Origin of the sequence: Brevibacillus sp. Leaf182, from assembly GCF_001423865.2 — a bacterium.
Taxonomy (GTDB): Bacteria; Bacillota; Bacilli; order Brevibacillales; family Brevibacillaceae; genus Brevibacillus; species Brevibacillus brevis_C.
The window spans coordinates 228,646-286,316 of sequence record NZ_LMPN02000023.1; the positions used below are offsets into that span (position 1 = coordinate 228,646).

Annotated in this window: 50 protein-coding genes (2 of these 50 only partly in view); 40 read left to right on the forward strand and 10 right to left on the reverse strand. The window is 49.1% G+C overall.

Annotated features, from left to right (window positions below; translation table 11 throughout):
• Nucleotides 1–280, reverse strand: partial view of an amidohydrolase gene (locus tag ASG16_RS14540; RefSeq protein ID WP_056496853.1) — the beginning only. Its footprint begins 1,013 nt before the window's first position; only the first 280 of its 1,293 coding nucleotides appear in the window; the start codon lies at nucleotides 278–280; its stop codon lies off the left edge, out of view.
• A 218-nt stretch (nucleotides 281–498) separates the two neighbouring features.
• Here ASG16_RS14540 and ASG16_RS14545 point away from each other — a divergent pair, with 218 nt between their 5' ends.
• The 9 genes from ASG16_RS14545 to ASG16_RS14585 all read left to right on the forward strand — a co-directional run bounded on the left by ASG16_RS14545 (nucleotide 499) and on the right by ASG16_RS14585 (nucleotide 9,684).
• On the forward strand, nucleotides 499–1,356 hold the full coding sequence (locus tag ASG16_RS14545) for a MurR/RpiR family transcriptional regulator (RefSeq protein ID WP_483296478.1): 858 nt from the start codon (nucleotides 499–501) through the stop codon (nucleotides 1,354–1,356).
• A 17-nt stretch (nucleotides 1,357–1,373) separates the two neighbouring features.
• Nucleotides 1,374–2,411, forward strand: coding sequence for a serine hydrolase domain-containing protein (locus ASG16_RS14550; protein WP_056496850.1), 1,038 nt, complete (start codon nucleotides 1,374–1,376; stop codon nucleotides 2,409–2,411).
• Nucleotides 2,412–2,436: 25 nt separating this feature from the next.
• Complete coding sequence (locus ASG16_RS14555) at nucleotides 2,437–3,720, forward strand: ABC transporter substrate-binding protein (protein WP_056496848.1); 1,284 nt, start codon at nucleotides 2,437–2,439, stop codon at nucleotides 3,718–3,720.
• A 136-nt stretch (nucleotides 3,721–3,856) separates the two neighbouring features.
• Nucleotides 3,857–4,750 (forward strand): carbohydrate ABC transporter permease, encoded by an 894-nt coding sequence (locus tag ASG16_RS14560; protein ID WP_082196037.1) that lies wholly within the window; start codon nucleotides 3,857–3,859, stop codon nucleotides 4,748–4,750.
• A gap of 33 nt (nucleotides 4,751–4,783) precedes the next feature.
• Nucleotides 4,784–5,608, forward strand: a complete 825-nt coding sequence (locus tag ASG16_RS14565; RefSeq protein WP_056496845.1) for a carbohydrate ABC transporter permease — start codon at nucleotides 4,784–4,786, stop codon at nucleotides 5,606–5,608.
• Nucleotides 5,595–6,575, forward strand: a complete 981-nt coding sequence (locus tag ASG16_RS14570) for an N-acetylglucosamine kinase (RefSeq protein WP_056496840.1) — start codon at nucleotides 5,595–5,597, stop codon at nucleotides 6,573–6,575. Before ASG16_RS14565 ends, ASG16_RS14570 begins: the two co-directional genes overlap by 14 nt.
• Before the next feature lie 127 nt (nucleotides 6,576–6,702).
• Nucleotides 6,703–8,115 (forward strand): ATP-binding protein, encoded by a 1,413-nt coding sequence (locus ASG16_RS14575; protein ID WP_056496837.1) that lies wholly within the window; start codon nucleotides 6,703–6,705, stop codon nucleotides 8,113–8,115.
• A 12-nt stretch (nucleotides 8,116–8,127) separates the two neighbouring features.
• Entirely contained in the window at nucleotides 8,128–8,442 is a 315-nt protein-coding gene (locus ASG16_RS14580; RefSeq protein WP_007725309.1) for a DUF3870 domain-containing protein, read from the forward strand.
• Between the two features lie 27 nt (nucleotides 8,443–8,469).
• A complete protein-coding gene (locus ASG16_RS14585) occupies nucleotides 8,470–9,684 on the forward strand; it encodes a sensor domain-containing diguanylate cyclase (protein WP_056496836.1) in 1,215 nt (404 codons plus the stop codon).
• Here ASG16_RS14585 and nhaC read toward each other — a convergent pair.
• Nucleotides 9,681–11,033: a Na+/H+ antiporter NhaC gene (gene nhaC / locus ASG16_RS14590; protein WP_056496834.1), complete on the reverse strand. Its 1,353-nt coding sequence runs from the start codon at nucleotides 11,031–11,033 to the stop codon at nucleotides 9,681–9,683. The two genes, ASG16_RS14585 and nhaC, sit on opposite strands and share 4 nt — an antisense overlap.
• Nucleotides 11,034–11,426: 393 nt before the next feature.
• On the opposite strand from nhaC, the gene ASG16_RS14595 reads away from it, so the two are divergent.
• Genes ASG16_RS14595 through ASG16_RS14605 form a run of 3 tightly spaced genes read left to right on the forward strand, consistent with a single transcriptional unit; the run spans nucleotide 11,427 to nucleotide 13,211 of the window.
• A complete protein-coding gene (locus tag ASG16_RS14595; protein WP_056496832.1) occupies nucleotides 11,427–12,350 on the forward strand; it encodes an NAD(P)/FAD-dependent oxidoreductase in 924 nt (307 codons plus the stop codon).
• Between the two features lie 21 nt (nucleotides 12,351–12,371).
• Nucleotides 12,372–12,620, forward strand: coding sequence for a glutaredoxin family protein (locus ASG16_RS14600; RefSeq protein WP_056496829.1), 249 nt, complete (start codon nucleotides 12,372–12,374; stop codon nucleotides 12,618–12,620).
• A 36-nt stretch (nucleotides 12,621–12,656) separates the two neighbouring features.
• Complete coding sequence (locus ASG16_RS14605; protein WP_056496826.1) at nucleotides 12,657–13,211, forward strand: peroxiredoxin; 555 nt, start codon at nucleotides 12,657–12,659, stop codon at nucleotides 13,209–13,211.
• Nucleotides 13,212–13,310: 99 nt separating this feature from the next.
• Here the strand turns inward: ASG16_RS14605 and ASG16_RS14610 are convergent, their stop codons facing one another.
• Complete coding sequence (locus ASG16_RS14610; protein ID WP_056496823.1) at nucleotides 13,311–14,225, reverse strand: NAD(P)/FAD-dependent oxidoreductase; 915 nt, start codon at nucleotides 14,223–14,225, stop codon at nucleotides 13,311–13,313.
• Nucleotides 14,226–14,665: 440 nt separating this feature from the next.
• On the opposite strand from ASG16_RS14610, the gene ASG16_RS14615 reads away from it, so the two are divergent.
• The 11 genes from ASG16_RS14615 (at nucleotide 14,666) to ASG16_RS14665 (ending at nucleotide 28,062) form a co-directional block, all read left to right on the forward strand.
• On the forward strand, nucleotides 14,666–16,888 hold the full coding sequence (locus ASG16_RS14615; RefSeq protein WP_056496820.1) for a hypothetical protein: 2,223 nt from the start codon (nucleotides 14,666–14,668) through the stop codon (nucleotides 16,886–16,888).
• 21 nt (nucleotides 16,889–16,909) lie between these two features.
• Nucleotides 16,910–18,094 carry a HEAT repeat domain-containing protein gene (locus tag ASG16_RS14620; protein WP_056496817.1) on the forward strand — a complete coding sequence of 395 codons (1,185 nt, stop codon included), beginning with the start codon at nucleotides 16,910–16,912 and terminating at the stop codon, nucleotides 18,092–18,094.
• A gap of 17 nt (nucleotides 18,095–18,111) precedes the next feature.
• Nucleotides 18,112–19,554, forward strand: coding sequence for a glycosyltransferase family 2 protein (locus ASG16_RS14625; RefSeq protein WP_056496814.1), 1,443 nt, complete (start codon nucleotides 18,112–18,114; stop codon nucleotides 19,552–19,554).
• Nucleotides 19,551–20,342: a response regulator transcription factor gene (locus tag ASG16_RS14630; protein WP_056496811.1), complete on the forward strand. Its 792-nt coding sequence runs from the start codon at nucleotides 19,551–19,553 to the stop codon at nucleotides 20,340–20,342. Before ASG16_RS14625 ends, ASG16_RS14630 begins: the two co-directional genes overlap by 4 nt.
• A 30-nt stretch (nucleotides 20,343–20,372) precedes the next feature.
• On the forward strand, nucleotides 20,373–21,734 hold the full coding sequence (locus tag ASG16_RS14635) for a nucleotide sugar dehydrogenase (protein ID WP_048031677.1): 1,362 nt from the start codon (nucleotides 20,373–20,375) through the stop codon (nucleotides 21,732–21,734).
• A gap of 44 nt (nucleotides 21,735–21,778) precedes the next feature.
• Nucleotides 21,779–23,611, forward strand: coding sequence for a glutamine--fructose-6-phosphate transaminase (isomerizing) (glmS, locus tag ASG16_RS14640; RefSeq protein ID WP_056496810.1), 1,833 nt, complete (start codon nucleotides 21,779–21,781; stop codon nucleotides 23,609–23,611).
• A 53-nt stretch (nucleotides 23,612–23,664) separates the two neighbouring features.
• Nucleotides 23,665–23,871, forward strand: a complete 207-nt coding sequence (locus ASG16_RS14645) for a hypothetical protein (RefSeq protein WP_048031679.1) — start codon at nucleotides 23,665–23,667, stop codon at nucleotides 23,869–23,871.
• Complete coding sequence (glmU, locus tag ASG16_RS14650) at nucleotides 23,868–24,890, forward strand: bifunctional UDP-N-acetylglucosamine diphosphorylase/glucosamine-1-phosphate N-acetyltransferase GlmU (RefSeq protein WP_056496806.1); 1,023 nt, start codon at nucleotides 23,868–23,870, stop codon at nucleotides 24,888–24,890. The genes ASG16_RS14645 and glmU overlap by 4 nt, the downstream gene beginning before the upstream one ends.
• Nucleotides 24,890–25,804, forward strand: a complete 915-nt coding sequence (locus ASG16_RS14655; RefSeq protein WP_056496803.1) for a hypothetical protein — start codon at nucleotides 24,890–24,892, stop codon at nucleotides 25,802–25,804. The genes glmU and ASG16_RS14655 overlap by 1 nt, the downstream gene beginning before the upstream one ends.
• A gap of 3 nt (nucleotides 25,805–25,807) precedes the next feature.
• Nucleotides 25,808–27,487, forward strand: coding sequence for a hypothetical protein (locus ASG16_RS14660; protein WP_056496800.1), 1,680 nt, complete (start codon nucleotides 25,808–25,810; stop codon nucleotides 27,485–27,487).
• A 68-nt stretch (nucleotides 27,488–27,555) separates the two neighbouring features.
• Nucleotides 27,556–28,062: a hypothetical protein gene (locus ASG16_RS14665; protein WP_056496797.1), complete on the forward strand. Its 507-nt coding sequence runs from the start codon at nucleotides 27,556–27,558 to the stop codon at nucleotides 28,060–28,062.
• A 57-nt stretch (nucleotides 28,063–28,119) separates the two neighbouring features.
• Here ASG16_RS14665 and ASG16_RS14670 read toward each other — a convergent pair whose 3' ends face one another.
• Complete coding sequence (locus ASG16_RS14670; RefSeq protein ID WP_056496796.1) at nucleotides 28,120–28,923, reverse strand: hypothetical protein; 804 nt, start codon at nucleotides 28,921–28,923, stop codon at nucleotides 28,120–28,122.
• A gap of 124 nt (nucleotides 28,924–29,047) precedes the next feature.
• On the opposite strand from ASG16_RS14670, the gene ASG16_RS30685 reads away from it, so the two are divergent.
• Complete coding sequence (locus ASG16_RS30685) at nucleotides 29,048–29,236, forward strand: hypothetical protein (RefSeq protein WP_157966773.1); 189 nt, start codon at nucleotides 29,048–29,050, stop codon at nucleotides 29,234–29,236.
• A 24-nt stretch (nucleotides 29,237–29,260) separates the two neighbouring features.
• Here the strand turns inward: ASG16_RS30685 and ASG16_RS14680 are convergent, their stop codons facing one another.
• From ASG16_RS14680 to ASG16_RS14695, 4 genes are read right to left on the reverse strand one after another with little or no spacing between them, the layout of a single operon-like run.
• The gene (locus tag ASG16_RS14680) at nucleotides 29,261–30,568 is read right to left on the reverse strand and encodes a YheC/YheD family endospore coat-associated protein (RefSeq protein ID WP_056496793.1); all 1,308 of its coding nucleotides are present in this window, start codon (nucleotides 30,566–30,568) and stop codon (nucleotides 29,261–29,263) included.
• A gap of 41 nt (nucleotides 30,569–30,609) precedes the next feature.
• Entirely contained in the window at nucleotides 30,610–31,986 is a 1,377-nt protein-coding gene (locus ASG16_RS14685; RefSeq protein WP_056496790.1) for a YheC/YheD family endospore coat-associated protein, read from the reverse strand.
• Between the two features lie 3 nt (nucleotides 31,987–31,989).
• A complete protein-coding gene (locus ASG16_RS14690) occupies nucleotides 31,990–33,078 on the reverse strand; it encodes a YheC/YheD family endospore coat-associated protein (RefSeq protein WP_056496788.1) in 1,089 nt (362 codons plus the stop codon).
• 5 nt (nucleotides 33,079–33,083) lie between these two features.
• On the reverse strand, nucleotides 33,084–34,529 hold the full coding sequence (locus tag ASG16_RS14695) for a YheC/YheD family endospore coat-associated protein (protein WP_056496786.1): 1,446 nt from the start codon (nucleotides 34,527–34,529) through the stop codon (nucleotides 33,084–33,086).
• Nucleotides 34,530–34,620: 91 nt separating this feature from the next.
• Here ASG16_RS14695 and ASG16_RS14700 point away from each other — a divergent pair, with 91 nt between their 5' ends.
• The 3 genes from ASG16_RS14700 to ASG16_RS14715 all read left to right on the forward strand — a co-directional run bounded on the left by ASG16_RS14700 (nucleotide 34,621) and on the right by ASG16_RS14715 (nucleotide 38,591).
• Nucleotides 34,621–35,778: a DUF445 domain-containing protein gene (locus ASG16_RS14700; RefSeq protein WP_056496784.1), complete on the forward strand. Its 1,158-nt coding sequence runs from the start codon at nucleotides 34,621–34,623 to the stop codon at nucleotides 35,776–35,778.
• A gap of 214 nt (nucleotides 35,779–35,992) precedes the next feature.
• Nucleotides 35,993–37,303 carry a DRTGG domain-containing protein gene (locus ASG16_RS14705; RefSeq protein WP_048031690.1) on the forward strand — a complete coding sequence of 437 codons (1,311 nt, stop codon included), beginning with the start codon at nucleotides 35,993–35,995 and terminating at the stop codon, nucleotides 37,301–37,303.
• 658 nt (nucleotides 37,304–37,961) lie between these two features.
• Nucleotides 37,962–38,591: a DUF2087 domain-containing protein gene (locus ASG16_RS14715; protein WP_048031692.1), complete on the forward strand. Its 630-nt coding sequence runs from the start codon at nucleotides 37,962–37,964 to the stop codon at nucleotides 38,589–38,591.
• Between the two features lie 221 nt (nucleotides 38,592–38,812).
• Here the strand turns inward: ASG16_RS14715 and ASG16_RS14720 are convergent, their stop codons facing one another.
• The gene (locus ASG16_RS14720) at nucleotides 38,813–39,124 is read right to left on the reverse strand and encodes a YtpI family protein (RefSeq protein ID WP_048031693.1); all 312 of its coding nucleotides are present in this window, start codon (nucleotides 39,122–39,124) and stop codon (nucleotides 38,813–38,815) included.
• A 169-nt stretch (nucleotides 39,125–39,293) separates the two neighbouring features.
• Between ASG16_RS14720 and ASG16_RS14725 the strand changes: the two genes are divergently transcribed.
• The 11 genes from ASG16_RS14725 to ASG16_RS14780 all read left to right on the forward strand — a co-directional run bounded on the left by ASG16_RS14725 (nucleotide 39,294) and on the right by ASG16_RS14780 (nucleotide 54,700).
• Entirely contained in the window at nucleotides 39,294–42,722 is a 3,429-nt protein-coding gene (locus ASG16_RS14725) for a DNA polymerase III subunit alpha (protein ID WP_056496781.1), read from the forward strand.
• A 169-nt stretch (nucleotides 42,723–42,891) separates the two neighbouring features.
• Complete coding sequence (ystJ, locus tag ASG16_RS14730) at nucleotides 42,892–44,136, forward strand: NADP-dependent malic enzyme (RefSeq protein ID WP_048031695.1); 1,245 nt, start codon at nucleotides 42,892–42,894, stop codon at nucleotides 44,134–44,136.
• 106 nt (nucleotides 44,137–44,242) lie between these two features.
• Nucleotides 44,243–44,914 (forward strand): FadR/GntR family transcriptional regulator, encoded by a 672-nt coding sequence (locus ASG16_RS14735; protein ID WP_012685105.1) that lies wholly within the window; start codon nucleotides 44,243–44,245, stop codon nucleotides 44,912–44,914.
• A gap of 81 nt (nucleotides 44,915–44,995) precedes the next feature.
• On the forward strand, nucleotides 44,996–45,178 hold the full coding sequence (locus ASG16_RS14740; protein WP_007725347.1) for a hypothetical protein: 183 nt from the start codon (nucleotides 44,996–44,998) through the stop codon (nucleotides 45,176–45,178).
• A gap of 20 nt (nucleotides 45,179–45,198) precedes the next feature.
• A complete protein-coding gene (accD, locus tag ASG16_RS14745; protein ID WP_048031696.1) occupies nucleotides 45,199–46,143 on the forward strand; it encodes an acetyl-CoA carboxylase, carboxyltransferase subunit beta in 945 nt (314 codons plus the stop codon).
• Complete coding sequence (gene accA, locus ASG16_RS14750) at nucleotides 46,110–47,066, forward strand: acetyl-CoA carboxylase carboxyl transferase subunit alpha (RefSeq protein ID WP_056496778.1); 957 nt, start codon at nucleotides 46,110–46,112, stop codon at nucleotides 47,064–47,066. The genes accD and accA overlap by 34 nt, the downstream gene beginning before the upstream one ends.
• A gap of 221 nt (nucleotides 47,067–47,287) precedes the next feature.
• On the forward strand, nucleotides 47,288–48,247 hold the full coding sequence (gene pfkA, locus ASG16_RS14755) for a 6-phosphofructokinase (RefSeq protein WP_056496774.1): 960 nt from the start codon (nucleotides 47,288–47,290) through the stop codon (nucleotides 48,245–48,247).
• Nucleotides 48,248–48,287: 40 nt separating this feature from the next.
• Entirely contained in the window at nucleotides 48,288–50,042 is a 1,755-nt protein-coding gene (gene pyk / locus ASG16_RS14760; RefSeq protein WP_048031699.1) for a pyruvate kinase, read from the forward strand.
• 441 nt (nucleotides 50,043–50,483) lie between these two features.
• Nucleotides 50,484–52,745: a ribonucleoside-triphosphate reductase, adenosylcobalamin-dependent gene (gene nrdJ, locus ASG16_RS14765; protein WP_056496771.1), complete on the forward strand. Its 2,262-nt coding sequence runs from the start codon at nucleotides 50,484–50,486 to the stop codon at nucleotides 52,743–52,745.
• Nucleotides 52,746–53,870: 1,125 nt separating this feature from the next.
• Nucleotides 53,871–54,302, forward strand: coding sequence for an acyl-CoA thioesterase (locus ASG16_RS14775; RefSeq protein WP_048031701.1), 432 nt, complete (start codon nucleotides 53,871–53,873; stop codon nucleotides 54,300–54,302).
• 2 nt (nucleotides 54,303–54,304) lie between these two features.
• Nucleotides 54,305–54,700 carry an FxsA family protein gene (locus ASG16_RS14780; protein ID WP_056496768.1) on the forward strand — a complete coding sequence of 132 codons (396 nt, stop codon included), beginning with the start codon at nucleotides 54,305–54,307 and terminating at the stop codon, nucleotides 54,698–54,700.
• Nucleotides 54,701–54,777: 77 nt separating this feature from the next.
• On the opposite strand, the gene ytvI is transcribed toward ASG16_RS14780, so the two are convergent.
• A complete protein-coding gene (ytvI, locus tag ASG16_RS14785) occupies nucleotides 54,778–55,908 on the reverse strand; it encodes a sporulation integral membrane protein YtvI (RefSeq protein WP_056496766.1) in 1,131 nt (376 codons plus the stop codon).
• 425 nt (nucleotides 55,909–56,333) lie between these two features.
• On the opposite strand from ytvI, the gene citZ reads away from it, so the two are divergent.
• Entirely contained in the window at nucleotides 56,334–57,446 is a 1,113-nt protein-coding gene (gene citZ, locus ASG16_RS14790; RefSeq protein WP_056496763.1) for a citrate synthase, read from the forward strand.
• Between the two features lie 153 nt (nucleotides 57,447–57,599).
• Nucleotides 57,600–57,671, forward strand: the 5' portion of a protein-coding gene (gene icd / locus ASG16_RS14795) for an NADP-dependent isocitrate dehydrogenase (RefSeq protein WP_048031705.1). It continues 1,212 nt past the right edge of the window; the window shows 72 of its 1,284 coding nt (coding positions 1–72); it begins with the start codon at nucleotides 57,600–57,602; its stop codon lies beyond the right edge, outside the window.

A 57,671-nucleotide genomic window follows, 5' to 3' on the forward strand; every position in this document is an offset into this window, starting at 1 on the left:
TCCGGGCTTCAGCAGGAAGCATCTTTTTGTCCAACCAATCCATCAGCTTGAGGTCATCGGAAAAAGCACGCAGCAAGGACATGCTGGCATGGTTGTGCGCGTTGATGAGACCAGGCATTGCTACCTTATTTTTAGCCAGTATGACACGGTCTGCTTCCTCTTCAAGGGATGGCCCGATTTTGGCGATTCGACCATCCACGATCCAAATATCCCCGAGAAATGGCTTCTCTCCCTCAACCATCGTCAAAATCATGCAGTCTTTAATCAGTAACGTTTTCATGGGAAAATCCTCCTTTTTATTCTTGGTAGCGATGCAAGAGTAAAGCTTGACGCCGCGAGAAAGTCAAGGAGGGAATTTTTAGAAAAGGAGAGAACAAATTCAGAAGAGTTGTGCTGAGCTCGTGATTTTGAAATATTGTTTATTAGATAACAATTGACTAGAGAAATAATGCTACATAAAATGTAGATAAGATTTGGGGGAAGAAAGCGATGTCACATATGTTAAATGGAGGGCTTGTCGGCCTACAAGCAATCTTGGATCAATTGAAGCCTTCGGAGCGAAAAGTCGCTGATTATATCCTGGCTCACCCGGAAGATGTCGTGAAGCTTTCTGTCCAAAAACTGGCGGAATATAGTGGGGTTTCCGAGGCGACGATTATCCGTTTGGCTCGCTCTCTTAATATGAAGGGATATCAGGAGCTAAAGCTGCGCGTCGCGGGAGATTTGACGAAACAGACGGCGATGGGTAGCTATCAGGAGATTATGATGGAGGGTTCAGTTGAATCGATTATGCAAGCGGTCAGCTGGAACAACATTCAATCCATCCAGGATACGCTCTCCGTCTTGTCCAACGAAGAAGTAAAGAAAGCAGTCGACGTGCTGTCGGTAGCCAGGAAGATCGATGTCTACGGCGTCGGTGCATCCGCAGTCATTGCTGACGATATCCGGCAAAAATTTTCGCGGATTAACTTGTGGTGTGAGGCTTATTCGGATTTTCACGCACAATTGACGTCGGCAGTCACTTTAACGGAAAAAGACGTGGTTATCGGCATATCTTATTCAGGACAGACCGAAGACATTATTCAATCGCTGACGGAGGCCAAGCAGCAGGGAGCGACCATCATTACCCTGACTAAATTCGGACCCTCGCCAGTAGCCGAACTAGCCAACATTCGGCTGTTCACCAGCTCGGTAGAAAAAAGCATTCGCAGCGGAGCCATGGCTTCACGCATTGCTCAATTGAACGTCATCGATATTTTATTTATTACCATGATCAGCAGGATGCAAGAGCAAGTCATTCCCCTGTTGGAAAAATCAAGGCTTGCTGTCAGTCGAACGAAACGCTCATCGACGTAGGAGAAGGGAGGGAAGACGTGGACGATCTGGAGCTGCTATTGCAAGGATGGGTGGACAACGGTTTGCTACCGGGAGCTGCCTTGCGAATCGTGCGTGATCGTCGTATCTGGTATGCGTGTGATGTCGGAACGACGAGTATTGCCAAAGACCAGCGGGTGACGCCGGATACCATGTTTGACCTGGCGTCGCTCACCAAAGTGACGGCGACGCTGCCGGCTATCCTTTTGCTCGTGCAGGAGGGAGTGATAGCGCTAGATGATCAGATTGGTCGATTTTTTCCCAATTGTCCCGCTGATAAAAAGCGGATCACCCTCGCACAACTGCTCGCGCATACCTCAGGAATGCCGGCAGATTTGGCAGAGAGAAGGCGCGATAGCGAGATCGATTTGCCAGAGCTGTTGTATGCGCAAGAATTGATTCACGAGCCAGGGGCCCAGGTAATTTACAGTGATTTGGGCATGATCTGGTTGGGCCTCGTTATCGAACAAGTAACCGGAGAGCGCTTGGACCAGTTTGTTACCCGGCGCATCTTCACCCCATTGGGCATGGCACAAACCGTCTACTGTCCAAATCAGCGAATTTATCGGAATATTGCGTCTACTGAGCATTGCCGTCTCACTCACTCCTACATTACAGGCGAGGTTCATGATGAGAAAGCATTTGCGATGGGAGGGGTTGCCGGACATGCTGGACTATTTTCAACGGCTGACGATTTGTGCCGATACGCGATGAGCTGGTTGTACCAAGACCCTCGAATACTTGCGAGCGAATGGTATGAACTGGCGATTCGTAACCATACAGAGCAAGCAGGGGGGAATAGAGGGTATGGCTGGGAGCTCAATCAAGCTTCCACCACCTTGAGCTGTGGAAACGGCTTGCATCGTAAGAGCTTCGGGCATACGGGCTTTACTGGAACCAGTATGTGGATCGACCCGGAGCAACAGTTTGCTGTCATCTTTCTTACCAACGCCGTTCATCTAGGCCGCAATCATCAGCTTCGGCAATTACGACCAATTTTGCACGATGCGGTTACGGCTCAGCTTTTGCAGACCTAAGGGAAGAAAAAGGGGAGGGTTTCGCATGAAGCAATTTCGTTTTCGCTATGTAGCTTCAATCGTGTTGGCTGCAGTTATGGTAGTGACAGGATGTAGCAGTGGAGGAACCGAAACAGAGTCTGGCGGCGGGCAGGGTGGAGGACAGCAGGTAACACTCTCGATGCATAGCTGGCGTGTAGAAGACACGGAGGGCTACAAAGCCATCATCAAAGCTTTTGAGGCAGACAATCCGAATATCAAGATCGACTTCAAACCATTCAAAGCAACGGAGTACAATACCATCCTGAACACGGCGCTCCAAAGCGACAGTGGTCCAGATATTTTGCAACTGCGTCCCTACGCTCCAGGGATTACTCTAGCTGAAGCTGGACATCTGGAGCCTCTCGACAATGTGCCAGGTATATCTAGCATACCAAAAGACGTGCTCGCAGCGGCCACAGGTAAAGATGGTAAAGTCTACGGTGTCCCACTATCCCTGAACTCCACGCAATTTTACTACAACAAGAAAATCTTCGAGCAAAACGGCCTCCAGGCACCGAAAAGCTGGGATGAGTTGATCGTGACAGCCAAAACCTTGAAAGAGAAAGGAATCGTCCCGATCTCTTTCGGAGCAAAGGAAGGCTGGCTCCTCTCTCTCAGTCATGGTGTGATTGCTCCAGCTAGCTACAACGGAACGGACTATCTCGACAAGCTGCTGAAAGGAGAAAGTGACCTGAAAAGCGCCGAGTTCCTCCAATCCGTGCAGCGCATGCAAGAACTTATCCCTTATTTCCCGGAAAATTATGTGGGTCTCGAATTGAATGATATGCGGACATTGTTCGCCACGGAAAAAGCAGCGATGTTCATCAATGGCAGCTTTGAATTGGAAGGAATCAAAAAGCTCAACCCCGATTTGCCACTTGATTTCTTTCCAATGCCAACCAATGACGGAAAACAAGTCCTGACAACCTGGGTCGATGGTTCCTATGCCGTAAATGCCAAGTCCAAACACAAAGCAGAGGCATTGAAGTTCATGGAATTCATGGCGACGAAAAAGTTCGGGGAGCTATTCGCAAATCAGTTCAAACGAATCAGTGCAGTGCCAGGTGTATCGACTGACGATCCGTTGGTAAACAAAATGGCAGAGCTGTCCCAATCAAGCGCCACGCCCTACTTGATGGTCGTCAGCTTCGCGGAAGGAAAACCGACCACGAAGCAAACATTGGAAAACGCCCTCCAAGGCATGTATTTAGGCAAGCTCACTCCTGAGCAGGTCGTAGAAGAAGTCCAAAAGTCGGCGGCTACCTGGTTTGCTCCCTTTAAAAAGTAGAAAATAGCAAACGAAAAGGGGAGTGGACCTGAGTTGGGTTCACTCCCGGCTTCTGAACAGGCCGCGATGATTTTCATAAGAAGGGGTGAGTATCATCGAGACGGTAAACCGGAAAAGCATTCGAACAAAGGGGCAGGTGCGCTGGCTGATTCACTTGTTTCCGCTGCCCGCGCTTGTTATTTATACGTTGTTTGTCGTGTACCCAATTTTTTCAGCATTCTTATACAGCTTGTACGACTGGAATGGCATCAAGCGCGGGGTTTTTGTCGGACTGCAAAATTTCATTACGCTGTTTACGGTAGAGCCTTTCAACGAAATGTTCTGGAATGCTTTACGGCATAACGTCTTCTACTTTGTGGTCGAAATGATTGTGCAAAATGGGATTGCTTTCGGACTGGCTTTTCTCATCTATCGCAAAATACGAGGTTCCGGGTTTCTCAAGATCGCTTATTTCATGCCAAGGCTGCTGTCTGTTATTGTGATTGGGTTTTTATGGAAATTGATTTTAAATCCGAATTACGGTGCACTCAATACCGTTTTGGGGAAAATTGGTCTCGAAGAGTGGGCCAGACCATGGCTCGGTGATCCAGATACAGCGCTCCTCGCGATTATTTTAATTAACTGCTGGTTTGGCATAGGCTTTGCCATGCTGATCTTTTTGGCGGGACTTCAGTCGATCCCGGAGGATTTGATCGAGGCGGCGAGGTTGGATGGGGCAACAGGCTGGCGGATGTTGTGGAAAATGATTTTGCCGCTGTGCATGCCAGCAATCACGATTATGACGATATTCACGTTCATTCAGGCCTTTGAAGCGTTCGAACTCGTCTACGCCATGCAAGGCTCGATGGGTGAGCCGTTTTATTCGACGGATACGCTGGCTGTTTACTTTTATCGCATGGCGTTTAGCAGCGGAGCTGGGGATGTCACACTTGGACTCGGTTCGGCATTGGCTGTCGTGTTGTTTTTCATCGTCGGATCTGTGTCGGCACTGTCACTCTATTTGATGAGGAAACGAGAAGTCCAACACTAGTTGCGTGTTCCTGAGTGGAAAGGAGGATGCGATGTGAAGATGACTGTGGGTGGGAGAGCTGTATCTTATGTGCTGGCGTATTTCTTTGCGTTAATCGCGTTATATCCGATCGTACTGATGATTTCTTCTTCCCTGAAAACGAATATGGAGATTTTTGCGAGTCCGCTCTCCCTTCCGAAGACGTTTAGCCTGGATACGTATAAAAAGCTGTGGGAAGCGGTGCCTTTTGCTGACTTTTTGTGGAACAGTGTATTCGTCAGTGCCATGTCTGTCTTGTTGATTACGGTTTTTTCAGCGATGGCGGCCTTTTACTTGTCGCGCTTTTCCTTTAAATGGACAGGGGGGCTATACTTCTTTTTCATTGTTGGCCTGATGATTCCGATCAAGCTGGGGATCGTCCCCTTGTTTTTGCTGATGAAGAATCTAGGGCTCTTGAATTCACTGTGGTCGCTGATTCTGATTTATACGGCGAGTGGCATTCCGATCTCCGTTTTTATTTTGACGGGCTTCTTTCGGACGTTGCCGATTGAGCTGGAGGAAGCGGCGCGGATCGATGGGTGCAGCCATTTTCAGGTGTTTTGGCGTGTGCTCTTGCCACTGATTCGTCCGGCCTTGGCTACGGTGATTATTATTAATTTCATCCATGCGTGGAACGACTTTTTCTTCCCGTTGATTTTCATTCAAGAGGAAGCGCTCAAGACGATTCCGGTAGGCATGATGGTGCTGTTTGGAGAATATGAAACAGACTGGAGCCTGTTGTTTGCTGGGCTCACGTTGTCTGCCTTACCGATGATCGTCGTGTTTTTGATGGCATCGAGGCAGTTTATGGAGGGGTTGACGGCAGGTGCAGTCAAGTAATGGGGAAAAGTGGTTCATCGGGATCGATGGAGGCGGAAGTAAAACCAGAGCAGCGATCTGCAATGAGACGGGACAGGTTCGAGCAATTGTGGTGGGCGAATCATCCAACCCGCTCTCCAGGAGCTGGGGAGACGTGGAAGCTACTCTGCGCCAACTCATTGAGGCTGCGAGGATAAAGGCAGGTGCCAGAGAAGAGGAAGTAGCCGGCCTGTTTATCGGGCTTGGCGGTGCAGATCGTCCGCAGATCAAGGAAAGAATTCAGCATGCCTTCGTCGAAGAGTGGGGAGAACGTCTGTTGATTGATAACGATGTCATCGCAGCGCTTTACGCGGGAACATGGGGGCAGCCAGGCGTCGTTCTCCTTGCTGGTACGGGCTCGATTGCCTGTGCCTTTTCAAAAGAGGGGGCGCGGCACCGTGTAGGCGGATGGGGGTATCTGGTAGGAGATGAGGGCAGCGGGTTTGATTTGGGTAAAAAAGCGGCAATCGCCGTATTGCGCGAATACGATGGGCGCGGTGAACCGACCGTACTGACGCGACTGTTTATGGACCACTATGGCGTAGAACGTCCTGATGAGCTGATCAACTTGATCTACGGGGGGAGTAATCCACGAATGGAGCTGGCAAAAACGAGCCAACTCGTGGAACAAGCCGCAACACTAGGCGATCCTGTGGCAAATGCATTGATCATGCAAGCAGTCGGGGATTTGCTAGAATTGGCCGATGCTTGCTTAAAAAAGGTCCAGGAGCCTGTACCGGTCGTTTTGGCAGGAGGATTGTTAACTGCCGGTACAATCCTTCGGGAACAACTGGTTGCGAGCGCTTCGTTTCAAACGGTGATTCCTACAGTTTCGCCTGTCGTTGGAGCACTGGTCGCGGCAATTACGAGGCTAGGCTTGGCTGTTGACGAAAAAATGGCAGAGCAATTGTGTGTGAGCGCAGCGATACTTGAAAAATCGCACATTTAAATTTTCCGGGGGATGGAAACAACAGAGCGAATAGGGTAAAATTGGGTGAGAATAGGATTTGAGAACGTTGCAGGCTATTTCCGTAATTTGGAGTAGCCGTTTTCTCGTCCCAGGAGGGAGGGGCACGATGAAAAACTTATTGGACAGTGGATGGAGAAGTGGTCATCTCTATCGTTCCTTCTTTGATCAAATGATTCAGGCCACTTTTCTGCTCGATCGATTTGGTAGAGTTTTTAAAGGCAATCCTGCCTGCCAAGTGTTGAATGGGTACGCCGTAGAAGAATGGGAAGGGGCCTCATTTTGGAAGCTGGCTGTTTCGGAAGAACAGGAAATAGTACGCCTTCAAACACAATTTGCGATGAATGGCGATCCGAGACCTTATTACTCCGCTTTTCGTCATAAGGATGGGGCAAGTATTCCCGTGTATATTACATATGGAACCTTTTGGGAGGAAGGCACGTCTATTGGGTATTATGCGATGGTGCAGAAGCTTCCGGCCTCGTTTGGGAACAGCTATGGTTCCGAACAGTGCAGAGTATTGGATATTTCGGGTGAAGGTGCGTTCGTCTACCATGCTGGGGAGCTTCAATACGTCAATCAAGCAGGGATGCAACTAGTTGGGGCTTCCGGCTTGGACGAGCTGTTATGGTATCCTTTTCAGTCGTTTTTCCATCCCCGTGATGTACCGAAGATCAAGGGGCTACTCCGTATTTTGGAGGAAGGGGAAACGGCCGCGCCGATTGAGGTTGAGCTGATCCGCTTGGATGGCAGTCGGACGGAGGTAGAAGTGTGTGGAACATCCGTGCCGATGCAGGACAAGCCCTCCTTATACATACTGATCCGAGATATTACGGAACGCAAACGGGCGCAAGAATTTTTGCAAAACTCGGAAAAACTCGCGCTCGTCGGGCAATTGGCGGCAGGGATTGCACATGAGATACGCAATCCGCTTACCTCGTTAAAAGGCTTTGTGCAATTAATGCAAAAGGATGGGATGAGGAAGCCAGAATACTTCTCGATCATGAGCTCGGAATTGGCGCGGATCGAGATGATTGTTACAGAGCTGTTGGTCTTGGCGAAGCCGCATACGGCTGTGTTTGAAGCCCGCGATCTGTCCAACCTGATCACGCATGTGGTGACGCTCTTGGAGACGGAGGCGATTTTGAAAAAGGTCATGATTCAGGTCGTTTTCGAATCGGAAGTCCCCATGATCCATTGCGATGAGAATCAGTTGAAACAAGCCTTCATTAACTTTTTGAAAAATGGGATCGAAGCGACCTCAGGGAATGGAGAAATTGTGATTCGGCTGCGGTGTGAAGATGACCGAGTCGTCATTCGGTTTGAAGATAATGGCGTAGGTATCCCGGCTCATCAGTTGGCGAGATTGGGAGAGGCTTTTTTCACGACGAAGGAAACGGGGACGGGCCTGGGATTGATGGTGAGCCGCAAAATCATCGAGAACCATCGGGGGACTCTGCGGTTGATAAGCACCCCAGGTAACGGAACGGCAGTCGAGGTATGCTTGCCGATCAGCAGCTAGGAGGACGACTGGATGAACAAAAATACGGTACTGACAGCAGGCTTCGCCCAAATCCCCAAGGGAACTACCTTGTACGAGGTTTCTACCATGGTTGGCTGTGTACTCATCATTGATGTAGACGCCGAAGTGATTTGCGACGCCAGCTTTACCTTTGTCATGGACAAGACGAGCGAGTTTTTGGTGAGCTTGCTGGTAGGCAAGACAGTTGCAGATGGCATGCAGGAGATCACAAAGGCGATCCAAGAACGTTTTTTAGCACCTGGTCAGGGAGCTGTCTTGCAAGCCATCCGTGCAGCTATTGAGCGATATCATGAAAAAAAAGCGTAAAGCTACCCAATAGCCGGAGGGTTAACTATGCATGAGAAGCAAGACGTTAGAGAAGCGTATGCAAGACAGTTGTTGGAGCGTTATAGCCAATGGCTCGGCAACATAGAAGCAGTCGAGCTTGGCGAGGTCGAAGCGTTATCTCGTGAGGTAGACAGTATGCTGTCCGAGCAGGACAGTGTCTTGCATGCAGAACTGCTGAAGCAGATTGTGGAGCTGCGAAATAAAGTAACCGAAATGATGTGGATATCCGAGCACATGAAGATTTTACATGACCTCAGCCACATTTTTGCGAAAACGTTTGAGGAAAGTAAAATTTTGTGGAAAGCATTCGAGCTGGTCTCGCGCGTGATGCGTGCAGATGCTTTCTTTATTGCCTTTTATGATGAAGGCGACAGTGAGATCAAAATTCCGATCAGCATCGATAATGGGGTCAATTACGGTCCGCTCACGATTCCCTATGGGCAAGCGATGGTGTCCAAAGTGATTGATACGCGGGAAACTATCCACATCAAGACGATGAAGAACGAACCAAGCGAGCCAGAAATGATTCGCTGGGGAAGCCCAGAAATTGATACGAATACATGCATTTTCGTTCCACTCATGCTGGGGAATCAGATCAAGGGCGTTATTTCTGCCCAGTCTTATCGTGAATTCGCCTATAAAAAAGAGCACGAGGAACTACTGAAAATCATTGGTTTTCAGGTAGCAAGTGCTATCGAAACGGCGCGTTTGTATGAGCGAATGTACCAGATGTCGTTTCAGGATGAGCTGACAGGGATTGCGAACTATCGTGCATTCCATCGTGATTTGGAAAAGCTGCTGAGTGAAGAGGATGCGTCTGTCTCTTTGATCATGCTGGATTCCGACAGCTTAAAAGCGGTGAACGACCATTATGGTCATCATGCAGGGGATGCATTGATTAAGCAAATTGCCGAAGCGATGAAAGAAGTGGCCGGACCGGAGGATACTGCGTATCGTTATGCGGGAGACGAGTTCATGCTGCTCTGCCCAGGATCGTCCAAGGAGATGGCGGAGGAAAAAGCGCATGCCATTCGGGAGTATTTGCGCTTGCGCCCCTTAGCACAGGACGATTGCTGCATCTTGATTGCGGTCAGTGTTGGAATTGCGCGCTACCCTCAAGACGCAAACACGGCTGATGGCTTGAAGCGGGCAGCAGATGAGGCACTGTACCGCTCCAAGCGCAAAGGAAAAAACTGTACGACCGTGTATGCAGCCGGCTAAGCTTTCTGCTGCCGCATGGCGAATAGAAACGTCAAAATTGGCGAGATCCACAGGTAGATGACATAAGGTAAGTATTCCAGTGTAGATACATGCAAGGTGGCGGTAAAGAATGCACCACTTACCCCCCATGGAATGAGTGGGTTGACGAGTGTCCCGCAGTCTTCTAGAGTACGAGACAGTCGTCTGCCCGCCATTCCGCGAGCTGCAAATGCTTCACGAAACATCTGTCCAGGGAGCAGGATGGACAAGTATTGTTCTCCTGTCAGCAGATTCACGAGTATAGAAGAAGATCCGGCAAGTCCGACCATCTCGGCGTCTCGTTTGATTCGATTGATGAATCCGGAAAAGAGAGAATGAAACACACCGCTGTATTGCAGGATGCCCCCTAAAGACAAGGCAATCAAAATCAAGGCGAGGGACCAGGTCATCGACAACAGTCCACCACGGTCCACAATGGATGCAACGGCTTCATTGGCGATATTGCTGACGAAGCCTTTTTGCATGACAGTCATCCATTCGACCGGAGAAGTAACTCCTTCAGAAAGAGCAGCAGTAACAATCCCGCTTAAAATCCCGAATACCAATGTAGGCAAAATTGGTTTTCGCAGCGCTGAGCATAACAGGACGACGAATGCTGGCAGTAGCGATAAAAGGCCAAGCGAGAAGTTTTGTTCCAAAGCAAGCTGGATTTCTTGAATCGCGTCTAGATTCACATTGGCACTTTGTCCTTGAATTCCGAAGAAAATCGCGGTAATGACAAGGGCAGGAACGGCAGTGCGTGACATGAACTTGACGTGCTCCGACAAGGAAACGCCTGCAATAGCTGCTGCAAAGTTAGTCGTGTCGGAGAGCGGCGACATTTTATCCCCGAAGCATGCTCCACAAATAATGGCTCCGGCTGTAATCAATGGATCAAGTCCGAGAGCCGTCGAGACCCCCATCATAGCGACCCCTACCGTACTGATCGTGGTAAAAGAGCTTCCTGTAACAGTCGAGACGATCACCGTCAGAAACAGGGCGGAGAGGGTGAAGTACTCCGGTGAGATGAGCGAAATGCCGAGGTGCAAAATCATCGGAACAGTTCCACTCATCATCCATACCCCGATCAAAATGCCGATTAAGGAAAGAATCAGCATGGGGGCGATCGCGGTTTGAATGCCTTTGATCAAGCCCTCCTCCATTTGCTTCCACGGAACGCCGAACAGGAAGAGAAGAGTGGCAGCTCCTATGGTTGCGAGGAAGAGCGGCATATGCGGCTCAACTTTGCCCCAAAAGAGGGCGGGAAACAAGATTCCGAATACGGTGACAAGCACCCAAATACTTTGCGAAAAAGATAATGGCTTGTTCATAATGGCAACTCCTTGTTAAATCAGGCTGAAGCAGTGAGAAGGGACATTTTTACTTTCGTACTTTTGTGCTTTCTTGCTTCTTTGCTTTTGTGCGTTCAAGTGTTAGTGGTACTTTATCCTGAATTACTTGTTTCGTCAACGAAATCGGGTGAATTCGGAATCGTAAAATAATTCAGGGCAGCGAGATGCAAAAATAGGTTGTCTAAACGGCAGTGATCAGTCACGTCCGCTACTCCTCAGAGGGGCGGACTTTTTCGTGCGCTTTTTTATAATAAGACCTTATTTAAAATTATTATAAAAAGATATTGACTTTCAAATTATATCAAGTACAATGATAATTGTTCCTAGTTGATAATAATTATAATTTGATAATAAGGAAAGGGGGAGCCGCTCATGTATGATGTCATCATCATCGGTGGAGGACCAGCTGGTGCTTCCGCTGCCATTTATACAGCTCGTGGAAATCTAAAGACGCTCGTCATTGATAAGGCACCCGGAACCGGGGCGCTTGCCCTGACACATAAAATCGCCAACTACCCAGGGGTGGAAGGTGAGATGACTGGGAAAGAACTGCTGGATAAAATGCGCAGACAAGCGGAGGGCTTTGGTGCAGAATTCATCCAGACTACGATTTCTGCGGTAGATGTAGAGGATGAGGAAAAAAGCATCTTCACGGCTCATGGTACTTTCCAAGCGAAGGCCGTGATCGTAGCGACTGGTTCCAAAGGGCGTAACCGTATGCTCCCAGGCGAAGAGCAATTGCTCGGGCGAGGTGTGAGCACTTGCGCGACATGCGACGGAGCTTTTTATGAAGGCAAGCACGTTGCAGTCATCGGTGATACGGAGGAAGCATTGGAAGAAGCGCATGCACTGACCAAATTTACAGACAAAATCACTTTCTTGGTGCCTCGCGCTGATCTTCAAGGGATAGAAGGACTACCTGAGCTGCCGAACACGGAAATGCGTTTCCGTACACGCCCATTGGAAATCGTGGGAGAGAAGGCGGTCGAAGGGTTACGCATTCGCACGGCAGAAGGAACAGAAGAAATGCTGTCCGTTGATGGAGTCTTCGTCTTCCTTTCTGGCAGCAAGCCGGGTACCGATTTCTTGGATGGACAAGTTCCCCTCGATGAGGAAGGATTTATGATTCTGGATGAGTTCATGCAGTCTTCTGTTCCAGGAGTATTTGGAGCGGGTGAGGTACGCAAAACACCTGTGAAGCAAGCAGTAGTCGCTGCGGCAGACGGTGCCATTGCAGCAATGGCTGTAGACAAATACATCAACAAGCGTTCCAAAGTTGTCCCCCAATACAAATAGAAGAAAAGGAGAGAAACAAACATGGCACAAGCAATCGTATACTCCAGCACAAATTGCAACTTCTGCAAGCAATTAAAGTCGTATTTGACAGAACAAAACATTTCTTTCGAAGAGCGCAACATTGATGAAAAAGACGAGTACGGCCAGGAGCTGAGCCGTTTAGGCGTGATGTCTGTTCCTTTGACAGTCATTGGTGAAAAGCAAATTTTGGGCTTCAACCCGACACGCATCAAAAAAGTACTGGCAGCATTGGAAGAGGCTGCGAAGTAATTTCTATCAGACACCATATAAAAGGAGAGATTAATCATGACAACACAGCAAACGATTCAACTTCAAGTAGGAAAACCAGCGCCTGACTTTAACATGCTTACAACAAAAAACATCGAGACACTGGAAGAACGTGTGTCGCTGGCTGATTACAAAGGAAAATGGCTGATTTTGTTCTTCTGGCCGTTCGACTTTACATTCGTTTGCCCGACAGAAGTAACTTCGTTTAGTGACAACATGGAAGAGTTCGAGGATTTGGATTGCGAAGTGCTGGGCGTATCCACGGATAGCGTACATACGCACCGGGCATGGATCAAAACACCACGCGATGAAAACGGCATCGGTGAAGTAAACTTCCCGCTTGCGAGCGACTTCAAAAAAGAGACGGCACGTGCTTATGGTGTCCTGGACGAAGAGACCGGTGCTGCTCACCGTGGTTTGTTCATCATCGATCCAGACGGCATTCTCCGCTACCAAGTGGTAACAGACATGAACGTAGGTCGTAGCGTGGCAGAGACGACTCGTATTTTGCAAGCCCTGCAAGCTGGCGGTCTGTGCCCGGCGAACTGGAAGCCAGGACAGAAGACACTGTAATCAATTGCTTCTATATATAAAAGAAGAAGGACAATCCCCCAGTCTTTTGCAGACGGAGGGATTGTCCTTTTTCAATGGAAGGAACACGTGGAGATGGAGCTAACGTTGACGATTCCATTCCTCTACAAGCAGTTCGTTGTTGATACTCATGCCAGCCGCAGAGCCAAGAGCCGCGGCAGTAATCACTTGGTAGTGTGTAGATGCTGCATCGCCTGCACTGTAGACGCCCGATACGCTCGTTTTCCCAAAGCTGTCGACGATGACCGTACCTGCTTCCGTTACCTGGCAGCCTAATGCTTGCGGCAAGTCAGATCCAGCCACGAGCTTGGGAGCAAAAAAGATCCCTGTGCACGAAATGCTGTTGCCATCTGTAAGCTCAACGTGCTGAACCATCCCATCGGCAGATACAATTCGCTCGATCGGGGAGTCAAAGACAGGAACGCGATGCTGTAACAGCTCCAACCTTTGTTCTTCCGTGAATTCATCTGGTTCATTGGTGCAGATCGTGTATTGATTGGTCCAACCAGACAACATTTTTGCCAAGTGCAATGCCTTCTCTCCATTGGCGATTAAGACGAGTGGCTGGTCGCGTAATTCCCATCCATCGCAATAAGGGCAGACAAAAGCACTTTTTCCATAGACTTCCTCTAATCCGTTAACAGGCAACGGGAGGTCCTTCATTCCCACTGCGAATAGCAGCTTTTTGCTTTGATAGGTTGTTCCCTGTGCAGTCGTAATGAGAAAATTTCCATCGTGTCCCGTGATTGTTAAAGCTGTATCCTCCACGAAATGGACGGAGGGGTAGGCGCTGATTTGCTCCCTGGCAATGAGACGAAATTCGCCCGGAGTGATGCCGTCTCTCGTAAGAAAGCCGTGCGACTCACGAGTAACGCGATTCCGTGGACGGCCTTCATCGATAACAACCACACTTTTTCTTGCCCTGCCAAGTGCGAGAGCGGCACTCATACCTGCTGGTCCTCCACCAATAATCCCTACATCGATAAGTTGATTCATGTTTATATACCACCTTTATAGATTCTTTATATCCGTAATATCGTATCAAAGCACCTATTGTAGACCCTTAATGTCTATTATAAACAAACCTTCCTGATAATCAAGCCGAGAAACACTTTGTATTCTTTTTGTAAATATTCCCTTATATCGGCAAAATACAACGCCTTCCAAATAGTAGCAACCTACCATTTTCGCAAGCGAAAAGGAAAAAAAAGGAAGAGTAAATATACCTAATTGAGAAAATGTGTGGGCCAGAAGACCGTCCCGGTTGCAGGACTTCCCTCCAAAAAACGTAGGACGATGGAGGCGAATCCGTCCCAACATTACAATTTCATGACAAATCTGAAAAAGACACAATAGTGAATTTTGTCTATGGGAACGACTTGCTCCCTATGTTTACAATGACTGTGACGTGGCAACATATCGGAGGTTGACGAGGAATGGAGCCAACAAAAAAGAGAAGATGGCGCTGGATGAGCCTGACCATGCTGATCGTGGTGGGGGCAAGTGCCTTCTGGTGGTTTTGGGCAGCAGACCGTGTCGAAAGCATGGAGACGACTACAGGTGCTCAATTAAAATTTCGCGCGAATGGCGAGCTGTTCGAAGTCTATCAGAATCAAAAATGGCAGCCCTTTTTCGCGAAAGGCGTCAATCTGGGGGCGTCGTTACCGGGTCATTATCCAGGGGAGCTTCCCATCACAAGAGAGGATTACATGCGCTGGTTTGCGATGATCGACGAGATGGGAGCGAACGTCATTCGTGTGTATACCATCCATTCTCCTGTCTTCTATGAAGCGCTGGTCGACTACAATCAGCGAAAAGAAGGGGACCCTCTCTACTTGATGCAAGGCATTTGGAGTCCAGAAGAGCTGTTGATTGAAAAGAAAGACGCCTATTTGCCAGAGATTCGCGAGGAGTTTCGACAGGAAATCAAAGATGCAGTCGGCGCTGTCTACGGGGATATCACCCTGCCGGAAAAATCGGGAAAGGCAAGTGGTACATACCGTGCCAATGCGGGCAAATACTTGATCGGCTGGCACACAGGGACTGAGTGGGACCCTGTAATGGTGCGAAACACCAACCGCCTGCATCAAAAAGTTGCACCCTATCAAGGGAAGTACTTCCACGCGACATCGAATGCAACTGCTTTTGAAACCTGGATTGCTGAAATGGTGGATACCGTCGCAATGGAGGAGAGCAAATACGGTTGGCAGCATCCAATGACTTTCACCAATTGGGTGACAACAGACCCCTTATCACATCCGGGAGAGCCGATTCAACATGAGGATTTGGTCAGTGTCGATCCTACCCATATAGAGCCAACACAGTGGGAGGCAGGCTACTTCGCTTCCTATCACGTGTACCCGTATTATCCGGATTTCTTCCGCTACGACACTACCCTGCAACAGTTGAAGAACGATGCAGGGCAAATCGATACGTACAAAGCGTATTTGCGAAAACTGAAGCAGTATCACAAAAACATGCCGATCATGGTGACGGAATTTGGGGTCCCGGCATCGGTGGGAGTCGCCCATCTGGGCAATTTAGGGCGCAATCAGGGTGGTCATTCAGAAAAGCAGCAGGGAGAGATCGATGTCGAGCTTTTGCAAGAAATTCATCAGGAAGGGTATGCGGGAGCAATTGTATTCGTCTGGCAGGACGAGTGGTTCAAAAAAACGTGGAACACGATGCGCTTTGAATTGCCGGAAGATCGGCGCTCCCTGTGGATCAACGTGTTGACCAATGAGTCTTTGTTTGGAGTCCTTGGCATGTACCCGAACAAAGAAGGCGTGCTGACCATCGATGGGAATCGCACAGATTGGGATCAGCTCGTGCCAGAAGAGAAGCAACGCCTCGATGTTCAAGTTCCGGGTGTTGACGAAATCTGGATGACACATGATGAAGGGTACGTCTATTTCCTTGCTCAGTTGAAGGAAGAGTTTGACCCGGCTAAACAACAGCTTTATGTAGGTGTTGATACGCTTCCTGGCGGGAACAAGCATGCGGAACAGCTTCCTGGCCTGACGCTGGATGAGGGGCTAGAGACGCTGATCGCGTTGGGAAAAGCAGACGAGAGCCAGATTCAAATCGCTGCCAATTACGATTTTCATGCACGCTTATACGGAAAACGCTATGGCATGCTTACGGTCAAGGAAGCGGAGAAAAAAGACAATTCCGGGATATTCAAACCGTGGAAGCTGGCCGTTAGCCTGGAGATGGAGCCGCCAGACAGCAAGAAGTACTATCCGTTGGAGGAAGTCGAGGTCGGCAAGCTGATCCGGGGAACGACAGATGCCCAAGACCCGCAGTACGACTCACGAACCGCATGGCAAGCGAAGGGCAAAGTGGTAGAGCTGAGAGTACCGTGGATGCTGCTTGGATTTACAGACCCGAGCTCCTTGTCCGTCATGAGCTATGAGGATGATGGCAAAAGCTTCACGACGAAGAAGACGAAAGGCATACGCATTCTGCCGCTCTTGGTGGATACAGCGACGAAACAAGTCGTCGGGCAAAACGCGTATGCAGTGACGAAGCTCCCGATGTATACATGGCAAGGCTGGGAGCAGGTCGGCTATCACGAACGCAAAAAACAAAGCTATTCCATACTAAAAAAAGCATTCCATGAGATTGAGGCTCCGGTGAAGATCGAGACTCAGCCTTGATTGGATAGGAGAGTGGCAAATGTGCAAACACCATTGGCGACGGCAATTGTTTTTCTGTACGCGCTATGTGGATTGACAGTATTAGGCTTGCTTGTCTTGTTCGCACTGAAGCTGCGCAACATTTCGGTGGAGAAACAGACCATGCGTTGTCTGGAAAAATATCGCGACTACTTCGTTTACCTGCAAGCACACGGGGAAGAAGAGGAGCGCTTGCAAGTGCCTTATGGCGATGTGACGCAAAAAGAAAAGCAAATCATTCAGAAAAAGCTGTTTGAGCTGATGGAGTGCTTCACAGGCATTCATCGGGACAAGCTGATCTGGCTCTGCGAGGATATGGGACTCGTAGAGCTGGACATGCAAAGACTAAATGGCTGGTGGAAATGGACGAGAGTGGATGCCGCATACAATTTGGGGATCATGCGCTCCAAGCTTGCCGTACCTGCTCTATTCACCCTCCTGCAAAAAAACACAGATGACACCAGTGTTTTTATCATTGCGCGCTCCGTCGCCAAATGTGCACGCAACACAGAAGATTTGCGGGAAATGGTGACTCACGTTGTCAGAGCGAAGAAAAATGTCCACCAGCTCATTGTGGACATCATCAGTGATTCGCAGGTAGATACGGCACCTCTTTTTGCACAATTTTTACAAGAATCCGATGCTGAACTGGTCCAAATCGGACTGATTGGCTACGCCGTGCATGTTCAGCCCGGCATTGAGCCTGCGCTATACCAGCTCATTCAATCGCCTGACAAGGAAGTCCGAATTAAGGCAGTCAAGCTCATGTGCCGGGATATCCGCTATATGAATGAGCAGACAGTCACTGATTTTATGAATCACAAGGATTGGGAAATTCGGGCAATGGCAGCGAAGGCAATTGGCTCACTGAAATTGCATTCGTACATTCCCTCGCTGAAAAAGGCCGTGGGCGATGCGAACTGGTGGGTTCGTCATCACAGTGCACGCAGCCTGGCGCAGCTAGAGGTCGAAGGCTTTGCTGCCCTGTGTGAAATTTTGCAGGAAGAGAGAAATGGTCATAAGAGCGAGATGGCTCATCAAGTGATTCAGGAGGAGCTGGAAAAAGAGAAGCTGGTTCTACAGGGTGCGACAGCGACAGAGAAGCTCGTGCAATACAACGAAAAGCTGCATCTGTACCGCAAGTCATATCGAAAAACGATCTCCACGGTTCAGGCACTGGAAAGATAGAGCGAAAGGAGGCTGCCATGAGAGAGTTTCTACTTTACTACGGAGTATTTGCGGTCTATTACGTCATTGCGATTAACTCTTTGTACTTCATCATCATGCTGTTCTCGTTCAAGAGCATCATGGGAATCTTAAAAAGCTCCATCTATTCGAGATTCCAGACACTTTCAGGCTCTGAGCACGTTCCGCCGATTTCGATTCTCGTGCCAGCATACAACGAAGAGCTGACGATTATTGAAAATGTAAGGTCGCTCTTATCCTTGAACTATCCACGCTACGAGGTGCTCGTGGTCAACGATGGATCGAAGGATGCTACCTTGCAGGTATTGATTAACGAGTTTTCACTGGTTTACTCCGAGCACATGCCAGTACAGCCGCTTCTTCATACATCGAAGATCAGGGGAGTCTACCACAATCCGGCTTTTCCGAATCTGTATTTGATCGACAAAGAGAACGGAGGAAAAGCTGACTCGCTCAATGCGGGGATCAATCTCTCCCACTATCCGTTGATCGCTTCTATCGATGCAGATTCCTTGCTGGAAAAAGACGCGCTGATTCGCATTGCGAAGGTGTATATGGAAAACCCGGATGAAACAGTAGCCATCGGTGGAGATATCCGCATTGCCAACGGCTGCAAGATCGAAGACGGTGTCGTGAAAGACATTCGTTTGCCAGACAAGTTTTTGCCGATGATGCAATCCGTCGAATACCTCAAGGCGTTTCTCGGGGGACGGATCGGCTGGAGCGCGATCAACGGATTGATTATCGTCTCAGGCGCGTTCGGAGTTTTTCGCAAGGATTACATTATCAAGGTAGGCGGCTATCGCGAGGGGTATCCGGGTGAAGACATGAACATCATCATCAAGCTGCACAAGTACATGCTGGAAAACAAGCTGCCGTACCGAGTGGCATTTTGCCCCGATGCGGTCTGCTGGACGCAAGCGCCGGATACACTCAAAATTTTGGGCAGTCAACGGCGCAGATGGGGACGCGGGAATCTGAAAAACATGATTGAGTACGGCAGATACATGGCGTTTCGCCCCAAGTACAAGCTGTTCGGGATGCTCACGCTACCGTTCAATATCTTGTTTGAAACCTTGAATCCGTACTTCCGCATCACGGGTCTATTGGCCCTCATCGGATACACCATGCTGGATATGACCAACGGCTACGTCCTCTTAATCTACGGCTTGCTCAATGTGCTGTATGGCATGCTGCTTGGCATTGGCTCCTTATTGCTGGAGGAAATCGCGTTTCGACGGTATCCGCGTTTTCGGGACATCGTCAAAATGCTTTTCTATACGATTCTGATGTTCTTCGGCTATCGGCAAATCGGTGTCATCTGGAGATTCCTCGGTCATATTGAATATTTACGCAACAACAACTCTTGGGGAACGATGACGCGGACGAGCTGGCAGACGAAGGGCAGCGAAAACATTTCAAGTTTGGAGGCTAGATCATGAGTAATCTCGTACCTGTTTTTTACGAGCATCTGAGCAAGATGGAAGAGAAACAATTGGCGTGTGGGGTTATTCTAGCGGCTTGCAAAACCCTCACGAAAGAGTCAATGGAGCTGATCAAGCAAGACCTGGGCACTCGTTCAGGAGACGGCTCCGAGATTGCTTTACATTACGCGTATGACAAAAACAAGCAGCTCTTCGGAATCCTGCTTGAAGGACAGAAGCTTTCGAGTACCCATTTCTATGCTTTGCGCGTAAAAGACTATTTGCAAGAGCACAAACTGCTAGCAGGTAGCCTGTTCATTGCGAGTTTTCCCGAAAGCTCTCGCTCGTCCGGTCAAATGCTGATGCGGATGGTCCAAGAGATGAGAGAGCCAGGCACTCATGGGGAGATCAAGATTTACGAGCAGAATCCCGCTCAAAAAGAGGAGCCGGCAAGTATTTTGCTGGTTAACCATGATGAGACTGTCAACGAGTTTTTGAGCATCTATTTTCAACGCAAAGGGTATCTCGTTACGGTAGCCAATGACGGGATGGACGGCATGGAAAAATATCAGGAGGTCGCCCCTGATCTTGTCATTACCGACCTGAATCTCCCTATCCTCAATGGATACCAGCTCATGGAAAAAATCAAGCATATCAGCGCTTCTATGAGCAAGATTATGGTGCTCACTGACAAACGACTGGAAGAAGATGTGCAAAAATCGTTTGCGATGGGAGCATCTGATTACATTACAAAACCATTCTCCCCGGTAGAACTGGAAGCCAGGGTGAAAAGGCTGATTTCATAATTCTAGAAAGAGAAAGGGAGAGAAACGAGGATGGCGAGATACGAGGAACTGCAACAGAAGATTCAACGAAAGACAGCAAAAGTGGGTGTCATTGGGCTTGGGTATGTAGGGCTGCCGCTGGCGGTAGAGACGATCAAGAGCGGTTATACCGTAATCGGAATCGATCTGCATGGCGGAAAAATCGAGAGCCTGAAAAGGGGAGAGTCTTATGTTCAGGATATTTCCAATGAAACCTTGCAGGAATGCCTCGCGACCAACCGCTTTTTTCCGACGACCGATTATAGCGTAATCGAGGAGCTGGATGCGATCAGCATTTGCGTTCCAACGCCACTCAGTCCCAATCAGGACCCGGACACCTCTTACATTACAAACGTTGTCGAGCAAATCAAGCGATTCATGAAAAGAGGAATGCTCATTACGCTGGAGAGTACAACCTATCCGGGAACGACGGAAGAGCTGATCCAGCGGGAATTTGAAAAGCTGGGGTATCGGGCTGGCATCGACTTTTTCCTCTGCTACTCGCCGGAGAGGGTCGATCCGGGCAATCGCAAATACAGTACGTACAATACGCCAAAGGTGATCGGCGGAACGACAGAACGTTGCATAGAGTTAGGCACACTCTTGTACGGCAGCCTGGTCAAGACCGTCGTGCCGGTTTCTTCGCCAAAGGTGGCGGAGATGTCCAAGCTTTTGGAGAACACCTTCCGTAGCGTCAATATTGCCTTCATGAATGAGATGGCGATGATGTGCGACAGAATGGGCATCAATGTTTGGGAAGTAATCAAGGCCGCATCGACCAAGCCTTTCGGGTTCATGCCGTTTTACCCGGGACCCGGAATCGGTGGGCATTGCATACCGCTCGATCCGATGTATTTGTCGTGGAAGGCCAAGGGCTTTCGTTTTCACAGCCAATTTATTGAGATCGCCCAATCGATTAATGACAACATGCCGGACTATGTGCGCAATAAGACAGCACAGGTGCTCAACATTTACGCGAAAGCGATCAACAGCTCGCGTATCTTGATTCTCGGCATGGCCTACAAGCCGGAAGTTGATGACCTGCGGGAATCACCAGGTCTGGAAATTTACGAGCTGTTCACCAATAGCGGAGCAACTGTCGACTATTACGACCCGTATGCGCAGAGCTTTGTGAATAAAAAAGGCGAGATCGTCCATTCCATCGCCAATGACTACGAGGCGTTCAAGACTTACGATTGCATGGTGCTCATTACGAATCACCAATGCTTTGCCTATCAGGAGCTGGCGGATTTGGGAGTGGCCATTATCGATACACGAAATGCGTTTGAGGGCATCACGAATCCGAATGTATATCGCATCGGAACCTCCGTCGCTATCAGGCAGGAGAAGGAAGTTGTCAGCTTGCTCGCATAATACAAAGTCCGAACAGTATACGCAACAAGGGAGGAACCGATGACATGTGCGGAATTATGGGATATATCGGGAACAAGGAAGCGCAGCCGATTCTAATCAATGGGCTGCGAAAGCTGGAATACAGAGGCTACGATTCGGCTGGCATTGCGATTTGTGACGGAGCAACCATCGGCATTCGCAAAGCAAAAGGCAGAATTGACGTACTGGAGAGCCAAACCCAAAAGTCCGGCTTGCAGGGCTCCATCGGCATTGGACATACGCGCTGGGCGACCCACGGACGACCGTCTGATGAAAACTCTCATCCTCATTTTGATCAATCCGGCAAGTTCTCGATCGTGCATAACGGCATTATCGAGAACTATCTGGATCTCAAGCAGGAGTTGATCGAAAAAGGCGTGACGTTTACTTCGGAGACGGATACGGAGGTCATCGTGCACCTTTTGGCGCAGGAATACAATGACAACCTGGTTGCGGCAGTGCAGAAGGTCGCTGGCAAAATTCGCGGAGCATTTGCTCTCGGTGTGATGACGGAGCATGAGCCTGACAAGCTGATTGCAGTTCGTATGGCAAGCCCGTTGATTATCGGGGTAGGGGAGAATGAGAATTTTATCGGTTCTGATATCCCGGCGATCCTGGAGCATACGCGCGATGTGTACGTTCTCGAAGACGGAGACCTGGCGATTCTGACCAAAGATTCAGTTCACCTCATGCGTCTGGATACAACGGAGCCAATCGAGCGAGAGCTGGTGCGTATTGAGTGGGACAAGGAGCAAGCGGAAAAAGACGGCTTCGCTCACTATATGCAAAAGGAAATTTACGAGCAGCCGCGTGCCCTGCGCAATACCATGACAGGTCGAATCGATGCTACCCAGCAAAAGGTTGTTTTCCCCAATCTTCAGCTATCGGAAGCGAGTGCCAAGCGTGTGGAGAAAATCTACATTGTCGCATGCGGTACCGCTTATCATGCGGGCTTGATCGGCAAGCATGTGATTGAACGACTGGCACAGATTCCGGTAGAAGTAGATGTAGCGTCGGAGTTTCGTTACCGTCGCCCGCTCTTTCAGCCCAATACGCTTACGATTGCCGTCAGTCAATCAGGGGAGACAGCAGATACATTGGCAGCCATGCGGGAAGCCAAACGAAACGGCTCAGCAGTACTCGCTATTACGAATGTAGTCGGCAGCTCGATTGCTCGTGATGCCGATGACGTGATTACGACAAATGCAGGTCCGGAAATCGCGGTTGCTTCGACGAAGGCATATACCTCGCAGTTGATCGCGTTTTACTTGCTCGGCATCTATTTGGCACAAGCGAAGGGGACACTGGACGCTGATACCCGTGCTTCACTGCTTCACCAACTGACCGGTCTTCCTGATCAAGTCGAGCATATACTCGAGCATGCAGATGAGATACGTCATTTTGCTGAATCGATCAAGGACGAGCAGCATCTGTTTTTCATCGGACGAGGACTCGATCATGCGGTATCTATGGAAGGCTCGCTCAAGCTAAAGGAAATCTCGTATATTCACTCGGAGGCGTATGCGGCAGGAGAGCTAAAGCACGGTACGCTGGCGCTGATCGAAGAGGGAACGAGAGTCATCGCCCTGGCTACACAAGATGAGCTGCATGAGAAAATGATCAGTAATATTACAGAAGTGAAAGCCCGTGGAGCAAAAGTTCTCGGTATTACCTTGGAAGGACATGTAGAGCTGCATCGCTCAGTTGATGATGTTTGCCTGATTCCGCAGACAGATGCCTTACTTACACCTGTTCTAGGCGTTATCCCCCTTCAGCTCATTTCCTATTACACTTCTGTTGCGCTTGGCAATGACGTAGATCGTCCACGAAATTTGGCCAAAAGTGTAACAGTTGAGTAAACACAAACGTCAGTCGTAAGGAAGGTAGAGCATTCAAGAAGGGGGAAAGATGAATGAACACCTCGAATCGGACGTTGAATCAGGAGAAATTACTGGAGATTATGCTTCAGGCCTATCAGCTGGGCGTGCAGAGGAAAGACATTAATTTGACCATGATGATTGACACACTGACTTACGAATTGAAACCATACTTCGATCAGCAAATCCAACAAGGTCAGCTTGCAAAAGGGGAGCTGACCAAGACGGAGGCGATAGGATGAACATACATGCAGTAGTACTTGCAGCAGGAAAAGGAACCAGAATGAAATCTTCGCTCTACAAGGTCATGCATCCAATCTGCGGGAAGCCGATGATTGAACATGTCGTAGAGACATTGGAAGCATTGTCACTTCGCCACTTGGTCGTCGTTGTCGGCCACGGAGCCGAAGTGGTCAAAGAGCAGTTGAAAAACCGCGTTCAGTATGCGTATCAACCGGAACAACTGGGTACTGCTCATGCTGTTTGGATGAGCCAGGAAATTCTTGGAGCGCAGGATGGCGTGACGATTGTCATGAATGGCGATACCCCGCTCGTACAAGAACAGACGCTGCGCAGTTTGCTCGAATATCACCAGTTGAAACAGGCAGCAGCCACGGTTTTGACCGCCATTGTGGACGAGCCTACAGGCTATGGCAGGATCATTCGCGATGAGAACGGCGATGTCCGTAAAATTATCGAGGAAAAAGACGCGACCTTGGGCCAAAAAAAGGTGAACGAGATCAGCACCGGAATCTTTTGCTTCGACAATCAAAAGCTGTTTTCAATGCTGCCGATGGTCTCCAACGAAAACGCGCAAGGGGAGTTTTACTTGCCGGACGTTCTAGGGCTTTTGCAAGAGCAAGGTCATTTGGTCACGGCGTTTGCAACGGATGATCCCGAAGAAGGCAATGGCGTCAATGATCGTGTGCAGCTCGCTGATTTGGAACAACTGATGCGCAAGCGAATCAACGATTTCCATATGCGAAACGGAGTTACGATGATAGACCCGAGCTCGACGTACATCGATTCGGACGTAATGATCGGGCGTGATACGGTGCTCTATCCGGGAACCTGCCTTTTTGGCGACACACAGATCGGTGAAGGCTGCCAGATCGGGCCGCACGCGCTGGTCAAAAACAAGAGCATCGAGGATTACACGAGAATTCAGCCGTTTTCAGCGGTTGACGGCAGTACGTTTGCTGAGCGGGCTTTTGCTGGAGTGGGAGCGACGACACAACAGTACGGTATCGACCAGCGCTGATGCAGGTAATTCGTCGATATAGCTGGCTTTGGATAGCACTGCTCCTTGTAACAGTGGCTTCGATCATCATGCTGTCGTTGGCAAACACCCGCTCCGCCCTGACAAAAGCAACCTGGATATGGGACGCCAAGCAAATAGAGACCCAAACCGATGAAATGATCGCGTTTGCCGAGAAAAACGACATCAACCTGATCTATCTTCACGTTGAACCAGCATCTGTTGCGCCCCAGACGTATCGTACCTTCATTGAAAAAGCCAACCAGGCAGGTATTAAGGTTGAGGCACTTGGCGGTGACCCCAATTGGGCGTTAACTGCGAATCGCCAGAGCATCGACGATCTGATCTCCTGGGTGAAGGCGTTCAATCGCAGTGCCAAGTCAGATGAACGATTCTCGGGGATTCACGTCGATATCGAGCCGTATTTGTTGCCTGCATGGAAGGAAGACCAGGGAGAAATCGTCCGGCAATGGCTGGAAAACGTCAGCTATCTGACGGCAGAGACGAAGAAGGATACGGATCTCGCTGTCGGTGCCGACTTGCCTTTTTGGATCGACTCCGTAAACGTTCCTGACAGTGATGAAAAAGTGAGCAACTGGATGGTGCAGCGACTCGACAGTATTACGTTAATGGCCTACCGGAATCAAGCCCTTGGGCAAAATGGGATCGTCCAAATCGTAGAAAAGATCGTCGATGATGCCAATGTACGCAAAAAAGGGTCGGTCATCGTAGGCGTCAACATCATGGAAACGATGGAAGGCGCTCATGTGAGCTTTTATGAAGAAGGCACAAAAGAGATGAACAACCAGTTGGCCATTTTACAGGAGGAGCTGTCTAGCAATCCGGCGTTTGCAGGAAGTGCGATCCATGATTACGAGAGCTGGAAGCACGCAAGTCAACGAGAGGAGCAACTTTGACGAATGAAAGCTGCGCGCATCTATTTGAGTGTTCTCTGCCTGACGGTCGGCTTTCTGTTCGGCTTTTCCCCCGCGGAGAAGAAGAGTAAAGCAACGTGGATCTGGCAGTCCGAAATGATCGGGAGAGAGAAACAAGAGATTCTCGATTTCTGCAAAAGTAACGATATTAATCTCGTCTACTTGCGAATCGAAATGAACAAGCCCTATGATTACTACCGCGATTTTATCCGCGAAGCGACAGAGATGGGGATCGAAGTTCATGCGGTTGCTGGCCATCCGGCATGGGCACTCAAAAGCAATGAAAAGCGGATGATGAATATCGTCCACTGGGTAAAAAGCTACAACCGTGAAGCGCAGAAGAATGAGCGAATTCGCGGGATTCAGTTAGACATCGAGCCGTATCTCCTACCTTTTTGGGAGGCCGATCAGAAGAGGATTATCCGTGAATGGCAAGCCAATGTGCAGGCGTTCACAGCCGAGGTGTCAAAAGACGAGGATTTGGTTGCCAGTGCAGCCATTCCATTTTGGCTGGACGATATTCCCGTTCCGGGACAAGAAGAGATGTCCTTGTCCAAATGGATGATCAGCCAGTTTGATACGGTATGTATCATGGCGTATCGCGACACACTTTCCGGTCAGAACGGCATCCTGAACTTGATTGATCAGGAAATGAAGGAAGCGGATGAATTAGAGTCGCGTGTCCTGGTTGCTGTGAATATGAAGCCGCTGGATGAAGACCACACTTCTTTTGCAGAGGAAGGTCCGGCTCTCATGAAACAGCAATTAGAGCAATTGCCTGCACATTTGGCACAGCATCCGTCCTTCTCTGGTGTCGCGATTCATGATTATCGCAACTGGAAGGAGGCGATTCCACTGCCCCCGGAAACGAAGCAACGCTACAAAGGCACCTACATATGGCGTGCAGAATTGATTGGCACGGAAAAGGAGGAAATTCTCTCCTTTGCGGAACAAAATGGGGTGAATCTCCTCTATGTTCGTCTAGATTTGGAGCAACCGACTTCCTATTATCGCGATTTCGTGAGAGAGGCTCGTGAAGCGGGGATCGAGGTTCATGCGATGGGCGGTCATCCGATTTGGGCGATGTCTGAAAGTCGGAGCAAGATCATAAAGCTCGTGAATTGGGTGAAAGCCTACAATGAGTCTGTCTCGACAGAAGAGCAATTTCACGGCATTCACTTAGATATTGAGCCGTACGTCCTTCCTGCCTGGCGTGAGGATAAAGAGGCAGTTTTACGCCAGTGGATGGGTAACATCGAAGCTTTTGTCGAAGAGACCAAGAACGGAACTTCCTTGGAAGCAAGCGTCGACCTCGCGGCGTGGCTGGACAAGACACCGACTCCAGGTCAGCCCGAGCTGCCGTTTTCGCATTGGATGATCAAACAGCTTGATCATACGACCTTGATGGCTTTTCGTGATCGAGCTCCCGGCATCATCGGCTTGGTTGAAAATCAGATGAAGTACGCAGAGAGCCTCCAGAAAAAGCTGGTCGTCGCTGTGGAGACGAAAGAGAGCCACGAAGGGAACGGAATCACCTTTTACGAGGAAGGCATGGGCGAAATGGATCGACAGCTAGATCTGGTGACAAAAGTGCTGGATCGGTACTCCTCTTATTGGGGGCTCGCCATTCATGCGTATGACTACTGGAAAAACGGGAAAGAGTAGGCTGCCTGCATCGTGCACCTTTGTTGTAAAATAGAAGAAAACGAGCGTCGGAAAGAGGAGAACAAGCCATGCGAGATGTGCAAAACCGACATCGAAATCTTCCGCAGCGTACGCCAGAGATGTTGTACAACGTGGTGCGCAAGTTTTACCGTGGAGCAGTTAGTCATTTTGACCTGATTCAGGAGAAAAAACAGGAAGCACGTGCAGCCTTGGAAGCTGGTGACCACAACAAAATCCGTGCAGCCGTGCACACGTTATTTTTGGAGTTCCATTTTTATGTGACCTGCTGGCTCCAGATTGAGCTTGCCCTGTATCGGCTGGCGCGTCAGGATGAACGTCTTGCGCAAGTGATAGAAAGATATCGATCATCGTTGGAAAAGCATGTAGCGGTACGGCAACTGCTGGAACAGACGGAGGCGTGTGTGGAGGCGCAGTTTCAACCAAACGGGGATGGATGGTCCTGCGTGCAAAAGGATGCCTACGTGTTTGGCAGCATCATTTTTACAGTGGATGAAGAGAGTCTGCAAGATTTGCATGCCGTGTATCAGGCGATTTGGGGAAAGGTAGACTGCTAAACGATCACTCATAACAAAAAGCGTGACCGTCGCGATGGATGGTCACGCTTTTCTCATTTAGAAAGTGCCAGGGAAAATGGAGCCTGTGTGAGGAGCCAGTTGGCCTGGGGTGTTCAATTGGCGAACCTCTTGTGTGTTCGTGCCTGCAAAGCCAGGAGAGTAGATCGATTGTGCTCCTACGCCAGCCTGATTGCTGTACGCTTGATTGGCATATGCCTGTGGTTGGAGCTGCTGACTTTGTTGCGCTTGCATGCCATAGCCAGTGTTATTCAACTGGCGAACTTCCTGGACATTGGTATTGGCAAAGCCAGGCGAAAAAATACTGCCTGTCATCGCTGGTGGATACGCTGCTTGGTTCGTATAGCCAGCTTGTCCTCCGTAGCCGCTATAGCCAGCTTGATTACGAGCTTGAACCTCTTGAACATTCGTGCCGGCAAAGCCTGGAGAGAAAATGGAGCCTTGTCCAACCGATTGCTGATAAGAAGGCTGAGCTTGTATGTAGCCAGCTTGCTGGCCTTGTGCATAGCCAGTGGATTGGTTTTGCATGGATTGAAGTGCTTGATTTTGAGCATAGCCGTAATGCTGCTGTTGTTGTGGATAGCCAGTGTGGTTAAGTTGTCTCACTTCTTGGACATTCGTATTTGCAAAACCTGGGGAGAAAATCGATTGTGCCCCACCGGAGGACATACCCAATGAAGGAGTTCCGATGGATTGGGCATGACCGCCGTGATTCCAATGCTGTACTTCTTGTACGTTTGTTCCGGCGAATCCTTGTTGGAACATAGCACCTGCAGGGCTCATTGCTCCAAAAAATTGCGGTTGTTGCTGGGCGTGCATCATGTTGTTAAGTATATGGGTCATGGTTAAGACCACCTCCATGGAGTATTTTTTCCAAGGTTGATCAGGTCATGCATCCGATAACGAAAAAAACATGCCGGAGTCTAAACGGCATGTTCCTTTATTTCAAAACGTGAGACTTGCCTCATTGTTCAGTGCTACCCGCGCGTACAGCCAGCATGCCGATTCACCTATTGCGGTAGCGTTTATCTACAACCAGGAAGGATTGACCCATCATGAGCCAACAGCCTTGGGGTCAATCGCGTCAGCCAGTCGTTCGTTGGGTGATGCGCCGTTCCCCTTCCTGACGGGCAAATCGCACCAAGGACGTCTGTGAATCAGCGAGTGCTGCTCGACTCCCTTATCCTGCGGCACTCCCTCGCTTGCTTTGCAAGTGAGAGACATGCTGTGCGTAGTGGATCAAATTCGCTAACGATAATCGTCGAATCGATGGTTCATCGAATTTCTCCGGCTTTGCATTCGCTTCAAAGAGCCAAAGCTTTCCTTCTTCTGTCAAGCCAAGGTCCATCGACATCTCAGCCAAATCTGTCCATTCTGCATTTAATGACCGTGCGATGGCGAGCGCCGTATCGTGAATGAGTCTTTCCATTTGCTCGTGATTATTTTGAAACAAGGCTTGCATAACGGTTGATAACGAGTGGATCGAGCCGCCGCGTGGCACATGAGTGGTGATGCTTTGCGAGCCAGACCTTCTGATGCCAACTCCGGTTACGCTCCACTCGCCCTCGCCATCTTTCTGTACGAGGACGCGCACATCAAAAGGTTTGCCGTTGTAACGGGCACGACGAATACCTTGCTGCATGATGTACTTCTGCTGTTTGACATGAAGTCTAATATGCTTCCATACGTCATTCAAATTGGAAAAGCGGCGAGTAATGGCCTTTTGCTCCTTTAACCGTTGCAGGAACCACTTATCGTTTCTGAAGTCAATGCGCATAATTCCCTGACCAGCTCTACCGCGCACGGGTTTCAAGTAGACAAAGCGATGTTCTGTGCAAAAGCTTCGAAAGCGAGCCAAGGTGTCCAATTGTTTTGTCTCCGGTAGAAAAGCTTGCACTTCCAAGTGGGACTCAAGCATCGTAAAGAGCTGTTGCTTGTCAAAAAAGCCGCGATTAAACAATGTGACATTTGGCATCTCATGTATGCGGTTCAATGCTCTGCGGACTTCAGGTCGCCGTTCTGCTTTTCTCGTCGGAATTCGGTTGTAAACCACATGGGGGAAAGGTAGAATCACCTCTTGCCACGAGTTTAGACGACTGTTGTACAAATAGCCGCGCACCTTTTTCTTCTCCCAATTGATTCCTTGTGGAGTGAACACAAATACGAGTGCACCCCATTGCTTCCCCGATTGAGTAATATCCTTGAAGTTCTCACGATTTCCTAAAAATGTTGCCCCTTCACCAACGGTCAATATGCCAAATAATGGGCCAAGCTTCAGGGAGTCGCCCGCCATTTTCCAGTTAATGCGTGTACGAATACGGCTTGCTTGCACGCGGGGTAAACCAGCGTATATCCGTTTCGTATGAGAAAAGGGACCGAGACTGGCGACCAGTGGCTTTGGCGAGCGTTTAAGGACTAGCCGAGGTAACTGTACGAACCATCTACCGCTAGGGAGGATCGTCAGCCACCCGGAGCGCTGCTGAAGCATGGTGTTCCTCCTTCCTGAAAAACGGTACAGATCGCGTGCGACTAGAAATTGGCCAAATAACAGCTATAATCGACGAGCAGCTTGCGTGATTCGTGATCAGCCTGCCTGAGACGAGCGTGCTTGAATATAGAACGGCCAGGCTTGGAATTCGCTTCGAACATCCAGACATGGCCTTGCGTATCAATTCCCATGTCCAGCCCTAATTCGCCTAAATCAATCCCTTTGGCCAGTTCAATTGCGGTAGCCAGACGGATCGACGCTTCTGAAATGCGCTGGGTCATGAGGGCTTTTTGTCTGCCAAACAGGTGCTGCAACAGGTCATCGCCGGGGATGACGGTTCCACCTGTACGTACGTGGGTAGTTACGCTGCCAGAACCGGCAACCTTGGCTGCGGTGCAGGAGACAACCCACTCGTTTTGCTGATTTTTATGCAAGTGAACACGAAAATCAAACGGACGTCCATGGAATGTCATGAGCGGAATGCCCTGTTGTGCCAGATACGCACTGACTCGCCTACTGCGGAAGACATGCTGATAAAGGCTGGACAGCTTGGAAAATTGCCTTTTTACATTGCCGCTGCTTGTATGATAGGAGGCAGTAAAGCCACCGCCTGTCTGGCGAACAACTTTGACAATACCGTACCCGAGACTTCCATTTTTGGGCTTTAAATAAACGATAGGGTATTTACGCAGCAAGTTTCGAACAGTCGTAAGGGAAGGAGAGGTGTAAGTCTCCGGGATATGCTCATTCACTTCTGGATTCGGATACAGCAGTTGATGTACGCCCCATTTGTTAAAAAAGCCCTGATTGAACATCGGTAAATTGGGGTAACTGGCGAGTCGATACTTGAATTCCTGAACGGCTTCATGTTTTTCTGCCGAACGAGAGGGGATACGATCATAGACGACATCGGGCATGGCGGTAACATGCTTTTTCCAAAAGTAGCCGCCTGACTTGTTTCTGCGCAAAAACCACGCTTTGACCGTATTGGATTCCCAGTCTACATCGGTTGGGGAAAAGATATAGTAGAAAACACCCTTCCCTTCTTGAGCCTGTAACAGATTGTAAAAAAACGAGGTGCGAGAGCCAATTGGCTGCTTGGGATCTCGTCTTATGCCAGTCGTAACGATCCCGATTGAAGGACCGATCCGGAGTGCGGAGCCCTCTAGCTTGAGTTGGATCAAGCCAGGGTGTGGAATGCCCAGCTCCGCTTGCAAGAGCGTCGTCACTTTCAGGACATTCGTATCCGGATTGCGTTTATCTTGTAAGACAGTTGCGACTACTTCCTTTTTGCCCAGTAAGACTTTAATTTTTTGGCGTTGTCGTAGCTGTAGCTGTTGGAAGAGAGTAGCTGGCAGGATAATCCCACTGATACGGGGGTTGGAAAGGAAGCGAAGCCGCATTCTGAACGTTTCCATGCTTTAACCTCCTACACGCTCTTTCATGAGATAGTGGGCGTAGCGAACAGGCTGAGTAATCGAATGCAGTTGTGCAGTCGGGTCGTCAATCATGCGAAAAACGTTTCGCCCTGGTCTGCTGTTTACCTCGATGATCCAAACATTACCTGCGGTGTCGATGCCAATATCGATTCCCAGCTCAACGAGTCTGCCGTGTGACTCTTCCAAAAAACGGGGAAGTTCTTCTGCCACTCGGTTGATTGTTTGCTCGATGCGTGCCGCTTTTGTGGATGTGAAGTGAAGGGGCAGGAAAGAGGCCAGAGGTGTTGCTTTCCCTCCTCCGTGCAAATTGGAGGTGATACTGCGTTTGTCTCCCAGGCGCACAGCTTTTCCAGTTGTCCCCCATTTCCCCAGCCCGTTTTTTTGAACCAGAACACGGACATCGAATGGGGTACCATCCGGGGTATGCAGCTCCAAATAGGGCTGTACCAGGAACTTTCGGCCGGCAGTAAAGACAGACACAAAACTTTTTAACCCGGCAGTGTCACGAATTCGCCTGGTGAAAGGCGTATTGTCTCGGTTTCGTCCGGAAGCTTCATAGCCACTGCGCATTTCTTTGATTCTCACAACGCCAATACCGTGTGTTCCCGCCATCGGCTTGATGATGGCTGCCCCGTATTTTTGCAAGGTTGCATGGAGCACAGGATATGAGAATATTTCAGTAGGCGGGAGCAGCGGGGCGAGGAGAGGGGACTTAACGAGCATCTGGTGCACCTGCCATTTTCCAGACAGACCATGCCCCAAAAACGTAATGTTGCGATCGTTTTGCAACTTTTCCACAAATGGTTTATAGTGGCGATAAGATGGGCCCACAAAGCAACGATCATAGATAAAGGCGGGAATTGGGAAGTCTTTCGCGTGCCAGGACCCATTGCGATATTCGAAGCCTTTTACCATACGGGTGGAAAAGTTAACCTGACGTGGTGAAAAAACGAAGACGCGAATGCCGTGCTTGCGTCCATAGAGCGTAAGCTTTTTGTAGTACCCTTTGTCTACAAAGTGGGAGCCTTGGCACCGGGCCATGATGCCAAGACTTCTCTTGGATGCTGTCATGTAGGTCACCTTCGCCTGTTTTTGTTGCGCTTCGGTTTTCTTTTTATCGTCTTTTGTGGTTGTATGGTCCGGGGAAAACCACTTAGAAAGGCGGAATAATCCAGCATGCGAATGACAGAAGGGCGAGCACGCCGAGGCAGCTCTTCGGCACCCTCAGGCAGCGGAACAGTTTTGGCTGACTTGGATGGCTTGCTGTTGACCTCCAATAGCCACACCCGTCCATGAACATCGACTCCCAGATCAATTCCGAATTCTGCGTACTGCCCAGGCAGGGATTCTTCTAAAAGGATCGCGAGCTTAAGTGCTACTGCGTGTAACGTTTGAGGAGATGGTCGAATCGCGCTCGCCCGTGGTCCACAAACTCGCAGCGCCTGAAGGGGAGTCATCATCTGCCCGCCTCTGGATATATTGGAAACAATGTGGTTTAATCCCAGGCGAGCTACCATGGAAGTGATGGACCATTCGCCTTTTCGGTCTTTTTGTACCAATACACGAAAATCTGTCGGTCGTCCTTGGATGCCGATTAACGCTAACCCTTGTTGCAGCAAATAGGATGTGCCTTTTATCCTTTTTTGCAAATACTGATGTAAGCCCTGAATGCTAGCAAATGATTTGCGCAATCCTCCAGGGAACGCGAGCTGGTATCCCTCGGGCGAACTGCGAATTCGAATGATCCCGCGCCCCATGCTGCCGTTAGCTGGTTTTGCATAAACGGTGCGATACGTAGATAGCATTTTCTGCAAGTCTTCCTGTTTCAAATACCGAACCATACTGGGAAGATGTTCGGAGGCTGTCGGTTGATTCTCGAGAGCGGTGTGTACATGCCACTTATTCAAAAATCGCTCGTTAAAAAAGGGAATGGAAGCGTCCTTGCAGCGTTGGACCCAGTTGGCCATTTGTTCACTTCGTTCGCGTTGGCGGGATATGAGCCGGTTGTAAATGCATTGTGGAAGCGGAAGTAAGGTTTGTCTCCAGACGCCTCCTCTTCTAACGAGGCCACGGACGATTCCCGTATCCCAGTTGACATCCTGAAGCCGAAATGTGCAAAGGATACCTCCGCGTTTACGGGTGATATCGGACATCTCCTGGAAGAAAGAGTTTAGGTGACCAAACGGTGCTTTCGGGAACGCTGCATTGTAGGTCGAAACAAGAACACCTACATACGGTCCGAAAATGATTGTTTTCTGACTCGCATCATAACGGACTAAGAGTGGAACGCCCCTGGGTAGATATAGGGATTGAGCTAAAGATGGTCGTATGAAGGTTTTACCCGAGGTTTTGCCTCCCCGTTCCGAACCGCTTACGCGTGCAGAAACGGTTTTGCTCCCAAATTGAACCGCAATGGTGGACGGTGTTGAAAGATTCCATTTGCGCAAGTGCGCCTGGGGCAGGTAAAGGTCTACTTCCGATATTATCTCGTTTTCGACAACGATTGTTGGAACGTAAGACATGAGTATCCCCTTCCCATCAGGCAAAGTTAGTCTATGGTATGAGCATCCAAAACGTTTGGTGCCATGTAGAGAAGAGAGGTTGTTAGTATTTATGAACGCTTGGATACTATTAGTGAACATTGCAGTAGGCTCTGTCATCGGTGGGGTGACGAATGAGTTAGCCATCCGAATGCTGTTTAAACCAGTAAAACCGTGGTATATAGGCAGGTGGAAAGTGCCTTTTACCCCGGGATTGATCCCGAGGAGACGGGACGATATCGCGATACAAATGGGCAGACTCGTCGAAGAACATTTGCTGACGACAGAGGGAATCAAGCGTGCGCTGAATCAGAGTGGTTTGGAGAGCACACTGACAGGATGGATGAACACCATCGCTCGCGACTGGATGACAGATGAGCGTAGTCTACGTCAAGCATTGCTCACAGTGATGCCACAGTTATTTCAGGAAGACGGAACGTGGAGTGAGGGTGTCCGCGCGCCTATCGAGGCGAAATGGGGTACTTTTGTCGAACAGGTTCTGGCACAATATGAAGAGAAAAAACTGCGAGAGTTGGTTACGGACAACGGACGCGAGCGTCTGGATGCTGCACTTGGCAGTGTGAGCGAACTGCTCTTGAAACGTTTCCGCGAATATTTACATTCTCCGGAAGGCCAGCAAACCTTGCAAAACATGGTGCGTGGCTTGCTCGGTGGAGGCGGAGGCATGTTTGGCGGCTTGGTCGGGATGTTTCTTGGGGATGACAAGATTTTGGGCAAGATTCTCCCGTATCTTGATGAGCTTTTGCAAAGCAGAGAGCTTTCGGAGCGCGTGCACTACTTTTTGCATAAGGAAGCGGACAAGCTCTTGGACAAAAATGTGGGCGAAGTGGTTGCCTGGATTGGGCGAGATCAAGTGGACGATTGGGCGCGGAAGCTTTTTGCCAAGCTGGAGGAGCAAAGCCTGCGCATCGTAGACGAGCCTCTGTCTCGTTTGACAGCGCCTATTTCCGAAGCGGTGACAACGGAACTCGTTCCTCGTTTGGCAAAGTGGATGGTGGACACGCTGCAACAAAACATAGAGAGAATATTTTCTCGTCTGGCCATCCGGGATATTGTTACCCGGCAAGTAGAGGGTTTCCCAATTGAAAGAATTGAAGAGATGGTAGTCGGGATCTCAGGGAAGGAATTCCGCATGATTACGGTGCTCGGATTCATCCTTGGCGGGATTATTGGGCTTGTCCAAGGGATATTGGCAAATTTGCTCAGTTAAACAAAACTGAAAAGAAACTGTAACTGTGTTGTAATAATCCTGTAATATTCCTTGGGTATGATAAAAGCACGATGAAAACCCCCTTAATGATATACTTTCTGGTCGGTAGCTTTCGAAAAAGCTACCCTTTTTTTTTGCCCCGCCTTCGGGTATATTGGTCGAAGGAGCGCACGTACATGGAACGGGTGGGAGAAAAGGAAGGGGGAATAGCAATATGGCAACGAAACATGAACAAATCTTGCAACATATTGATCGCCTTCCGATCGGTTCGAAGATTTCCGTGCGGCAGATCGCGAAAGACCTGGATGTGAGTGAAGGGACTGCATACCGCGCGATCAAGGAAGCGGAAACGCAAGGATACGTCAGCACGATTGAGCGTGTCGGTACGGTGAGAATCGAGAAGAAGCAAAAGGAAAATATTGAACGATTGACCTTTGCGGAGGTTGTGAACATCGTTGATGGTCATGTGCAAGCCGGACGTGAAGGCTTACACAAGACCTTGAATAAATTTGTAATAGGGGCCATGCAGCTCGAAGCCATGATGCGCTATATTGATGCCGGAAGTCTCTTGATTGTCGGTAACCGCTATCAGGCGCACAAAATCGCTTTGCAGCAAGGGGCTGCCGTATTAATTACCGGGGGATTCGATACAAGCGAGGAAATCAAGCAGTTGGCTGACCGCTTAGCGCTGCCAATCATCTCGTCTAGCTACGACTCCTTTACGGTAGCCTCGATGATTAACCGAGCCATTTACGATCGCCTGATCAAAAAAGAAATCGTAATGGTAGAGGATATTTTGAAGCCGCTTGCAGAAACGCCTGTATTATTGACATCAGATTCTGTTGCCAAGTGGCACCAGTATACGGAGCTGTATCAGGACACGAGATTCCCCGTCGTTGACGAGCAGATGCGCCTGATCGGGATTGTTACCTCCAAAGACATCATCGGTCATGAGGAAACGGCGACGATCGACAAGGTTATGACGAAGAACCCGATTACGACCTCGCCGCGAGTATCCGTAGCGTCATCTGCGCACACCATGGTGTGGGAAGGAATCGAGCTATTGCCTGTCGTAGACAACCATCGCAAGCTCGTAGGGGTCTTGAGCCGTAACGACGTGTTAAAAGCACTGCAATTTACAGCCAAGCAACCACAGATGAGTGAAACGTTCCCGAATCTGATCATGTCCCATTTCCGTGAGGAGCGACAATCAGATGAGATGGTCTATCTAGGTGATGTGAGCCCTCAGATGACGAATCATCTCGGAACGATTGCCAGCGGAATCATGACGACTGTCATGGTAGAGGCTGCCTGTAACTTGCTGCGCCACCATCGTCGAGGCGACATGGTACCAGAAAATATCACGGTCTATTTCCTAAAGCCAGTCCAGATGGAAAGTCATATCGAAGTTAAACCGCGCCTATTGGACATTAGCCGCCGCTTCGGAAAAGTCGAAGTATCCGTATTCCACGGCGAACAGCTCGTGGGGCAGGCCATGATTACTGCGCAAATTATTGAACGTTAAAGGAACAGTCTCTTGTAGACTGTTCTTTTTTATGTTGAAAAGTGGCTGTAGTGGAGAGAAGAAGCGCATTTCCAGTCTACGCTTCGGCCTGAATGGCGGGAGTCGCTTCAAAAGTAGAAGTTTCGATGAAGGATTCGCAGAGTTGAAGCTAAAACCACTCCCTCCATTCAGCCCTCCGCTTTGTCGGGCTCCAGAGGCGCTTGGACTGGAAATGCGCTTCTTCTACGCAGCTTTTGTAAAAAGCATCTTTTTAGTTCATTCATGAAGTTAAATACTTCCTTGATTCACTGACAGTATAAATTCCAACAAAGATAATAGCAGCATCAAGGAAAAAGGAGAAATAAGCGAGGCTCTTTGGGACACCAGCCGAGGCGCAGTGGAAAAAGGGAAACACGCCTTTAAGCGTCCACCTCTGAACATGCTTCCTGGGAGGACTACTTTGGACGCGGTTTCCCTTTTTCCACGGAGACGTGCAGGAATGACCCCATGCAGGGGGCCCAAGAAGCTCGAGCGTTTTCTCCTTTTTCCGCTGCCACCAACAGCAACGGCTAAGGGTATTTTCAACGCCCTAGAATTGACAGGCAAAGCAATGCAACTTATCATCTAATTAGAACATCATCTAATCGAAACGAATAAACTAGGAAAGGAGTGCCCCATTTTGCAATTAGACCAACTCGTCACCTTTTACAAAGCACTCGGAGACCCGACGCGCGTACGCATTCTCGCGATTTTGGCGAATGGTCCCCTGCACGGACAGGCGTTGGCAGGCAAGCTCGGTGTAACACCTCCCACCATCACCCACCATATGGCAAAGCTTCGAGAAGCGGGTGTCGTTTACGAACGTCGAGATAAAAACACCATTTACTTTTACCTGCACGAAGCCAATGTAAAACGCCAATCGCAAGAAATCGTGAACGTCATGGAAAAAGCAAAGGATTCCACAGCAGAAGACATTTTTGCGCAAGATAACTCACATGTTCAGAGGAGGCACCAGATGGCAGCGGAAAAAATGCAGGTCATTCGCAGCTTTATTACGCCAGATGGCAGGCTGAAACAAATCCCGTCCCAGCGTAAGAAAAAGCTGATCGTCTTTGAATACATGGTCCGTGGATTAGAAAAAGGCCGCAAATACAAGGAACCAGAGATTAACGAATACATTCGCCAATTCCATGAGGATTATGCTACGATTCGCAGAGAATTTATCATGAATCATTATATGTATCGAGAAGAGGGCATCTATGAGCTGAACCCAGAGGAAATGTGGGCAAAAGCCGAAGACCTGCAATAGCAGGAAATCGTTTCCTTCTGAATTGAACAGAAAAAAGGACAACCTTCGGCACTGCCGCTCAGGTTGTCGAAGCAATAGAATGTCACACAAACTCATTATAGCGAGAGCTCTATCAGGTTTGTATGATAAACAGTTGGGAATAGAGGAAAAGTATTTCCAGTCATCGTTTTCCTAAAAATGAAAAAGGCATGTAGAACGTAATTTGTTCTCATGCCCTTTTTTTATACCCCTTTTTTCAATTCTGCCTGCCAAGCTGTTCGATAACGGAAATAATTGCGAGTTCCCAAAAATAAATTCATAGCCCCTACAATCAGCATGATCAACGCAACGACAATGCGAATCGTATCAAGAGAATCAAAAGTAAACTGATTGATGCCGAACAAAGAAACGAGTATCCCTAATGACACATTCATTTTCCCCAGCAACATACGCGATTCAAGCGGATGGATGCCTCGTCTGCGCGCATGGATACTATAGTAGACGCTGGCTACCAGGGAAGCGAGAACACCGGTCATGTAAAAGGCAGGCCACATATATGGATTCATCCTTTCTAGCCATTCTGGTATTAATCATCCTACCAAAATCAGGGGATAACGGTCAAATACAAGCGAGAACGTTTGTTCTTAACGTCCGTATGCGCTATACTTCCGGTATAATGTAAGAGAGAAAGTTTCAATCGTGAAAAGTGAGAGGGGTAATATCATGACCTCCTTTGTCCATTTGCATGTTCATACAGAGTACAGTCTGCTGGATGGAGCAGCACGTATCGATGAGCTAGTGAAGCGAGCCAGCGAATTGGGCATGCATGCACTGGCTATGACAGACCATGCCAATCTGTACGGGGCGATCCCGTTTTATAAAGCTTGTCTGGAGGCAGGCATCCAACCGATTATCGGAATGGAAATATACGTAATAGAAGGAAATCTGCAAGATCGCGTGCGAAATGCACCGCCGCCTAGTCATCTGATCGTTCTCGCTGAAAACGAAACGGGCTACCGGAATCTCCTGAAGCTGGCGACAATCGCGAATACAGACGGCAACTACATCCTTCCGCGTCTCAACAAAGAGGTGTTGGCAAAGCATACAGATGGCCTCATTGCACTGAGCGGCTGCCAGCAAGGGGAAGTAGCCAAGCTGTTACTGGCTGGAGAAGTGGACGCTGCGAAAGAAGCCGCTCTCCAGTATCAGCGAATGTTTGGTGAACAGCATTTTTATTTGGAACTGGCTGATCATGGCCTGGAAGTGGAGCGCAGGCTGAATACTCGTCTCGTGAAACTGAGCCAGGAGACCGGGATTCCGCTAGTTGCGACGAACAATGTTCACTACATCCACAGGGAGGATCACCAGCAGCATGATATCTTGCTGGCGATCAAAGAAGGCAAGACGATTGGCGAAGAAAACCGTTTGCGCTACGAGACAGATCAATACTATCTGAAAAGTGCCGAGGAAATGGCGGCGCTCTTTGCCTTTGCTCCCCAGGCGTTAGCGAATACGGTCGCCATTGCAGATAGATGCAAGCTGGATCTTACCTTTGGCGAACATATTTTACCGGAATTTCCTTTGGCAGAGGGACAAGCTTCAACAAAGTATTTGCGTGAACTGTGTGAAAAGGGCTGCCTGGAGCGATACGGTGAGATTACACCAGAAGTGCAAGCGCGTCTGGATCACGAGCTGGCGATTATTACAGGGACGGGTTTCACCGATTACTTCCTGATTGTATGGGATTTCATGCGGTACGCTCACGAAAACGGGATACCAACAGGACCTGGACGTGGGTCAGCGGCGGGTAGTCTGGTTGCGTACGTTTTGAAAATCACGAATGTCGATCCACTTCGCTTTCAGTTGCTCTTTGAACGCTTTCTCAACCCGGAGCGGGTGACGATGCCCGATATTGATATCGATTTTTCCGTAGAGCGCCGTGACGAAGTCATTCACTATGTAGCGAGCAAGTACGGTCATGATCGTGTTGCCCAAATCATTACCTTTGGAACGATGGCGGCTCGTGCAGCAGTGCGTGACGTTGGACGGGCGTTAGGCTTGTCTTTGGGAATCGTGGATCGCGTGGCGAAAATGATCCCGCAATCGCCAGGAATGACGATTGAACGAGCGATGCAGATCAACCCGGATATCGGCAAGCTGTGCGCGGAAAACAAACAAGCAGCGCAACTGATCGAAACGGCAAGGGGTGTAGAAGGCTTGCCGCGCCACGCCTCCACACATGCGGCGGGTGTCGTCATTTCGCGGGAACCTCTGACGAATTACGTTCCATTACAGACGGGCAATGAAGGCTTGGCGCTCACGCAGTATCCGATGGAAATTCTCGAAGAAGTCGGTCTGTTGAAGATGGACTTCCTCGGCTTGCGCAATTTGACAATCATTCAGGAGACGTTGCGTCATTTGCAGGAGCAGGGAATATCGCTTGATCTGGATAAGCTGCCGACAGACGACGAGAAAACGTTTCGTATACTCTCGCGTGGGGAGACGACCGGCATTTTTCAACTGGAATCTTCCGGGATGCGCAATGTGCTGCGAGATTTGAAGCCAAGTAACCTCGATGACATCATTGCGGTACTGGCATTGTATCGCCCGGGGCCGATGGAGATCATCCCGCAGTACATTGCCGCCAAACACGGGCAGAGCAAAGTACAGTACGCCCATCCTGTTCTCGAGCCGATTTTGCGGGAGACACATGGTTTTATGATTTATCAGGAGCAAATCATGCAGATTTCCTCGACACTCGCAGGCTTCAGTCTTGGTGAGGCAGATATTTTGCGTCGAGCAGTCGGGAAAAAGAAACGGGAGCTTTTGGCGGAGCAGCGGGAGAAGTTCGTGGCTGGTTGTGTCCGGCAAGGGTACGGAGAAACGCTGGGCAATCAAGTCTACGATTTGATCGTGCGCTTTGCCGATTACGGCTTCAACAAAGCCCACTCGGTTGCTTATGCGATCATTGCCTACCAGATGGCTTATTTGAAAGCAACGTATCCGCTTGCTTTTATGGCAGCGCTACTCTCGTTGTCCATTGGCAGTCAAACGAGAATTGCCGAGTACACGGAAGAAGCGCGGCGATTGCAGCTTACCGTGCTTGGGCCTGATGTGAATCAGAGTCTGGCCTACTTTACAGTGGAGCAGGATGCAATTCGCTTCGGTCTGGCCGCAGTGAAAAATGTCGGCTACGGTGCCATTGAATCAATCGTGAAAGAGCGAAAAGGCAGACCGTATCGCGATGTCTTTGATTTTTGTGCGCGCGTGGATGCGCGGTTAGTCAATCGCAGAGTAGTAGAGTCGCTCACTTTATGCGGCGCACTGGACTCGTTGCCAGGACATCGCAGTCAGCTTTTGCTATTGCTGGATGAAGCGGTAGGGAAGGCAAACAGCAAGAGAATCGAGCGAGATGCCAACCAGCTCAATCTTTTTGCGGGAGAAGAAGATGCGGCACCTTTGCGAGAGCCGGCAGAATATCCCGAGGTACCGCCGCTCTCACATACGCAGCAATTAAAAGAGGAGCGGGACTTGATCGGGGTATACATCTCGGGTCATCCACTGGATCAGTTTGCTCATGTCGCCAGTCGCCCGGAAATAGCGGTTATCTCCTCATTGGGGGATTTGCCGCGCGACAAGACGGTGAAAGTATTCGGAATGATAACGGAAGCAAGACGCATCCAAACGAAAAAAGGGGACCCGATGGCGTTTATTACGCTAGAGGACAAAACGGCACCCGTAGAGCTGGTCGTTTTCCCACAGGTGTATGCGAAGTATGCTTCACTGCTCGAGCGCGAACAAATCGTCGTGGCAGAAGCCCGCGTCGACCACCAAGACGACATGGTCAAGCTCATGGCTTCCCGTTTCTGGGATGCACAAACGCTGGCGCAGCCGAAGTCCGAGACCGTATTATTTGTCAAAATATCAGCAGAGCAAGAGCATGATTCGACGCTGCAAAGACTTTCACGCTTATTTGTCGAAAAAAAAGGAACGATTCCCGTTATCCTCTTCTACGAAGGAAAAAGACAGACAATTCGCCTGCCAGAAGCAAATTGGGTAGACGTAGATGAGTCATTTTTGGAGCAAGCGCGAGAAATTGTGGGGCCTGACAGCGTAATTCGGAAAGAAATGCCTATAAATTGGGGAGGATGAGGAATGTCCTCCCTTTTTCGCCGTTTTCGGCAGGTTTACAGGAGAACAGTTTTTTATTATATTGAGATCATAACTCAATAAGTGGTCAGACCACTTGGAATAACCCAGGCATTTTTTACTGCCTACAAGCCATCATAGAAACTATTATCGTGAAATGGAGTGGGATCTCATGTCCAACCTGAGAGAAGAAGCACTGGAGCTTCACAAAAAACATCAAGGAAAATTGGAGGCAGTGACCAAGGTACCCGTTCGCAATGCTTACGATCTGAGTCTTGCCTATTCTCCTGGGGTTGCTGAACCTTGCAAAGATATTTTTGATGACAAGTCCAAAGTGTACGATTACACGATGAAAGGCAATCTGGTTGCAGTAGTCAGCGACGGTACGGCTGTACTGGGTCTCGGAAACATCGGACCAGAAGCAGCAATGCCGGTTATGGAAGGGAAAGCAGTTTTGTTCAAATCCTTCGCAGGCGTAGATGCATTCCCGATCTGCTTGAATACAACAGATGTAGATAAAATCGTAGAGACAGTTAAATTGCTCGAGCCTACTTTTGGCGGCGTGAACTTGGAAGATATCGCAGCTCCTGCATGCTTCGAAATCGAAGAGCGTCTGAAGCGCGAAACAAATATCCCGATTTTCCACGATGACCAACACGGTACAGCAATCGTTACAGCAGCAGGACTGATCAATGCTCTGCGTGTGGTTGACAAAAAGCTGGAAGATATCCGCGTAGTAGCGAACGGTGCAGGTGCCGCTGGTATCGCGATCATGAAGCTTTTGATTTCCATGGGCGTGAAAGAAGTAATCATGGTTGATACAAAAGGAATCGTGTACGAAGGCCGTCCATTCGGTATGAACCCAGTGAAGGAACAAATGGCGAAAATCACGAACCGCAGCATGCTGCAAGGTGACCTGGCTGACGCAATGAAGGGCGCTGACGTATTCATCGGTGTATCCGTAGCGGGCGCTGTTACACAAGACATGGTTCGTTCGATGAACCGCGATCCGATCATTTTCGCTATGGCAAACCCAGTACCAGAAATCATGCCACAAGAAGCAAAAGAAGCAGGTGCGGCAGTAATCGGGACAGGCCGCTCCGACTTCCCGAACCAAGTAAACAACGTACTGGCATTCCCAGGAATCTTCCGTGGCGCTTTGGATGTACGTGCAACAGAGATCAACGAAGAAATGAAGCTGGCTGCTGTATATGCAATCGCAGACCTGATCACGCCAGAAGAGCTTACTGCGGATAAAGTGATCCCTTCCGCATTCGATCCACGTGTAGCGCCAAACGTAGCTGCGGCAGTAGCAAAAGCAGCGATGGAAACGGGTGTTGCTCGCATCACAGTTGATCCGGAAGAAGTAAAACAAAAAACGACGAAATTGACAGCTATCTCTTACCAAGAAGCGTAAAATACTCTTTATCGAGGCACCGACGACACCCTCCGCGCAAAAACGTAGACTTTTTACAAAACGTGGAGGGTGCTCCTCGTTGAAGGTACGAGTAAGGAGGATAATCGTGCTCGACTCTTCTCAAGATCGAAAGGTTTACGAAGGAATTCTCCTGCAACTTCATGAAATCATTCAGGAGCAAAACTTGCGGCCCGGGGACAAGCTGCCGTCTGAGCGAGAGCTGTCCGAGCAACTGGGAGCAGGTCGTTCCTCTGTACGCGAGGCTCTTCGGGCTCTGGAGCTGCTCGGACTCATTGAGACGCGTCGCGGGGAAGGCACCTTCCTCAAGCATTACCGACACAATCGGCTGATCGATATTCTTGGCTTTTTTATCCTACGGGATACCAAAACCAAGAAGGACTTGATCGAAATGCGCCGAATGCTAGAGCTGGATGCTGTCCGCTTAGCCTGTAGACGGGCGACTGACAAGCATTTTGATGAAATGGAACGCATCCTGGCCATTGCAGAGGAAAGAGTAGCAAGAGGCGAGGTACCTGCGGAGGAAGACTATCAGTTTCATCGCGTCATATGTCGCTCCAGCCGCAATTCGATTCTGCATCGCATCTGGACGCCTTTGGTTGAGTACAGCAACAGTATCCGTATTGAATCACTGTCGCGTGAAGGCAGAGCGAGTGCAGCACTCGTAGAGCATCGACAGATTATGGAAGCCATTCGCGAAGGCGATGTGAACGTCGCACTAGAGAGAATGAAGAAGCATTTGGAAAACAGCAAGCTATAGTTTTCGCCCAATTTGCGAGGGGCGCTGGCGCTGTGATATGATGATGCAGATCTGTATTGGACGATTGAGGAGGAAGCCAGCATGTGGACGGTCATCTACATCGCTCCTAGCGCTAGAATTGCAGAACGGATACAGCAACGTTTGACAGATGAAGGGTTTTTGGTAAAGGTTCGCGAAGGTAAGGTCTCGAAACAATACGAGATTCTTGTGCCGGAGAGCGAACTAAACGAAGTCCGGGATGTACTCGGCACGATCCTTCACTGAAGAGAAAGGTGGGTTTACCTGTGCTTAAAGATCTTTTTGGGAAAAAGCGCAAATTCGCTACAGTTCCTTCAGAGACACTAGCACGTGTCCCTGCTTCCACCGACACTAGCAAGGAAGCGGGTACGAAAGAAAAGGAAGTCCCTGAGGGATTGATGAATAAATGCCCACATTGTGGGACGATTCACTACTCAAAGGATTTGGAGAAGAACTTGCGTGTCTGCAAAGGCTGCCAGTTCCACTACTCCATGTCCGCTCCGGAGCGTCTGCAAGCGCTTCTGGATGATGGGGTTCTGACAGAAGAATTTGATGCCAATTTGATTACAGCCAATCCACTCGGTTTTCCTGGCTATTTGGAAAAACTGGAGCAAGATATGGCCAAAACCAATTTGAACGAGGCGATCATTACAGGTGAAGGTGTTCTGGGTGGAAATCGCATCGTGATTGGGGTCATGGATTCTCGTTTCCGTATGGCGAGTATGGGCTCGGTCGTCGGGGAAAAAATCACGCGTGCAATTGAGCAAGCGATCGAACGGCGTTTGCCTTTCATTCTGTTCAGTGCATCTGGTGGAGCACGCATGCAAGAAGGTGTATTGAGCCTGATGCAAATGGCGAAGACCAGCGCAGCGTTGTCTCGCTTGGATCGCGAACGCTTACTCTTTGTCTCGGTCATGACGAATCCTACATATGGTGGGGTATCAGCCAGCTTTTCTTCGTTGGGAGATTACAATATCGCAGAACCAGGAGCTATGATCGGTTTTGCTGGGCGTCGAGTCATTGAGCAAACGATCCGTCAGGAGTTGCCAAAAGACTTCCAAACAGCGGAATTCTTGTTAAAAAATGGGCAACTCGACATGGTGGTACACCGTAAGGACATGCGAAATACACTGTCCAAACTGGTAGAGATGCACACGTCTCGGGAAGGAGTAGAAACATGGCAGGCGAGCTCTCCTTTGAAAAGCCATTAGTAGAATTACAAGATAAGATTAAGGAATTGCGCCGTTTTACTGAGGAAAAGGGAATTGATTTCTCTGACGAAGTACAGCGTCTCGAACAAAAATCAAAAGAGCTTGCTGAGCAAATTTACGGCAATTTGACTCCGTGGCAACGTGTACAGCTGGCTCGTCATCCGGAACGGCCAACGACTTTGGACTATATACAACTTCTTTTTACTGATTTTATCGAGGTTCATGGAGACCGTTTGTTTGGAGACGACCATTCCATCGTGGGTGGAATTGCCAAGCTGGATGGACGTCCGGTTACGATCATCGGTCACCAAAAAGGGAAAGACACAAAAGACAACATCAAGCGCAATTTTGGGATGGCGCACCCAGAAGGCTACCGGAAGGCATTGCGCATTATGCAGCAGGCGGACAAGTTCGGTCGCCCGATTATTTGCTTTATCAATACATCAGGTGCTTATCCTGGAAAAGCGGCAGAAGAGCGCGGTCAGAGCGAAGCGATTGCCCGCAATCTGCGTGAAATGGCGACATTTGGCGTGCCGATTATTTGTATCGTCATCGGGGAAGGCGGAAGCGGTGGAGCCTTGGCGATCAGCGTAGGCAACCGCATCTATATGTTGGAGAATTCCTATTACTCCGTGATTGCACCGGAGAGTGCAGCTGCGATTCTCTGGAGAGATTCCAGCTTGGGTATGCGTGCAGCGGAGACGATGAAAATCACGGCTCCTGATTTGTTGGAATTAGGAGTCATTGACGGAATTATTGATGAACCATTCGGAGGAGCCCATCGTGATTTGATTGCGCAGGCAGGGATGGTCAAGGCGGTCATCGCGGAACAACTAGAACAGTTGGGCCGTTTAACTCCAGATGAATTGATACAGGACCGTTACGAGAAGTTTAAACAGATCGGAGAATTCGCCACCCTGTAAGAAACAGGGGGCGTTTTTTTCTTTTTTCTCCGAGGGAAATCTGCTACAATCGAAGTCGAATGAAAGAGTTATCAGAGCTTTCAAAAAGTATGGCACATATCTTTCGAGTGTATAACAGATATGAGGAATTGAGTGATACAGCATGTTTCATACAAGGTATGGTACATACTGTTTCCGTTAAATGACATGCTAAAGACGATATGATTGGAGAGGTGGATTCCATGCGAAAACTTGCAGTTCTCACTAGCGGTGGAGATTCTCCTGGAATGAATGCCGCAGTCCGGGCGGCTGTACGTCGTGCTCATTTTCACGAGGTACAAATGTTTGGGGTTTACCACGGATACGAAGGGCTGATGAGGGGAGATATCAAGGAGATGTCTCTTGGCTCTGTTGGGGATATTATCCAACGGGGAGGAACCATTCTCTACTCCGCTCGCAGTGAAGCGTTCAAGACGGAAGCCGGACAGCAAAAAGCAGTGGACCAATTACATGCTCATGGAATTGAAGGTTTGATTGTGATTGGGGGGGACGGGTCGTTTCGCGGTGCACAGAAGCTGACCGAAAGAGGCTTCCCGACCATTGGCGTACCGGGTACGATTGATAATGATATTCCGTGCACCGATTTCACGATCGGGTTTGATACCGCATTGAATACCGTTGTGGAAGCGATCGATAAAATACGCGATACGGCCACCTCGCATGAACGCACGTACATTATTGAAGTGATGGGACGAGATGCTGGCGATCTGGCATTGTGGGCAGGGCTTGCAGCTGGTGCCGAGTCCATTATTATCCCGGAAGCGTCGCAGGAGATGGACGACATTATTGAGCGTTTGCATGCTGGACAACGCCGTGGCAAAAAGCATTCCATTATTATTGTGGCGGAAGGGGTAGGAAGTGCAGCTTCTTATGCCGAAGCGATCACGAAAGAAACAGGCTGGGAGACTCGGGTAACGGTACTTGGGCATATTCAGCGCGGTGGTTCCCCTACTGCGATGGATCGAATGCTGGCGAGCCGAATGGGTGCAGCAGCTGTCGATTTGTTGCTGGAGGGCAAGCAGGACCGAATGGTTGGGATTCAGAACAACCAGATCGTTGATGTTGATTTTCAAGAAGCATTGGCGAAAAAGCATCAATTGGATTTATCCATTTATCAATTGGCGCGCACGCTATCTATATAAAACTGACAGCTTTTACGAGTGTAGAGGAGGCTTACATCCTATGTTAAGGAAAGCAAAAATCGTGTGTACCATTGGACCGGCGAGTGAATCGGTTGAAACACTGAAAAAATTGATTGAATCCGGAATGAACGTAGCCCGTTTGAATTTCTCGCACGGTTCCCATGAGGAGCATGCGGCGCGAATTGTAAACATTCGTCAGGCGTCAAAAGAAACCGGGAAACCTGTTGCAATCCTGCTGGATACAAAAGGTCCTGAAATCCGCACGGGTACGCTCGCAGTAGATGCAGTCGAGCTCGTAGAAGGAAATACACTGATCCTCACCACTGAGGAAGTAGCAGGAACTGCGGAGCGCGTCTCCATTACGTATCCGGAATTGCCTCGTGATGTCAATATCGGTGATACGATCTTGATCGACGACGGTTTGATCGGGTTGACTGTACAGGAAGTGAGTGACACCGAAATCGTCTGCTTGATCAAAAACGGTGGAACACTGAAGAGCAAAAAAGGTGTCAATGTTCCAGGCGTCAAAATCAACTTGCCTGGTATCACAGAAAAAGATGCACAGGATATCGAATTCGGTATTGAACAAGGAGTCGATTTCATTGCGGCTTCCTTCGTCCGAAAAGCATCGGATATCTTGGAGATTCGCCAAATCCTGGAGCGCCATAACGTGCGTATCGATATTATCGCGAAAATCGAAAACCAGGAAGGTGTCGATAACGTAGACGAAATTCTGGTAGTAACAGATGGAATCATGGTTGCGCGTGGTGATTTGGGCGTAGAGATTCCGGCAGAAGAAGTACCACTTGTCCAGAAGAAGCTGATCAAGAAGTGTAACGAACTGGCGAAGCCTGTCATTACGGCGACACAAATGCTCGATTCTATGCAGCGCAACCCGCGCCCGACACGTGCGGAAGCGAGTGACGTTGCGAATGCCATTTTCGATGGTACAGACGCGATCATGCTCTCCGGAGAGACGGCTGCCGGTAAATACCCGGTTGAGTCTGTTGAAACCATGGTGCGCATTGCTGTACGTGCAGAGCAGGAGCTGAATTATCGCGAGATCTTGTACGCGCAAGCACAGCTCAAACAAGTGACGATTACCGATGCCATCAGCCAAGCCGTATCCAATGCAGCTCTGGATCTGGACGCAGCGGCAATCATTACGGCGACCGAAAGCGGACACACTGCTCGCATGGTATCAAAGTTCCGTCCAAAAGCACCTATCGTGGCTGTAACGCCACATGAAGCAATTATTCGCCGTCTTGCACTCGTAAATGGCGTGTATCCGGTGAAGGGCGAAATGGCGAATACAACTGATGAAATGCTGGAGATGTCTGTTCAGGAGGCGCTCGATGCAGGCTTCGTTCGTCATGGCGATCTCGTTGTGATCACAGCAGGCGTGCCTGTGCGTGAAGTTGGGACAACGAACCTGATGAAAATTCACGTCATTGGCGATGTGGTAGCAAAAGGACAAGGAATCGGCCGTAAAGTTGTCACAAACAAGGTAGTGATTGCCAGATCCGCTGAAGAGGCGCTGGCAAAGGTAGAAGAAGGGGCGATCCTGGTAACCATCGGTACCGACTCCGATATGATTGAAGCGTTTGGCAAGGCTGGAGCGGTGATTTGCGAAGAGGGCGGGCTTACCTCTCATGCAGCCATCGTAGGCCTGAATCTCGGCGTTCCAGTCATCGTAGGGGTGCAATTTGCTACGGATGTATTGAAGGACGGGCAAATCGTAACAGTGGATTCTGAACGTGGGCATATTTACTCAGGACACGCCCGGATTCTGTAGGTAATAATACTCATATTTAATGAAGAATGCCTCTGAAGGGTGACCAAGCGTCACCCTTTTTTGGCTTGGTATAAAAAGGATTAGCCGACGAACTGCCTGATAAGTTTTACCAGATAACGGTGATTATTAGGTGGTGCAAAGCAAGTGGGAATCTGTTAAAATCGGTCGGTGGCTTTGTGTCAGGACGGATGAAATCCATACGTTCGGAGTTTCCAAATCATGACAGAATGGATGTTATAGCGCTCGTTGCCAGGAAAAGGCTGAACATAGAACTGCCCTTTTGTACGTCCAATGTTCGGGATTTTGTGTCAAGTGTTTTTTTAGAGCGAACACAACATCTAGTATTGTCGAAAATTATTTCGCACAATATATAGGTAAAACTATTGAGTTTTACAGATAAAGATAGTTAACTAGAGAGGAAAGATTCGAAGGAGGAACGATATGCTGGCGACCGAAACCGTATCCCGAACTCAATTTTTGCGGGATGAATTCTTAGATCAATATCCTGATTTTCCGATCCATATGAGTCCTCTGGGACAATTTGTTTACTACCGTACTTATTCTCGTTTTGTACCGGAAAAAGGAAGACGGGAAACGTGGAAAGAAACTTGCCGCCGCTCGGTGGATTACAATATTAAGCTGGCTTATCAGCATTTGAACAAAATCGGAATGTACGCCGATTCTCGCGCAATGGAAAAAGAGGCAGAAGGCTTGTTTGACAACATGTTCAACCTTCGCCAGTTTTTGTCTGGCCGTACCTTGTGGGTTGGCGGTGCAGACAACGGCGTAGCGGATTTGTATCCGTTGGCGAACTTCAACTGCTCTTTCCTGAACATCAAGTCTTGGGATGACTTGGGCGATTTGTTCTACCTTCTGTTGGTAGGAACTGGCGTAGGTTTCAAATGCACGAAGGAAATGGCTGCTGGACTGGGCCCGATTCGTACGAATGTTTCGCTGCTTTCTTCTGAATACAGACCGCTGCCAAAGCATCAACGCCTGGAGCGTTCTGAGCTGAATGTACTGGATAACGGCTTTGCCAAGATTTATGTAGGAGACAGTAAAGAAGGCTGGGTAGAATCCCTCCGTCTTTACCTGCAAATTTTGACAGATTCCACTTACGAACACATTCACACCGTGAAAATCTCTTATAACAGCGTGCGTCCAAAAGGCGAGCGACTGAAGCGTTTTGGCGGTACTGCTAGTGGTCATGAGCCGCTTCGCGAAATGTTTGAAGGAATCGATAAAGTGTTGAAAAACCAAATCGACCAGCACTTGGCAGCGATCGAGAGTGATGAAAAAGGATACGGCAAAATCCGTCCGATACATATTCTCGACATTGGAAACCTCATCGGAGCAAACGTCGTAGTAGGTGGCGTGCGCCGGACAGCTGAAATTTTCCTGTTCGATCACGATGATTACGAGTGCATGCTGGCGAAATACGGCATCAACGGTTTCTGGACAGAGGATCAGTTGAACCACCACCGTCGTGTGGGCGAGCTGTTGGGTGAGCACAAGCCTGTTTGGTTTGACAGCATCCAAAAAGTAGGAGACGGACGCTTCGGTCTGGATCACCGCCGGATGTCCAACAACTCCATCGCTTTTACTAAACAACCGACCAAGCCATTTTTGAACCTCGTGTTCACTTTGATGCAATTGGAAGGCGAGCCAGGCTTCATCAACCTGGAAGAAGCGAACCGTCGTCGTCCAAATGCAGAGGGCTTGAACCCTTGTGCAGAAATCCTGCTCGATTCTTATGGCGTCTGCAACCTGACGACAGTCAATCTGGTTGAATTCGTGAAGGATCGCGAGGATGGCTCCAAGTATCTGGATCTCGATGGCTTGCTGGAAGCACAACGCAAATCTGCTCGTGCCGGTCTGCGCATGACGCTGGTTACGCTGGAACTGCCGCATTGGGATACCGTTCAACAGCGTGACCGTTTGCTCGGAACTTCCCTTACTGGTGTGAAGGATGCGCTGGCATCCCTTGGCTATACAGAAGAGCAAGAGCTCGAACTGCTGCGCAAGCTGGGCGATGCTGCTCGTGACGAGGCGAACCGTTATGCGTATGAGCTGCGTGTGAACTCTCCACTCCTGGTAACGACAGTGAAGCCGGAAGGTACGCTGTCTCAGGTTGCTGGTGGTGTCTCCAGCGGTCTGCACTGGTCCCATTCGCCGTACTACATCCGCCGCATTCGCATCAATGCTGAGGATCCATTGGCAAAAGCGGTACAAACTCTCGGTTGGACAGTCAACCCAGAGGTAGGAACACCAGGCGAAACATATGAAGAGCGCATGGCAAATGCACGTACACTCGTGATCGATTTCCCTGTAGCATCGGGCGCAGAAGAAACGAAGAACGAAGTAAGTGCAAAACGCCAATTCGATACGTACTTCCGTTTCCAAAAAGAATATACCGAGCATAACTCTTCTAACACCATTACGGTACGCAAGGAAGAGTGGGTAGAAGTAGAAGACATCGTATACGATAACTGGGATAATTTCGTAGGTGTATCTTTCTTGCAATTGGATGGCGGAAACTACCAATTGGCTCCATATGAAGAGTGCACCAAAGAACAGTACGAGGCATTGAAGCAGTCCATGAAGCCATTTGATCCTGCGATTTTGCAGCAGTATGAAACCGGCGGCGAGGCTGATCTGTCCACGGCTGAATCTTGCGAAGGCGGAGCTTGTCCGATTCGTTAAGAGATCTGAATAATAAGAGGCAGACTGAGAAAATCAGTTTGCCTCTGTTTTTTTATGTGGCTGTAGGGGAGAGAAGAACATTTCCAGTCTAGGCTCCAGGCTCCGTCCTGCTGTGGGCGGGACTGCCCGCTCCGAAGGGATTCGCGGGGAAACGCAAAAGTGGTAGCCGCTACGTTGCATGGGCACGTTGCGTTTCTTTTGCCCGCGAATCCCTTCTCCGCTCGGTAGGACTCCACAAGTCGCTACGTCTGGAAATATTCTTCTCTAGCGTAACAAATGAGGTTCTTCATTCTTTTAAGGATTTAAAAAATCGGATCATATGGAAAGCACTAGAGGAAACAGGAGAAAAAAGCGAAGATCTTTGGTACACCGACCGAGACGCAATGCAAAAAGCGAAACACGCCCTTAAGCGTCCACCTCTGAAATACATCCTGAAAGGACTACTTTGGACGCGGTTTCGCTTTTTGCATGGAGGCGGGCAGTGAATCCCCCAGCGGGTGGGACAAGAAGCTGAGCGTTTTCTCCTGTTTCCTCCCCAGCACTACAGCAACTACAAAAGGTTTCTAAAATGTGGCTGTGGTGAAGAGAAGAATATTTCCAGTCTAGGCTCCAGGCTCCGTCCTGCTGGGGGCTGAGACTGCCCGCTCCGAAGGGATTCGCGGGGAAACGCAAAAGTGGTAGCCGCTTCGTCGTATGGGCACGGTTGCGTTTCTTTTGCCCGCGAATCCCTTCTCCGCTCGGTAGGACTCCACAAGTCGCTACGTCTGGAAATATTCTTCTCTAGCGTTACAGATGAGATTCTTCAATCTTTTAAGGCATTTAATACCCGTCTAACACGGAAAGCTCGTAGAGGAAACAGGAGAAAACAGCGAAGATCTTAGGGACACCGACCGAGACGGAATGCAAAAAGCGAAACACGTTCTTAAGCGTCCACCTCTGAAAAGCCTCCTGAATGGACCACTTTGGACGCGGTTTTGCGTTTTGCATGGAGTCGGGCAGTCAATCCCTCAGGAGGTGGCCCTAGAAGCTGGAGCGTTTTCTCCTGTTTCCTCCCCACCACAACAGCAACGTATTTTCTTGTCCTTGTATGGTACAATCATCCTATAGAGAAAGGAGCGATCCAATATGACTCCCATTATTCATTCCCATCGATTGCGTGTCCGCTATGGCGAAACCGATCAGATGGGTGTGGTCTACCATACGAATTACTTGAACTGGTTTGAAGTAGGACGAACAGAATTGATTCGCCATGCGGGGATCACCTATCGTGAGCTGGAGGAAAAAGGCGTACTTCTGCCTGTCACAGATGCGAACATCTCTTACAAACAGCCCGCCCGCTATGACGATGAGGTAGAAATACGGACGAGAGTAAAAGAGCTCAGTCCTGTCCGTCTCACTTTTGCATACGAGATTGTTAGATTGCCTGACCAACAGCCGTTGGTCTCAGGAGAGACGATGCATGTATTTACCAACACAGCTTTGAGGCCCATTCGCTTGTCACGAGCGGAGCCTGACATCTATGATTGGTTGGACTCCCAGCATAAAGGAGGGGAATAAGCATGTTCCGCTTTTTTGCCATTCTATTTGTCGTTGCGTTTGGTTTAGAGCTTTGGGGGCTTATTACCATTGGATCGTGGATCGGTGGTTGGAATACAGTCGTGCTAGTCATTCTCACGGGGATCTTGGGAGCTTGGCTCGCGAGACAGCAGGGGATGCAAGTATTCCGGATGGTCCAACACCAGTTGTCGCGTGGGCAAATGCCGACTGATTCACTTATCGATGGTGTTTTGATTTTGATCGGTGGCATTTTGCTCTTGTTGCCTGGATTCGTCACGGATGTGATTGGACTGGTCTTCCTCATTCCGTACACACGGATGATTATTCGTCATCTGTTGAAGCGCTGGTTGTGGAAGCTCATCTCGTCTGGTCGTGTTCAATTGTTTTTCCGCCGCTAATACAGATATTCCCTATAAAAAAGAACCGCTTCGAGCTGTGTGACAAGCTGCTCGCAAGCGGTTCTTTTTACGTTGGGTCAGGTTTTCTTTCCACGGATGTAGCCCCATACATCGACGAAGACGTTGGCTTTTACCAAAGCATTAATCATGACAAGTGAAACAGGTCCGATGATCAAGCCCAAGAATCCGAACAATTGGAGGCCAACAAACAGCGCGACTAGCGTGAGGAGAGGGTCGAGACCGACGTTTTCCGCAACGACTTTTGGCTCGATAATTTGACGGAAAATCAAGACGACCCCGTACAAAATGGACAAGCCGATGACCATCGTGTAATTGCCTTTGAAAAACATGTAGATGATCCAAGGAACAAAGACGGTCCCTGTCCCAAGATAAGGCAAGAGATCGACTAAGCCCGTGATCAAGCCAATCGTTATTGCGTATTCGACACGCATGAACAACAGACCAATAATCACGATGGCAGCGGTTAAGGAGATGAGAGTCAACTGCGCCTTGACAAACCCGAACAAGGCATTGCGCAAATCGATAAAAATCTGATCGAGACGGCTGTTTACTCCTTTTGGCAAAAGACGACGAGCCCGCGCTTCCCAAAGAGCAAAATCTTTGGAGATAAAGAACGCACCCATGATGGAAATGACGGAAACTGTTGCCATATTCGGGAGTGAGACAAGCAGATTTTTCAATCCGTCCAGGAATTTGACGATCAAGTCCTGCCCGACATTCGTGATGGTCGAGATCGCACTGCCTACCGTACTGGTAAGCTTATCCTTATAACTTGGATCGAGCTGATCGTAAAACCACTGAACCTGATTGTAAATGCCCATCAAGAAGTCTTGAGAAATCGTATTTTGCAAATAATGGGCTAGCTCCTGTGCAACGACTGGCAAGCGTTTGGCCAGCTCTCCGATTTCCACGACCGTTTCCGTGATAATCAGTGTGACCACTCCACCAGCAAGCAGCATCAAAACCAAGAGCGCGATAATGACCGAAAGCCAGCGTGGAATCCTGAACTTTCTCGTCATGAACGTAACTGGTTTATTGATGATGAGCGCAATGATTAAAGCGATTATAAATGGGTACAGTAAGGGTGTTGCGTGTTGGAATACCCAAATCCCTACATAGACAAGCAGGCAAACCCATAACAAGCGAATGATTTGAAAGAGGCGCTCTACCCAGTTTTCCTGATTCAAACGATTTCTCCTTTCCGCCGCGAAGGTGCGAACAAAATACTGATGTTTCTATTATGCAGCATGCCCGATAGGTGGAGCAAGAATCGCGAAAAAACAAAACTCCGTTTCACCCTTCGAAACATTTTTTCGCCAACCTTATTCACAAAATCGCAATAATCTTTTATAATTGGGTCGTCTTAGTGGATTCTTTTCTCTCGCCTCTCCCCTTACACGAGCGTCATTTTCATGTACGACCTTGTGAGGATTTGCGTGGATACATTCCCTGTCAAGAGTGGTGGATGAAAGAAACCGCTGCTTACAATTTCATAGATAGGATGTTCAAAAAATCGTCTTTTTTGAACCTGATTAGGTCGTTTATCAGTCATGGCGGACAAGCGAAGACTGGATAAGCACTACTACTTGAGTGGAAAAGGAGAGGGAGTTCTATGACAACTACTCGTGGACTTGAAGGCGTTGTTGCCGCTCAATCATCCATCTGTTCGATCGTCGATGGGGTTCTTTGCTATGGCGGGATCAACATCGATGAGCTGGCAGAACATGCAACTTTTGAAGAGGTTGTATATTTGCTCTGGCATGGAGCGTTACCGAAGCGTGATCAGCTAGACGCTTTGAAAAAACAATTGGGTGAAAATGCAGCAGTGGCCCAAGAAGTGCTGGAAAGCATTCGCCACTATCCAAAAGGCGTACATCCAATGGCGGCGTTGCGCACAGCTGTCTCTTCGCTAGCGCTCTACGACACAGAAGCGCAAGATATGTCTCCTGAAGCCAACTATCGGAAATCTATCCGTCTGATGGCACAAACTCCTACCTTGATCGCTGCTTACGAGCGTATGCGTAAAGGTCTGGAGCCAGTAGCTCCACGTGCAGATTTCACGATTGCACAAAACTTCCTCTACATGCTTACAGGCCAAGAGCCAACAGAAACAGCAGTAAAAGCGTTTGATGTTGCTCTGATCCTGCATGCTGACCATGAGTTTAATGCATCTACATTCTCTGCTCGCGTAACTGTTGCGACTCTGACTGACATTTATTCCGGTATCGTGTCTGCAATCGGTACACTCAAAGGCCCTCTGCATGGCGGCGCTAATGAAGCAGTAGCAAAAATGCTGAACGAAATCGGCGGCATGGCTAATGTAGAATCCTATATCCGCACCAAGCTGGATAACAAGGATAAAATCATGGGCTTCGGACACCGTGTATACAAAGATGGTGACCCACGTGCGAAATGGCTGAAAGAAATGTCCAAAGCGCTGACCGCGCAAATCGGCCGCCCTGAGCTGTTTGAGATGTCTGTGAAGATCGATGAAATGATTTCCGGCGAAAAAGGCTTGAAACCAAACGTTGACTTCTACTCCGCATCTGTTTACATTTCACTCGGTCTCGAAACAGACCTGTTCACACCGATCTTTGCCATCAGCCGTATGTCCGGTTGGACGGCTCACATCATGGAACAGTATGAAAATAATCGCCTGATCCGTCCTCGCGCGGATTACACCGGTCCGGTCAACCAACACTACGTTCCAATTGACCGCCGCTAAGAACTCGCTATTTTCGAGCGTGGAGGGCAGGTGGTCAGCCAGGCTGATCGCTCCTGAGCGCAAGCTTGAGAACTACCACAAGTGAGTGGTAGTTCTCCTACGTCTGGAAATATTCATAATCACCAAATATATATAACACTGGAGGGATTTTTTGTGTTTAAAAACCTGACGCAACCAACTGTAGGCGAAAAAATTACTGTGGATAACGGTAAACTGGTAGTTCCA

What these genes read in the sequence shown, in the direction of transcription:
- pyk (WP_048031699.1), top strand. Translation starts at nt 48,288, where the DNA reads ATGTTAAGGAAAGCAAAAATCGTGTGTACCATTGGACCGGCGAGTGAA.
- ASG16_RS14545 (WP_483296478.1), top strand. Translation starts at nt 499, where the DNA reads ATGTTAAATGGAGGGCTTGTCGGCCTACAAGCAATCTTGGATCAATTG.
- glmU (WP_056496806.1), top strand. Translation starts at nt 23,868, where the DNA reads ATGAACATACATGCAGTAGTACTTGCAGCAGGAAAAGGAACCAGAATG.
- ASG16_RS14705 (WP_048031690.1), top strand. Translation starts at nt 35,993, where the DNA reads ATGGCAACGAAACATGAACAAATCTTGCAACATATTGATCGCCTTCCG.
- ASG16_RS14555 (WP_056496848.1), top strand. Translation starts at nt 2,437, where the DNA reads ATGAAGCAATTTCGTTTTCGCTATGTAGCTTCAATCGTGTTGGCTGCA.
- ASG16_RS14775 (WP_048031701.1), top strand. Translation starts at nt 53,871, where the DNA reads ATGACTCCCATTATTCATTCCCATCGATTGCGTGTCCGCTATGGCGAA.
- ASG16_RS14605 (WP_056496826.1), top strand. Translation starts at nt 12,657, where the DNA reads ATGACAACACAGCAAACGATTCAACTTCAAGTAGGAAAACCAGCGCCT.
- ASG16_RS14660 (WP_056496800.1), top strand. Translation starts at nt 25,808, where the DNA reads ATGAAAGCTGCGCGCATCTATTTGAGTGTTCTCTGCCTGACGGTCGGC.
- ASG16_RS14580 (WP_007725309.1), top strand. Translation starts at nt 8,128, where the DNA reads ATGAACAAAAATACGGTACTGACAGCAGGCTTCGCCCAAATCCCCAAG.
- ASG16_RS14575 (WP_056496837.1), top strand. Translation starts at nt 6,703, where the DNA reads ATGAAAAACTTATTGGACAGTGGATGGAGAAGTGGTCATCTCTATCGT.
- ASG16_RS14725 (WP_056496781.1), top strand. Translation starts at nt 39,294, where the DNA reads ATGACCTCCTTTGTCCATTTGCATGTTCATACAGAGTACAGTCTGCTG.
- ASG16_RS14690 (WP_056496788.1), bottom strand. Translation starts at nt 33,078, where the DNA reads ATGACAGCATCCAAGAGAAGTCTTGGCATCATGGCCCGGTGCCAAGGC.
- ASG16_RS14670 (WP_056496796.1), bottom strand. Translation starts at nt 28,923, where the DNA reads ATGACCCATATACTTAACAACATGATGCACGCCCAGCAACAACCGCAA.
- ASG16_RS14740 (WP_007725347.1), top strand. Translation starts at nt 44,996, where the DNA reads ATGTGGACGGTCATCTACATCGCTCCTAGCGCTAGAATTGCAGAACGG.
- ASG16_RS14720 (WP_048031693.1), bottom strand. Translation starts at nt 39,124, where the DNA reads ATGTGGCCTGCCTTTTACATGACCGGTGTTCTCGCTTCCCTGGTAGCC.
- ASG16_RS14585 (WP_056496836.1), top strand. Translation starts at nt 8,470, where the DNA reads ATGCATGAGAAGCAAGACGTTAGAGAAGCGTATGCAAGACAGTTGTTG.
- ASG16_RS14645 (WP_048031679.1), top strand. Translation starts at nt 23,665, where the DNA reads ATGAACACCTCGAATCGGACGTTGAATCAGGAGAAATTACTGGAGATT.
- accA (WP_056496778.1), top strand. Translation starts at nt 46,110, where the DNA reads ATGGCAGGCGAGCTCTCCTTTGAAAAGCCATTAGTAGAATTACAAGAT.
- ASG16_RS14595 (WP_056496832.1), top strand. Translation starts at nt 11,427, where the DNA reads ATGTATGATGTCATCATCATCGGTGGAGGACCAGCTGGTGCTTCCGCT.
- ystJ (WP_048031695.1), top strand. Translation starts at nt 42,892, where the DNA reads ATGTCCAACCTGAGAGAAGAAGCACTGGAGCTTCACAAAAAACATCAA.
- pfkA (WP_056496774.1), top strand. Translation starts at nt 47,288, where the DNA reads ATGCGAAAACTTGCAGTTCTCACTAGCGGTGGAGATTCTCCTGGAATG.
- ASG16_RS14615 (WP_056496820.1), top strand. Translation starts at nt 14,666, where the DNA reads ATGGAGCCAACAAAAAAGAGAAGATGGCGCTGGATGAGCCTGACCATG.
- ASG16_RS14635 (WP_048031677.1), top strand. Translation starts at nt 20,373, where the DNA reads ATGGCGAGATACGAGGAACTGCAACAGAAGATTCAACGAAAGACAGCA.
- ASG16_RS14610 (WP_056496823.1), bottom strand. Translation starts at nt 14,225, where the DNA reads ATGAATCAACTTATCGATGTAGGGATTATTGGTGGAGGACCAGCAGGT.
- ASG16_RS14665 (WP_056496797.1), top strand. Translation starts at nt 27,556, where the DNA reads ATGCGAGATGTGCAAAACCGACATCGAAATCTTCCGCAGCGTACGCCA.
- ASG16_RS14630 (WP_056496811.1), top strand. Translation starts at nt 19,551, where the DNA reads ATGAGTAATCTCGTACCTGTTTTTTACGAGCATCTGAGCAAGATGGAA.
- ASG16_RS14685 (WP_056496790.1), bottom strand. Translation starts at nt 31,986, where the DNA reads ATGGAAACGTTCAGAATGCGGCTTCGCTTCCTTTCCAACCCCCGTATC.
- citZ (WP_056496763.1), top strand. Translation starts at nt 56,334, where the DNA reads ATGACAACTACTCGTGGACTTGAAGGCGTTGTTGCCGCTCAATCATCC.
- ASG16_RS14700 (WP_056496784.1), top strand. Translation starts at nt 34,621, where the DNA reads ATGAACGCTTGGATACTATTAGTGAACATTGCAGTAGGCTCTGTCATC.
- ASG16_RS14680 (WP_056496793.1), bottom strand. Translation starts at nt 30,568, where the DNA reads ATGCTTCAGCAGCGCTCCGGGTGGCTGACGATCCTCCCTAGCGGTAGA.
- nhaC (WP_056496834.1), bottom strand. Translation starts at nt 11,033, where the DNA reads ATGAACAAGCCATTATCTTTTTCGCAAAGTATTTGGGTGCTTGTCACC.
- glmS (WP_056496810.1), top strand. Translation starts at nt 21,779, where the DNA reads ATGTGCGGAATTATGGGATATATCGGGAACAAGGAAGCGCAGCCGATT.
- ASG16_RS14625 (WP_056496814.1), top strand. Translation starts at nt 18,112, where the DNA reads ATGAGAGAGTTTCTACTTTACTACGGAGTATTTGCGGTCTATTACGTC.
- nrdJ (WP_056496771.1), top strand. Translation starts at nt 50,484, where the DNA reads ATGCTGGCGACCGAAACCGTATCCCGAACTCAATTTTTGCGGGATGAA.
- ASG16_RS14655 (WP_056496803.1), top strand. Translation starts at nt 24,890, where the DNA reads ATGCAGGTAATTCGTCGATATAGCTGGCTTTGGATAGCACTGCTCCTT.
- ASG16_RS14695 (WP_056496786.1), bottom strand. Translation starts at nt 34,529, where the DNA reads ATGTCTTACGTTCCAACAATCGTTGTCGAAAACGAGATAATATCGGAA.
- ASG16_RS14780 (WP_056496768.1), top strand. Translation starts at nt 54,305, where the DNA reads ATGTTCCGCTTTTTTGCCATTCTATTTGTCGTTGCGTTTGGTTTAGAG.
- ASG16_RS14600 (WP_056496829.1), top strand. Translation starts at nt 12,372, where the DNA reads ATGGCACAAGCAATCGTATACTCCAGCACAAATTGCAACTTCTGCAAG.